The 55600-nt window shown below is 46.2% G+C and carries 64 protein-coding genes (2 of these 64 only partly in view); 43 read left to right on the plus strand and 21 right to left on the minus strand.

Annotation, left to right across the window (positions count from 1 at the left end; genetic code table 11):
* From WB308_RS02795 to WB308_RS02805, 3 genes are all read left to right on the plus strand, one after another.
* A protein-coding gene (locus WB308_RS02795; RefSeq protein WP_424188768.1) for a hypothetical protein crosses the window boundary here: on the plus strand, window positions 1-486 show its 3' portion. Its footprint begins 525 nt before the window's first position; 486 of the gene's 1011 nt are visible here — the last part of the coding sequence; the start codon falls outside the window, past its left edge; it ends in the stop codon at window positions 484-486.
* Window positions 487-591: 105 nt separating this feature from the next.
* A complete protein-coding gene (locus WB308_RS02800; RefSeq protein WP_424188770.1) occupies window positions 592-780 on the plus strand; it encodes a type II toxin-antitoxin system HicA family toxin in 189 nt (62 codons plus the stop codon).
* Entirely contained in the window at window positions 781-1173 is a 393-nt protein-coding gene (locus tag WB308_RS02805) for a type II toxin-antitoxin system HicB family antitoxin (protein WP_424188772.1), read from the plus strand.
* Window positions 1174-1182: 9 nt separating this feature from the next.
* Here the strand turns inward: WB308_RS02805 and sppA are convergent, their stop codons facing one another.
* Together sppA and mqnF are read right to left on the minus strand one after the other, a co-directional pair.
* Window positions 1183-2055: a signal peptide peptidase SppA gene (gene sppA, locus WB308_RS02810; RefSeq protein ID WP_424188774.1), complete on the minus strand. Its 873-nt coding sequence runs from the start codon at window positions 2053-2055 to the stop codon at window positions 1183-1185.
* Entirely contained in the window at window positions 2052-3263 is a 1212-nt protein-coding gene (gene mqnF / locus WB308_RS02815; RefSeq protein WP_424188776.1) for an aminofutalosine deaminase family hydrolase, read from the minus strand. Before mqnF ends, sppA begins: the two co-directional genes overlap by 4 nt.
* A gap of 161 nt (window positions 3264-3424) precedes the next feature.
* Here mqnF and aroQ point away from each other — a divergent pair, with 161 nt between their 5' ends.
* The 11 genes from aroQ to WB308_RS02870 all read left to right on the plus strand — a co-directional run bounded on the left by aroQ (window position 3425) and on the right by WB308_RS02870 (window position 12848).
* On the plus strand, window positions 3425-3910 hold the full coding sequence (gene aroQ, locus WB308_RS02820; protein WP_424188778.1) for a type II 3-dehydroquinate dehydratase: 486 nt from the start codon (window positions 3425-3427) through the stop codon (window positions 3908-3910).
* 3 nt (window positions 3911-3913) lie between these two features.
* A complete protein-coding gene (gene folK / locus WB308_RS02825) occupies window positions 3914-4438 on the plus strand; it encodes a 2-amino-4-hydroxy-6-hydroxymethyldihydropteridine diphosphokinase (protein WP_424188780.1) in 525 nt (174 codons plus the stop codon).
* Window positions 4419-5681 (plus strand): flagellar biosynthesis protein FlhF, encoded by a 1263-nt coding sequence (gene flhF, locus WB308_RS02830; protein WP_424188782.1) that lies wholly within the window; start codon window positions 4419-4421, stop codon window positions 5679-5681. Before folK ends, flhF begins: the two co-directional genes overlap by 20 nt.
* Window positions 5678-6550 carry a P-loop NTPase gene (locus WB308_RS02835; protein WP_424188784.1) on the plus strand — a complete coding sequence of 291 codons (873 nt, stop codon included), beginning with the start codon at window positions 5678-5680 and terminating at the stop codon, window positions 6548-6550. The genes flhF and WB308_RS02835 overlap by 4 nt, the downstream gene beginning before the upstream one ends.
* A 106-nt stretch (window positions 6551-6656) precedes the next feature.
* Window positions 6657-6980, plus strand: coding sequence for a hypothetical protein (locus WB308_RS02840; RefSeq protein ID WP_424188786.1), 324 nt, complete (start codon window positions 6657-6659; stop codon window positions 6978-6980).
* A complete protein-coding gene (locus WB308_RS02845; protein WP_424188788.1) occupies window positions 6977-7669 on the plus strand; it encodes an RNA polymerase sigma factor FliA in 693 nt (230 codons plus the stop codon). Before WB308_RS02840 ends, WB308_RS02845 begins: the two co-directional genes overlap by 4 nt.
* Window positions 7669-8766: a flagellar motor switch protein FliM gene (gene fliM / locus WB308_RS02850; protein ID WP_424188790.1), complete on the plus strand. Its 1098-nt coding sequence runs from the start codon at window positions 7669-7671 to the stop codon at window positions 8764-8766. Before WB308_RS02845 ends, fliM begins: the two co-directional genes overlap by 1 nt.
* Window positions 8759-9619, plus strand: a complete 861-nt coding sequence (gene fliY, locus WB308_RS02855) for a flagellar motor switch protein FliY (RefSeq protein ID WP_424188792.1) — start codon at window positions 8759-8761, stop codon at window positions 9617-9619. The genes fliM and fliY overlap by 8 nt, the downstream gene beginning before the upstream one ends.
* A gap of 2 nt (window positions 9620-9621) precedes the next feature.
* Window positions 9622-10410, plus strand: coding sequence for a TIGR00730 family Rossman fold protein (locus WB308_RS02860; protein ID WP_424188794.1), 789 nt, complete (start codon window positions 9622-9624; stop codon window positions 10408-10410).
* Window positions 10407-11423 carry a tRNA 2-thiouridine(34) synthase MnmA gene (mnmA, locus tag WB308_RS02865; protein ID WP_424188796.1) on the plus strand — a complete coding sequence of 339 codons (1017 nt, stop codon included), beginning with the start codon at window positions 10407-10409 and terminating at the stop codon, window positions 11421-11423. Before WB308_RS02860 ends, mnmA begins: the two co-directional genes overlap by 4 nt.
* Before the next feature lie 195 nt (window positions 11424-11618).
* The gene (locus tag WB308_RS02870) at window positions 11619-12848 is read left to right on the plus strand and encodes an MFS transporter (protein WP_424188798.1); all 1230 of its coding nucleotides are present in this window, start codon (window positions 11619-11621) and stop codon (window positions 12846-12848) included.
* Window positions 12849-12871: 23 nt separating this feature from the next.
* On the opposite strand, the gene mtgA is transcribed toward WB308_RS02870, so the two are convergent.
* From mtgA to WB308_RS02890, 4 genes are read right to left on the minus strand one after another with little or no spacing between them, the layout of a single operon-like run.
* Window positions 12872-13750, minus strand: a complete 879-nt coding sequence (gene mtgA / locus WB308_RS02875) for a monofunctional biosynthetic peptidoglycan transglycosylase (RefSeq protein ID WP_424188800.1) — start codon at window positions 13748-13750, stop codon at window positions 12872-12874.
* A gap of 2 nt (window positions 13751-13752) precedes the next feature.
* A complete protein-coding gene (locus WB308_RS02880; protein ID WP_424188802.1) occupies window positions 13753-14376 on the minus strand; it encodes a trimeric intracellular cation channel family protein in 624 nt (207 codons plus the stop codon).
* Window positions 14363-14905: a gamma carbonic anhydrase family protein gene (locus tag WB308_RS02885; protein ID WP_424188804.1), complete on the minus strand. Its 543-nt coding sequence runs from the start codon at window positions 14903-14905 to the stop codon at window positions 14363-14365. Before WB308_RS02885 ends, WB308_RS02880 begins: the two co-directional genes overlap by 14 nt.
* A gap of 14 nt (window positions 14906-14919) precedes the next feature.
* A complete protein-coding gene (locus WB308_RS02890; RefSeq protein WP_424188806.1) occupies window positions 14920-17019 on the minus strand; it encodes an RNA degradosome polyphosphate kinase in 2100 nt (699 codons plus the stop codon).
* Between the two features lie 69 nt (window positions 17020-17088).
* Between WB308_RS02890 and WB308_RS02895 the strand changes: the two genes are divergently transcribed.
* The 12 genes from WB308_RS02895 (at window position 17089) to rplS (ending at window position 25580) form a co-directional block, all read left to right on the plus strand.
* A complete protein-coding gene (locus WB308_RS02895; RefSeq protein WP_424188808.1) occupies window positions 17089-17676 on the plus strand; it encodes a tetratricopeptide repeat protein in 588 nt (195 codons plus the stop codon).
* Complete coding sequence (locus WB308_RS02900) at window positions 17673-18413, plus strand: NYN domain-containing protein (protein ID WP_424188810.1); 741 nt, start codon at window positions 17673-17675, stop codon at window positions 18411-18413. Before WB308_RS02895 ends, WB308_RS02900 begins: the two co-directional genes overlap by 4 nt.
* Complete coding sequence (locus tag WB308_RS02905) at window positions 18410-19132, plus strand: Nif3-like dinuclear metal center hexameric protein (RefSeq protein WP_424188812.1); 723 nt, start codon at window positions 18410-18412, stop codon at window positions 19130-19132. The genes WB308_RS02900 and WB308_RS02905 overlap by 4 nt, the downstream gene beginning before the upstream one ends.
* 38 nt (window positions 19133-19170) lie before the next feature.
* Entirely contained in the window at window positions 19171-19896 is a 726-nt protein-coding gene (locus tag WB308_RS02910; protein WP_424188814.1) for a zinc ribbon domain-containing protein, read from the plus strand.
* Window positions 19889-21052: a lipid IV(A) 3-deoxy-D-manno-octulosonic acid transferase gene (gene waaA / locus WB308_RS02915; RefSeq protein ID WP_424188816.1), complete on the plus strand. Its 1164-nt coding sequence runs from the start codon at window positions 19889-19891 to the stop codon at window positions 21050-21052. The genes WB308_RS02910 and waaA overlap by 8 nt, the downstream gene beginning before the upstream one ends.
* Before the next feature lies 1 nt (window position 21053).
* Window positions 21054-21791 carry an RluA family pseudouridine synthase gene (locus tag WB308_RS02920; RefSeq protein ID WP_424188818.1) on the plus strand — a complete coding sequence of 246 codons (738 nt, stop codon included), beginning with the start codon at window positions 21054-21056 and terminating at the stop codon, window positions 21789-21791.
* Window positions 21792-22037: 246 nt separating this feature from the next.
* Window positions 22038-23384 carry a signal recognition particle protein gene (gene ffh / locus WB308_RS02925; RefSeq protein WP_424188820.1) on the plus strand — a complete coding sequence of 449 codons (1347 nt, stop codon included), beginning with the start codon at window positions 22038-22040 and terminating at the stop codon, window positions 23382-23384.
* 144 nt (window positions 23385-23528) lie between these two features.
* On the plus strand, window positions 23529-23759 hold the full coding sequence (gene rpsP / locus WB308_RS02930; RefSeq protein ID WP_013459360.1) for a 30S ribosomal protein S16: 231 nt from the start codon (window positions 23529-23531) through the stop codon (window positions 23757-23759).
* A gap of 2 nt (window positions 23760-23761) precedes the next feature.
* Window positions 23762-24001, plus strand: a complete 240-nt coding sequence (locus WB308_RS02935; RefSeq protein ID WP_294894857.1) for a KH domain-containing protein — start codon at window positions 23762-23764, stop codon at window positions 23999-24001.
* Window positions 23982-24536: a ribosome maturation factor RimM gene (gene rimM, locus WB308_RS02940; RefSeq protein ID WP_424188823.1), complete on the plus strand. Its 555-nt coding sequence runs from the start codon at window positions 23982-23984 to the stop codon at window positions 24534-24536. Before WB308_RS02935 ends, rimM begins: the two co-directional genes overlap by 20 nt.
* Window positions 24536-25231: a tRNA (guanosine(37)-N1)-methyltransferase TrmD gene (trmD, locus tag WB308_RS02945; protein ID WP_424188825.1), complete on the plus strand. Its 696-nt coding sequence runs from the start codon at window positions 24536-24538 to the stop codon at window positions 25229-25231. The genes rimM and trmD overlap by 1 nt, the downstream gene beginning before the upstream one ends.
* Window positions 25221-25580 carry a 50S ribosomal protein L19 gene (gene rplS / locus WB308_RS02950; protein ID WP_424188827.1) on the plus strand — a complete coding sequence of 120 codons (360 nt, stop codon included), beginning with the start codon at window positions 25221-25223 and terminating at the stop codon, window positions 25578-25580. The genes trmD and rplS overlap by 11 nt, the downstream gene beginning before the upstream one ends.
* A 54-nt stretch (window positions 25581-25634) precedes the next feature.
* On the opposite strand, the gene WB308_RS02955 is transcribed toward rplS, so the two are convergent.
* From WB308_RS02955 to WB308_RS02980, 6 genes are read right to left on the minus strand one after another with little or no spacing between them, the layout of a single operon-like run.
* Entirely contained in the window at window positions 25635-26450 is an 816-nt protein-coding gene (locus WB308_RS02955) for a CorA family divalent cation transporter (protein ID WP_424188829.1), read from the minus strand.
* Between the two features lie 2 nt (window positions 26451-26452).
* Window positions 26453-26905 carry an SsrA-binding protein SmpB gene (gene smpB / locus WB308_RS02960; RefSeq protein ID WP_424188831.1) on the minus strand — a complete coding sequence of 151 codons (453 nt, stop codon included), beginning with the start codon at window positions 26903-26905 and terminating at the stop codon, window positions 26453-26455.
* Window positions 26898-27674, minus strand: a complete 777-nt coding sequence (locus tag WB308_RS02965; RefSeq protein WP_424188833.1) for a 4-(cytidine 5'-diphospho)-2-C-methyl-D-erythritol kinase — start codon at window positions 27672-27674, stop codon at window positions 26898-26900. Before WB308_RS02965 ends, smpB begins: the two co-directional genes overlap by 8 nt.
* Window positions 27671-27901, minus strand: a complete 231-nt coding sequence (gene csrA, locus WB308_RS02970) for a carbon storage regulator CsrA (protein WP_424188835.1) — start codon at window positions 27899-27901, stop codon at window positions 27671-27673. Before csrA ends, WB308_RS02965 begins: the two co-directional genes overlap by 4 nt.
* Window positions 27895-28716 (minus strand): tRNA pseudouridine(55) synthase TruB, encoded by an 822-nt coding sequence (truB, locus tag WB308_RS02975; RefSeq protein WP_424188837.1) that lies wholly within the window; start codon window positions 28714-28716, stop codon window positions 27895-27897. Before truB ends, csrA begins: the two co-directional genes overlap by 7 nt.
* A gap of 5 nt (window positions 28717-28721) precedes the next feature.
* Window positions 28722-30770 carry an ATP-dependent helicase gene (locus WB308_RS02980; protein WP_424188839.1) on the minus strand — a complete coding sequence of 683 codons (2049 nt, stop codon included), beginning with the start codon at window positions 30768-30770 and terminating at the stop codon, window positions 28722-28724.
* Between the two features lie 164 nt (window positions 30771-30934).
* Here WB308_RS02980 and WB308_RS02985 point away from each other — a divergent pair, with 164 nt between their 5' ends.
* Window positions 30935-31834, plus strand: coding sequence for a LysR substrate-binding domain-containing protein (locus tag WB308_RS02985; RefSeq protein ID WP_424188841.1), 900 nt, complete (start codon window positions 30935-30937; stop codon window positions 31832-31834).
* Window positions 31835-31942: 108 nt separating this feature from the next.
* On the opposite strand, the gene WB308_RS02990 is transcribed toward WB308_RS02985, so the two are convergent.
* The 3 genes from WB308_RS02990 to cysK form a co-directional block, all read right to left on the minus strand.
* Window positions 31943-32362 (minus strand): hypothetical protein, encoded by a 420-nt coding sequence (locus WB308_RS02990; RefSeq protein WP_424188843.1) that lies wholly within the window; start codon window positions 32360-32362, stop codon window positions 31943-31945.
* Between the two features lie 65 nt (window positions 32363-32427).
* Window positions 32428-32997 carry an aminotransferase class IV gene (locus WB308_RS02995; RefSeq protein WP_424188845.1) on the minus strand — a complete coding sequence of 190 codons (570 nt, stop codon included), beginning with the start codon at window positions 32995-32997 and terminating at the stop codon, window positions 32428-32430.
* A complete protein-coding gene (cysK, locus tag WB308_RS03000; RefSeq protein ID WP_424188847.1) occupies window positions 32998-33921 on the minus strand; it encodes a cysteine synthase A in 924 nt (307 codons plus the stop codon).
* A gap of 240 nt (window positions 33922-34161) precedes the next feature.
* Between cysK and WB308_RS03005 the strand changes: the two genes are divergently transcribed.
* Window positions 34162-35619 (plus strand): acetyl-CoA carboxylase biotin carboxylase subunit, encoded by a 1458-nt coding sequence (locus WB308_RS03005; protein ID WP_424188849.1) that lies wholly within the window; start codon window positions 34162-34164, stop codon window positions 35617-35619.
* Window positions 35620-35660: 41 nt separating this feature from the next.
* Here the strand turns inward: WB308_RS03005 and WB308_RS03010 are convergent, their stop codons facing one another.
* Window positions 35661-36878: an apolipoprotein N-acyltransferase gene (locus WB308_RS03010; protein ID WP_424188851.1), complete on the minus strand. Its 1218-nt coding sequence runs from the start codon at window positions 36876-36878 to the stop codon at window positions 35661-35663.
* A gap of 69 nt (window positions 36879-36947) precedes the next feature.
* Here WB308_RS03010 and yajC point away from each other — a divergent pair, with 69 nt between their 5' ends.
* The 11 genes from yajC to rlmC all read left to right on the plus strand — a co-directional run bounded on the left by yajC (window position 36948) and on the right by rlmC (window position 50572).
* Window positions 36948-37214, plus strand: coding sequence for a preprotein translocase subunit YajC (gene yajC / locus WB308_RS03015; RefSeq protein ID WP_424188853.1), 267 nt, complete (start codon window positions 36948-36950; stop codon window positions 37212-37214).
* Window positions 37204-38775: a protein translocase subunit SecD gene (secD, locus tag WB308_RS03020; RefSeq protein WP_424188855.1), complete on the plus strand. Its 1572-nt coding sequence runs from the start codon at window positions 37204-37206 to the stop codon at window positions 38773-38775. The genes yajC and secD overlap by 11 nt, the downstream gene beginning before the upstream one ends.
* Window positions 38775-39746, plus strand: coding sequence for a protein translocase subunit SecF (gene secF / locus WB308_RS03025; RefSeq protein WP_424188857.1), 972 nt, complete (start codon window positions 38775-38777; stop codon window positions 39744-39746). Before secD ends, secF begins: the two co-directional genes overlap by 1 nt.
* Before the next feature lie 11 nt (window positions 39747-39757).
* Entirely contained in the window at window positions 39758-40099 is a 342-nt protein-coding gene (locus tag WB308_RS03030) for a DUF6394 family protein (protein ID WP_424188859.1), read from the plus strand.
* Window positions 40100-40165: 66 nt separating this feature from the next.
* Complete coding sequence (leuS, locus tag WB308_RS03035) at window positions 40166-42613, plus strand: leucine--tRNA ligase (RefSeq protein WP_424188861.1); 2448 nt, start codon at window positions 40166-40168, stop codon at window positions 42611-42613.
* A 4-nt stretch (window positions 42614-42617) separates the two neighbouring features.
* A complete protein-coding gene (lptE, locus tag WB308_RS03040; protein ID WP_424188863.1) occupies window positions 42618-43121 on the plus strand; it encodes an LPS assembly lipoprotein LptE in 504 nt (167 codons plus the stop codon).
* A gap of 9 nt (window positions 43122-43130) precedes the next feature.
* Window positions 43131-44666 carry a GGDEF domain-containing protein gene (locus WB308_RS03045; protein ID WP_424188865.1) on the plus strand — a complete coding sequence of 512 codons (1536 nt, stop codon included), beginning with the start codon at window positions 43131-43133 and terminating at the stop codon, window positions 44664-44666.
* Window positions 44663-45898, plus strand: a complete 1236-nt coding sequence (locus tag WB308_RS03050; protein WP_424188867.1) for a bifunctional folylpolyglutamate synthase/dihydrofolate synthase — start codon at window positions 44663-44665, stop codon at window positions 45896-45898. The genes WB308_RS03045 and WB308_RS03050 overlap by 4 nt, the downstream gene beginning before the upstream one ends.
* A gap of 5 nt (window positions 45899-45903) precedes the next feature.
* Complete coding sequence (gene mfd / locus WB308_RS03055) at window positions 45904-48888, plus strand: transcription-repair coupling factor (protein WP_424188869.1); 2985 nt, start codon at window positions 45904-45906, stop codon at window positions 48886-48888.
* A gap of 88 nt (window positions 48889-48976) precedes the next feature.
* On the plus strand, window positions 48977-49444 hold the full coding sequence (locus tag WB308_RS03060) for a CZB domain-containing protein (RefSeq protein ID WP_424188871.1): 468 nt from the start codon (window positions 48977-48979) through the stop codon (window positions 49442-49444).
* A 9-nt stretch (window positions 49445-49453) separates the two neighbouring features.
* On the plus strand, window positions 49454-50572 hold the full coding sequence (rlmC, locus tag WB308_RS03065; protein WP_424188873.1) for a 23S rRNA (uracil(747)-C(5))-methyltransferase RlmC: 1119 nt from the start codon (window positions 49454-49456) through the stop codon (window positions 50570-50572).
* On the opposite strand, the gene WB308_RS03070 is transcribed toward rlmC, so the two are convergent.
* Entirely contained in the window at window positions 50539-51069 is a 531-nt protein-coding gene (locus WB308_RS03070; RefSeq protein WP_424188875.1) for a YgjP-like metallopeptidase domain-containing protein, read from the minus strand. The two genes, rlmC and WB308_RS03070, sit on opposite strands and share 34 nt — an antisense overlap.
* A 120-nt stretch (window positions 51070-51189) precedes the next feature.
* On the opposite strand from WB308_RS03070, the gene WB308_RS03075 reads away from it, so the two are divergent.
* Genes WB308_RS03075 through WB308_RS03085 form a run of 3 tightly spaced genes read left to right on the plus strand, consistent with a single transcriptional unit; the run spans window position 51190 to window position 53222 of the window.
* Window positions 51190-51771, plus strand: a complete 582-nt coding sequence (locus WB308_RS03075) for a hypothetical protein (protein ID WP_424188877.1) — start codon at window positions 51190-51192, stop codon at window positions 51769-51771.
* Window positions 51768-52577, plus strand: coding sequence for a TIGR00282 family metallophosphoesterase (locus tag WB308_RS03080; RefSeq protein ID WP_424188879.1), 810 nt, complete (start codon window positions 51768-51770; stop codon window positions 52575-52577). Before WB308_RS03075 ends, WB308_RS03080 begins: the two co-directional genes overlap by 4 nt.
* A gap of 3 nt (window positions 52578-52580) precedes the next feature.
* Complete coding sequence (locus WB308_RS03085) at window positions 52581-53222, plus strand: 3-methyladenine DNA glycosylase (RefSeq protein ID WP_424188881.1); 642 nt, start codon at window positions 52581-52583, stop codon at window positions 53220-53222.
* Between the two features lie 9 nt (window positions 53223-53231).
* Here the strand turns inward: WB308_RS03085 and WB308_RS03090 are convergent, their stop codons facing one another.
* Together WB308_RS03090 and WB308_RS03095 are read right to left on the minus strand one after the other, a co-directional pair.
* A complete protein-coding gene (locus WB308_RS03090; RefSeq protein WP_424188883.1) occupies window positions 53232-54068 on the minus strand; it encodes a hypothetical protein in 837 nt (278 codons plus the stop codon).
* A gap of 38 nt (window positions 54069-54106) precedes the next feature.
* Window positions 54107-54298 (minus strand): YwbE family protein, encoded by a 192-nt coding sequence (locus WB308_RS03095; protein WP_424188885.1) that lies wholly within the window; start codon window positions 54296-54298, stop codon window positions 54107-54109.
* 85 nt (window positions 54299-54383) lie between these two features.
* On the opposite strand from WB308_RS03095, the gene WB308_RS03100 reads away from it, so the two are divergent.
* A complete protein-coding gene (locus tag WB308_RS03100) occupies window positions 54384-54983 on the plus strand; it encodes a hypothetical protein (protein WP_424188887.1) in 600 nt (199 codons plus the stop codon).
* Window positions 54984-55043: 60 nt separating this feature from the next.
* Here the strand turns inward: WB308_RS03100 and WB308_RS03105 are convergent, their stop codons facing one another.
* Window positions 55044-55406: a cupin domain-containing protein gene (locus WB308_RS03105; RefSeq protein ID WP_424188889.1), complete on the minus strand. Its 363-nt coding sequence runs from the start codon at window positions 55404-55406 to the stop codon at window positions 55044-55046.
* A 65-nt stretch (window positions 55407-55471) separates the two neighbouring features.
* A protein-coding gene (locus WB308_RS03110; RefSeq protein ID WP_424188891.1) for a hypothetical protein crosses the window boundary here: on the minus strand, window positions 55472-55600 show its 3' portion. Its footprint extends 57 nt past the window's final position; the window shows 129 of its 186 coding nt (coding positions 58-186); the start codon falls outside the window, past its right edge; the stop codon is at window positions 55472-55474.

Consider the following 55600-nt stretch of genomic DNA (forward strand, 5'->3'; position numbering starts at 1 on the left):
ACACAAGAAATCAATAAAGCTATCATTGATATTGACTTATTTTATGTACATTATGATGATAATATTAAAAACATTAAAAGACATGAAGAAGTTTTATATGTTTATACATATGATATGCATAGTGAAGAATACGGTAGAAATTATGTTGAAAAAATAGATAAATATGCTGGATATATTTTGATTGTTACAAAAGATTTCCTAGAATATAGGCATCTTAAAATCTTTGATAATTATCAAAACGCAAAACAATTAGCATTAAAAATTAAAAATGAAGGTGTAGTCAACCTTGAATTTTGGACATGTTTAGGAAATTATTGTTTTGAAAGTAATTACCATGAAGAATTTGAAGAAAAGTGTGTTTATGATGATCATGAATACGATATGGCAGATGTATATAAGGACTTTGCAACCGAAAATGGCGAACCTACATATTTAAGTGATGGTGTATGGTTATACCCTAATGGGAGTATGAGAGATGATAAATAAGGGAAATAGTTCTATGGTTTCCTCTCTTTTGATCTGTCTACTCACTAAGAAGTGAAAAACTTAGCATCATTTGACAATGATGTGTATAGTAAGTATAATTGTCCCATGAAAAGTTCGGAAATCATCAAAAAGATGTTGGCTGATGGTTGGGTATTGGTTGCCGTGCGCGGAAGTCACCATCAGTTCAAACATCCGACCAAAACAGGTCGAGTCACCGTCCCTCATCCTAAAAAAGATTTGGGGAGCGGGCTGATACGGGCGATTATGAAACAAGCCGGACTCAAGGAGGAATAAATGATGCGCTATCCTATCGCAATCGAAATCGGTAATGAAACAACAGCATTCGGTGTTATCGTCCCTGATCTTGAGGGGTGTTTTTCGGCAGGGGATACACTCGATGAAGCGATTGATAATGCCAAAGAGGCGATTACTCTGCATATCGACGGACTGCTCGATGGTAACGAAACGATACCCGCTCCGTCACCTGTCAGCAGATACAGCTCATTAGCAGAGTATGCAGGTTGTATTTGGGCGATTGTCGAGATTGATCCTGCGATATTGGACGATAAAGCCGAGCGGGTTAATATCACTCTCCCTCGCCGTGTATTGGCGAGACTTGATGCAAAAGCTAAAGAGGCGGGAGAGACGCGGAGCGGATATATCGCGCGTCTGAGTATCGGGGCGTAAGAAAACTAATTATTTCAACGTAACGGGGGGAAAATAGGTGTGAGCCAAACTCACCCCTTCCGCCGCAAACTGTTTCATAAATTTCTCCATAGGGTCCTCTTTGTTCCATACGGGATCGGTTACTTTACTGAGAACTTCGACCCGTTTTTTCGCATCGTACTCGACACCGATACTATCAACAAGACCCACTTTTTTCGCTTGAGCGGCGGTAAAGATATGGGCGTCTGCGTATTCGCTGCTGCGATTTAGATCGAGTTTGCGTGCACGTGCGACGTCACCGACGAACAGGTCATACGTGCCGTTGATCACTTTTTCGAGTTCGGCACGTTCAAGATTGCTCCATTGGCGATCAAATGTCCCTACTTGTTTGTAGGTTCCGGCATGGGCAATTTGGGTTTTAACCCCCACTTTTTCCATGAGTTCAGAGATGTCTGCCCCTTCGATGATGACACCGATCGAGCCGATCATACTCCCCGGATTGGCAATGATTTCATTACCCCAGATGGCCGAGTAGTATCCACCGCTCGCCATAATGCCCGCTGCATACACAACGGTCGGTTTTTTCTCACTGAGCCGTTTGATGGCATAGGCGATTTCGACCGATGGGGCAACGGCACCGCCGGGAGAATCGATACTAAAGAGAACTCCTTTAATATCGTCGTTTTCACATGCTTCATCGAGTTGTTCTACTATCGCTGTTGCATCTAAAATCGGCCCTGTTAAGGCGATTTTTTCGAGATTGTGGGGCGTTATCCCTTCTTCGCTAGAGGGGAGGATGAGCCAAAGAACAAAAATGACAAGTAAAGTTGCTTTAAAATGCGATTGGATAAATCGTAGTCCGGTCGCCAGACACGAGCCGATTTTTTTTATTATTTCCATCATTTAATTTTTTCCCCTTGAATATAAATCGATTCGATCACATGCGGCTGGACGATCAAATGGACCGGCAGCTGTTCATTTATCGGGTAATCGATGTGAAGAATGAGTATATCAGCATCGTAGTTGGGTGCAATTTTACCAGAATTGAGCCGTAATGCTTCTGCCGCGTTCGAGGTGACACTTTGCCATAGCATGTGGGCCAAAGAGAGCAGGTTGTGATGGTGGTGCATAAAGAGGGCAGATTTCATCTCTTCAAACAGATCGAGGGTATAATTGGAACTAAGCCCATCGGTTCCGCATACCCACGAAATGGAATGTTCTTCGAGCCGATTTAAATCGAGTGCCCCGTTTCCGAGGAGACGATTGGAGATCGGGCAATGGATAATCGAGTGGTTTCCCTTTTTAATGGACGATAGCTCCTCGCCGTTGGCATGAACGGCATGGGTGAAGAGGGTGGGGACCTCGCTGAAATAGCCTAAAAATTCCTCTGCCGTATTGGCGGCTTGCGTTTGTTTTAAAAAGGTTTCGAAAAAGGGTTGGAACGCTCCGCGGTTATGATCCAGCCATTCACGTTCCGCAGAACTTTCCATAAAATGGGCCGTTACCGGCAAGGTATGATTTTTAGCATACTGAAGTGCTTTTTGAATTAAAATCCGATGGACGGAGTAGGGGGAATGGATCGCGATAGCCGGGTAAAAACCTTCCCGCTCCACCTGCTGCGAAGCAAAAAGGCGCTCTTGAAAATTGCCGTACAAAGCATCGGCCATGGCCGGATCGGAGCCGATCAGTTCGTTGAAAAAAACCACTTTTTGCGGTGCGTCAGCGCACGGATCCAAATCAAATCCGTACGAACTTACCGCCCCAAATGCCGTAATCCCGTTGGCAAGCATCGTGTCAATGGCTTGTTTGATACAGGCATCGTGGCATTCGTTGATCAGATCGTCACGATGGGCGATGACGCTGGAAAGCCACGGCATAAACTCACCCAGTTCAAGGGTAGAACGGTTGGCGCTGAATTCCAGATGGACATGGCTGTTAATGAGTCCCGGGAGAAGCACTGAACCCTCACCCAGTTCAACACATTGTGCCCCGTAGCGTGAGCGTAGATCATCGTTCGATGCGATTTCGAGAATCGTTTTGTCGAACACAATACCGTGTTCACGGTAAATTGTTCCGTCGGTAAAAATAGCGTCGCTTAGGAGTATTTGCACCCAAACCCTTTGATTCTGATTTTAAAAGATCAAAGTATAGCGAACGAGTCACAAATGTCCCTTTAGAGGGGCTATATTTTTTTAAGATTAAAGCGATTTAGTTCCTTATAATCTAGAACCTCTTATAATCTATCCTTAAAACAGAAATCAAGGTTTAATCAATGAAAATAGTCGTTATCCAAGGGCCGAACCTCAATATGTTGGGGGTTCGAGATCAACAAGTATACGGACCGATGCGTCTGGAGCAGATTCACGCGCAGATGAAAGATGTCGCAGCCCAAAATGGTGTTGAGATTGAGTTTTATCAAAGCAATTTAGAAGGTGAAATTGTTGATCGTGTCCAAGAGTGTTACGGAGATGCCGACGGAATCATCATTAACCCAGCCGCATATACCCATACATCGATCGCGATCCGCGATGCGATTAGTGCGGTCAATATTCCGACGATCGAAGTGCATATCAGCAATATCTATCGCCGTGAAGAGTTTCGTCAAAAAAGTATGACCGCTCCGGTATGTACCTCTTCGATCATCGGATTTGGCCCTTTCGGATACCATTTGGCTATGATGGGAATGATGCAGATTTTGAGCGAAATCAATGCGATGCGTCAAGCGCAAGCCGCACAACAAGGCGCGGTACAAGAGTAAGTTATGCCGCTCTGCCGTATACTGGACGAGAGCCATCGCGTGTATGTGGATCGTAATTTTCCAAAATCACTCCGAAAAGTTCCGGGATATCGCTATAGTGTTCTCCTCGGTGTAGGGGGGAATATGGGAGATACCCGGCGGCGGATGAACCATCTGTGGCATTATCTGGGAAGGTTGCCGCAGATATGCAGAATCCGCAGCGGTGTCATTCTCCAAAATCCCCCGTTTGGATATCTGGAGCAAAAAGATTTTGATAACACGGTGATTGAAATCGGGACATCGCTGGAACCGAGAGCATTGTTACGGCTTGTATGGCGGATAGAGAAACGTTTTGGGCGTCGTCGCAGTTTTGCGAATGCGCCGAGAACGCTGGACTTGGATATACTGTTCTTTGAAAATCGTGTGATGAACACGAAAGAGTTGTCCATACCGCATCCTCATTGGCGCGAGCGGGTCAGTGTGACGATCCCCCTTGGAAGTTTGGCTCATAAGAGCGTACGGAGACACTATGAAAATCTTGACATTTAGCGGCGCCACCCCCGCCGAAGCGCTTAAAAAGGCACAGCTGGAGGTCGGTGAAGAGGCGATGTTGATCGAAACACGCGAGGTGCAGAAGAAATCACTCGGGAAAAGTGCTCTATATGAGATTGTTGTGGGGGTGGAAGAGAACACTCTCCCCAAAGCCAGAGCAAAGATCGAAGAGCCGTTGATGAAACAGCGTCCTTTGACTGAAAAAAGCAGCGATGTTTTGTACAATATTTCCGAAGCAGCCAAACAAATCTCCAAAATTGCTGAAGTGACCGAAGAAGAGCGTCCTCCCCGTCAAACTCCCGCGCCGGAGAGTGAAGATATCAAGCGGATTAAAGAAGAGATCGAAAAACTCGGCGATAAGGTCAAGCTAATTCAAAATATGTTTTGGTCCGAAAAAGCCCCCAAAACCATTGCGGCCATCCCTCCGGAATTTGCCGAGATTTACCGTCTTGCTCAACAAAGCGGGATGGATCAAAACCACCTCGATGAGATCATGCAGCTCACGCTGGAGCATATGCCTTCTAAAATGAGGGAAAGCTCCGCAACCGTCAAACGCTATTTTCAGGTATTAATGCGTAAGATGATTCCCGTCCGGATGGAAACCCCCCCTAAAAACGGCAGTAAAAAAGTGATTATGCTCGTAGGGCCGACGGGAGTCGGAAAAACGACCTCGATTGCCAAGCTTGCCGCCCGTTTTTCCTATCTCCTCGAGAAGAAATACAAAGTAGGTCTTGTCGTGCTCGATACCTATCGTATCGGCGCGGTTGAGCAGCTGATGCAGTATGCACGGATGATGAAACTGGGGATCGAGACGGTCGTGGACCCGCCGGAATTTTCGAGTGCACTCAATGCATTGCGCTACAGTGACTATATTTTGATCGATACGATGGGCTCATCCCCGTATGACAAAGGGAAAATCGAGAAAATTTATGAGTGTCTGCGCGGCAATGATACGGAGTACAGTGTCGATGTCGTATTGGTCATGCCCAGCTCGATCAAATATGAGGATCTTAAAGCGACCTATGATAATTTCGCACCGCTCGGGATTGATACGATGATGTTTACAAAGCTCGATGAAACGAGAGGATTTGGAAATATTTTTTCCCTTGTTTATGAGACCAAAGTGCCGATCAGCTATTTTTCGGTCGGGCAGGAAGTCCCCGAAGACTTGGTCGTAGCGACAAGCGATTTTTTAGTCGAATGTCTGATGAACGGATTTGGCAGAGGTGAGTGCAGATGAACCATCAAGCCTCCAAACTCGAAGCACTGGTGAATGAGAACCGGAATTCGGTGGCTAAAAAAACCCGTTTTATTGCGATTACCAGCGGTAAAGGGGGAGTCGGTAAAAGTACGATCAGTTCCAATATGGCGTATGTGATGGCAAAATACGGGCTCAAAGTCGGTATATTTGATGCAGATATCGGGCTTGCCAATCTCGATGTTATGTTCAATGTTAAAATCAAAAAAAATATTTTGCATGTCCTGAAAGGGGAAGCCCGAGTCGAGGAGATTTTGGTTCCCATCGAAAAAAATCTTGTCCTCATCCCCGGCGAGAGCGGCGAAGAGATTTTTAAATACGCATCGGGGGGATTGTTTGAACGGTTTATGGACCAAGCCGGCGTATTGGATGATCTGGATGTGATGATTATCGATACTGGGGCGGGGATAGGGGAACATATTCAGCTCTTTTTGCAAGCGTGCGATGATGTGGTTGTTGTCACGGTTCCTGACCCGGCGGCGATTACCGATGCGTATGCGACGATCAAAGTAACCGCACGTCTGCGAGATGAGATCAATGTCATCATGAACCAGGTACGTTCATCCAAAGAGGCGGAAGGACTATTTGAAAAAATCCACAAAGTTGCTCAGGCCAATATCGGCGGCGGATTGCGATTAAATTATCTGGGGCAAGTTTCAAATGATCCTAAAATTTCGAACAGCGTTAAAAAAAGGGCTCTTTTTAGCCGTGATTTTCCAACGGCCACACCGACGGTGGAATTGGAACAGATTGTGAAGCGTATCGCGAAAAAACTGGAACGGAATGTGCTGGTAGATCCCAAAGAGAGCGGATTAGGCGGACTGTTTAAGCGCTTGATGGAACACTTTTGATTTGAACGCCAACGGATGTAGGCTACGCTGAATGCTAAGGGATAAATGCTTTCCCCGGAGCAAGGCAGATAACTTCTAAGTTAAAAATATTGTGGGATGGTAGTGAATGCGGGGCTCAAATTTTGTCTCTTTTTTAACGGTACAAGGTTTTTTTATCGGTATTGTTTTTGGGATACTTAAATCAAGCTCGCCTGAGAGTTTTTTGGGATTTGTCATTTTAATAACCGCATTTTTTTATCTTTTTGCCCATTTGTGTGTCGGATTTTTTTTCCAAACGCTTGGCGTGAAATCCCATCCGTTCCCCAAAGCATCCCATGAGCATAATCTCGATTTTTTCGTCCGGGAAATCAATAAACGCGAACAGTTTCTGGATGCGTTTTATGCCCATAAAGCAGATTTGTTAGATGATAACGGGCGGTTGCAGGGATGAGTAGCGCCAATGGTTATACCCACGAATTAAAACACCGTGAAGATCAGCTGGCACTTCAATATCTTCCTGCTGTAAAAGCGATGTCCTTTCGGCTCAAAGAACGTCTTCCGAGCTCGATTGACTATATGGATTTGAGTGCAATCGGAACGGAAGAATTGGTTAAATTGGCACGTCGTTACGATGAGGCTCAGAATGATTCTTTTTGGGGATATGCGAAGACGAGAGTGTACGGAGCCATGCTGGATTATTTGCGTTCACTGGATACGGTGAGCCGTTCCAGCCGACGGCTGATTAAAGAGATTGATCAAGCAATTGAAATCTATATGGCGGATCATGACGATGAACCCAGCGACAGTGAACTTTCAAAAATTTTGGGAATCGAAGAAGAAAAAGTTCGTGAAGCGCGGATCGCATCCGATATTTATACGGTTCTACCATTGGATGATCAGTTGGGGACACCTGAAGAGAGTGGAATGCTGGAACGGATCGAACATGAAGATTTGGTTGAAGCAATACAAGAGGTTCTTATGAGCTTTGAAGAGCGTGAACAAATTATTATTCAGCTTTATTATTTCGAAGAGTTGACGCTTAAAGAGATCAGCGAGATTGTTAATATTACGGAGTCTCGGATCTCACAAATTCATAAATCGGTCATTCGAAGAATTAAAGATGCAGTAGGAGGGCGATAATGGCTGATATTCTATCACAAGAAGAGATTGATGCCCTCTTGGACGTTGTGGATGATGAAGGTGATAGTGCGTTAGAAGCGGGAGAGGATGTCCTTTTCTCCCAGCGCCAGATTACCCTGTACGATTTTAAACGTCCTAACCGTGTATCCAAAGAACAGCTTCGGGCATTCCGCGGTATCCACGACAAGATGGCACGTTCGATCGCTTCGCAGATTTCCGCCATCATGCGCTCCATTGTCGAGATACAGCTCCATTCGGTCGATCAGATGACCTACGGGGAGTTTTTGATGTCACTCCCGAACCCGACCAGTTTTAACGTCTTTTCGATGAAACCGCTGGAAGGGAACGGGGTTTTAGAGATTAACCCCTCGATAGCATTTCCGATGCTGGATCGAATCCTCGGGGGAAAAGGGGAACCTTTCGAAGCGAACCGGGAATTTTCCGATATCGAGCTCTCCCTTTTTGAGACGATTTTACGGGTTATGATGGCAACACTGCGTGAAGCATGGGGGCCTGTCACCGATTTGTATCCTCAGGTCGAATCGAAAGAGTCCAGCCCCAATGTTGTCCAAATTGTCGCCCAAAATGAGATCGTCGTCATGGTGGTTATGGAGATTATTATCGGGCACAGTTCGGGAATGATGAACATCTGTTATCCCGTTATCGCCTTGGAACCGGTATTGCCTAAACTGGCGAGCCGCGATCTGATGTTGAATGAAACCAGTTCCAAAAAAAGCCGTAACCAAGAGCTGCAGGTCCTCCTCGGGGGGGCACACGTTAATGTTGAAGTGAACCTTGGCGAAGCGGAACTCAGCCTTCATGAGTTGCTCGACTTAGGGGAGGGCGATATAATACGGCTTAATATTCCGGCTGATGATGTCGTGAAGGTGAGTGTAGACGGAAAAGAGCGTTTTATCGGACAAATGGGGCTGCGGCGATTTCGAAAATCGATTCAGATCACCTCTCTTATCGATACCGAAAAAGATGCGGTTAAACGGGCACTTAAAGAGTTTGAAGTCAGACGTAAAGCACGGATCAGCGGGGTCAAAGAGATGATCCGTGGGCCATTAGAAGATGAGGAGGATGAAGATGAGTGATTTCGCCGGAGTATTTGCAAACGAGGCCATTGCTACCATAGAGGGGCTAACGGGCCAGGTACCTGCAATTGTTCTCAAAGAGTCTGAAGATATCTCGATCGTTTCCAATGTTATCCCTCCTATCGCTTTGGTTCATGTCAGTTTTAGCGGTGAAGTATCGGGCAAAGGGGTGATTATGATGCCTCCTCAGTTGGCAACGGCACTGGGGGACATGATGCTCGGTGGTGACGGCGAAGCAAAAGACACTATGTCCGACGAGGACATGGATGCGGCTAAAGAGATTGTCTCAAATATTGTCGGGGCAATGAGTACTACCCTCGGATCTCAAAAAGAGTTGCCGAAACTCACGATTAAACCCGAACGTGCTGAGTTTATCACGGAAAACGATGAAGTCAATCTCGATGCGTATGCCAAAATGTTTGTTTTTACCTTTGTGTTGGGATCGATTAAATCACTCATGATGTTTGCCATCGATTCAGGGGTAAATACCGCCTTGAACGGTGGAAAGGTTGCCGCTTCGAACACACCATCCGGGACAATTTTCGATGGACCGGCAGCAGAACCTGCGGCTAAACTCGAAGACGGGGAAATGAAAAACATATCATTGATTTTGGATGTCAAACTCCCTGTTCGGGTTCGTATCGGTAAGAAAAAAATGCTCCTTAAAGATGTTCTGAGTATGGATATCGGTTCGGTTATCGAATTGAATCAGCTGGCGAACGATCCGCTTGATATTTTGGTGGATGATTATGTCATTGCACAAGGTGAAGTGGTGATCGTGGATGGAAATTTTGGGGTCCAGATCACCTCCATCGGCAGCAAACGAGACCGACTGACAAAGCTGAAGGGATAAGAATGTCTTACCGTCGAGGGAAAAAAAAAGAGTACCCGAGCAGCCGTTACGTCAAAGATATAAAATCAGCGGATGTGTGGAGTGTTTTTAAAATTATTGCCGATTTCGTTCAAGGATTTGACGAACTGGGCGATTTGGGACCGTCGGTAACCATTTTCGGAAGTGCCCGGATAGACGAAAATCACCCTTATTACATGCAAGCGATGGAACTCTCGAATATGTTGGGTGAACGGGGATACAACGTGATTACCGGCGGTGGTCCGGGGGTGATGGAAGCGGCAAACCGAGGTGCTTTTGCACATGAAAATGTGGAGTCTATCGGTTTAAATATCGAACTTCCATCCGAACAGCAGCCGAACCCTTATATCACGAAAGGGAGGAGTTTTGACTACTTTTTTTCCCGAAAAGTGATGTTGGTTAAATATTCGATGGCCTACGTCATCTTTCCTGGCGGCTTCGGAACGCTGGATGAGATGTTCGAAGCGTTGACCCTGATTCAAACGCGAAAAGTATGGGGTGTACGTCTGTTTGTTATCGGGACAGAATTTTATGCCCCTTTGATAGAATTTATTCGAACGAAGATTTTGGCAGAGGGGATGATCGATGAGGGTGATATGGATTTGATTACTCTGAGTGATGATTTGAATTTTGTGATTACGGAGATTGAAAAATCATTGAAGGCGCAAATGAAGGATCTCGAAAAAGAGGGACTGGATAATACAAAGTATTATCAGGCCCTCTCATCATACGTAACGGACCATTGCGGTATAGACGGGGGCAGTAGTATATGAAAAAAGTTTTGATAGGGATGAGCGGTGGAGTGGATTCGACCGTTTCCACCCTTTTGCTTAAAGAGGAAGGGTATGAGGTTGAGGGGGTTTACATGAAACTTCACTCCAAACCCGGTTACCACGAGATTCATCAAGCACGTGCACAGAAGGCTGCCGATTTTGCAGGGGTCAAACTGCATATTCTCGATCTTCAAGAGCAATTTAACGCAAAAGTTTTTACTCCGTTTATCGAAACCTATCGTGAGGGGAAAACCCCCAACCCATGCGCATTGTGCAATCGAAATATTAAATTCGGTGCTATGGTAGCTTACGCCGATTCGATAGGTGCCGATTATGTCGCGACGGGGCACTACATCCGTCATGACGGACAGTATCTGCTTCAGGCCCATGATGATACGAAAGATCAGAGTTATTTTCTCTTTTACATCGATCCCGTATTGGTTCCCCGTTTGCTGTTCCCGCTGGGTGAGCGTCATAAAAGCGACATTAAAGCGTATGCCGCAAGTATTCCTGGATTGGAGTCCTTTGCATCGCAGGGCGAATCAAGTGAGATATGTTTTGTTGAAACGACCTACATGGATGTCCTCAAACCGTATGTTCCGGTCGATCAGGAAGGGGATGTTCTTGATTTAGAGGGGAAAGTGGTCGGCAAACACAAAGGGTATATGCATTACACGATCGGCAAACGAAAAGGATTCACGGTGCACGGTGCACACGATCCCCATTTCGTGGTAGCCATCAAACCCGAAACGAATCAAATTGTGGTGGGGCCTCGTGAAGCGCTCGAGTGTCATCGTGTCGAGTTGGAACGGGTCAATATGTTCGATAACCGAAAAGAATTCGAATGCGAGGTCAAACTCCGCTACCGTACCACGGCGGTACGCTGTTCGGTTAAAATCGAAGGGGATCATGCGGTTGTTGAGCTGCACGAACCGGTATTGGGCGTCGCATCAGGGCAGGCAGGGGTTTTTTATGACGGAGAAAAACTTCTTGGCGGTGGTTGGATACTATAGAGTTTAAAATTATGCCCTCACACCACACCTAGAGCAAGGTCGCGTGCCGTAGGGCAAACGCGTACCGCTAGCGTTCTGGTGTGAGGGCGATTTTCTTTTCGGAGAAACATTTTACTTCGCAAAAGCGCTACGCTTGTTTTGTTTCTTTTCTTCGCGGAGAAGAAAAGAAAGAGAAGCTTATAAAGAAAGGTGAATATGACTTCGAAAAAGAAAATCATCGCTGCGGGTATCATCGGGAACATTATCGAATATTACGATTTCGCCCTCATCGGCTTTTTGGCGGTGATAATGGGGAACCTTTTTTTCCCTTCTGATGATCCGGTTTTGTCCCTTTTAGGCTCATTCGGGGCTTTTGCGGCAGGGATGATTATGCGCCCTGCCGGTGCATTGGTTTTCGGGCACATCGGGGATCGTATCGGTCGTCGTTTTGCCCTTATGAGTTCATTGGTTCTGATGGCACTTCCTACATTTTTGATCGGTTTTCTCCCCACCTATGCCCAAATCGGGATAATGGCTCCGATTCTCCTTGTAATGCTTCGGATGATACAAGGACTCTCGGTCGGGGGGGAGTATGCCAGCTCCATTGTCTATTTGGTGGAACAATCTTCTCCAAACCGTCAAAATTTGTACGGCTCTTTTGTATCGGTTGGTGCGAAAATCGGAATGGCACTGGGATCGGGATTGTGCGGAGCATTGCTGTGGTATTTGGGCGAAGAGGCGATGGGCGAGTGGGGATGGAGAATCCCCTTTTGGGCGAGTATTGTGATTGCGGCGGCAGGGTTGTATCTGCGTCGTAACTTGAGTGATGAGTATCAGCCGAGCGAAGATAAAACGGTTCCTATCGTAGCGATTTTACGTCATCACCGTCGTGAGTTTTGGCAGTTTTTGAGCGTGGCATCGGCGATATGGATCTTTTATTATACGATATTCGTCTATCTCCCGATTTGGCTGGAGGGGAGTGCCGGATTGAGCAAGCCAGAAGCAGGACAGATCAATACGATTTCGATTGTAGTCGGTGCCATTTTTATCCCGCTGATGGCAATGGTTGCCGATAAAATCGGCTCATTGCGGGTAATGCGAATAGCCGCTTTGTCACTTGCGATAGGGATTTATCCTCTGATGGTCGGGATGAGCATCGGGGGATATTGGAGTGCATTGGGCGGGACCTTAGTCTTGGTGATCCTTTTGTGCGCTTTTCAAGCCCCTATTTTTGCTTCCACGGTTATGGCGTTGCACTATCATGGCTATCGGGCATCTTTTACCGCGGTGATTTTGGGAAGTGCCGCAGGGATCGTCGGGGGAATAACCCCCGCTTTGATGACATCGCTTGAAAAACTGAGCGGTGATCCGTATGCCCCGGCATCTCTGATCGCGGCAACATCACTGATCGGATGGATTGTCCTTAGACGTATACCGGCTAAGTGATTTCTACGTAAGGGTTTTTTCACTTAAAACGTCAGTGAACTGTTTCCTTCCAAACTCTCTTCGCCCACTGCGGGAGCATCGGTTGTTGGTTCAGTCGAAGGGGTTTCTTCGGGGACGCTCTCACCAAACAGCTCGGTGACACTTTCGTTATTTTCGCCACTTTCTTCAGGTGTTGTGTCAACTTTCGGAGGGACCATTACCTCTTGAAAGTTCGGGATTACGATTCCACGACGCTTCATAATTTTGTAGATGATACGGGCACGGTTTTTGACGTATCGCTGATCTCCGCGCGGATTGTATTTAATCGGGTTGGGAAGAACTGCGGCAAGGCGTGCCGCTTCCCGTCCGGTTAGATTTTTTGCACTTTTGTGATAGTAATGGCGTGCCGCCGCTTCGATTCCGAAAATTCCATCTCCCCATTCCGCGACATTCAGATAGATTTCCAAAATGCGTCGCTTGGAAAGGGTACTTTCGATACGCCATGTTAAGATCGCCTCTTTGACCTTACGGACCGGATTTTTGCTCGGAGAGAGATAGAGATTTTTAGAGAGCTGCTGAGAAATGGTGCTTCCTCCGGCTACGTTCCCTTTTTTGAGGCTACGCTCCAATGCCTGTTCCATTCCGTCCACATCGAATCCATCGTGATTCCAGAATTTATCGTCTTCTCCGATAAGGACCGCTTTGATGACATTGGGGGAAATTTGGGACATCGGTACCCATTTGTGGGTAATCGTCTGATCACGATTTTCTTCAGCCCATTGTGCTTCGCGGTATTCCATGAATGCAGTAGGAATAGGGCGAATATCGCGTAAATCGGAGACATTGGGATAGATAAAATAGCGTCCGATATCGACGATTCCGCCAACCAAAAGAATAATGAAAATAAGTTTAAGTTTTTGCATGATTAATCCGTATTGAGTTTAGGCAGATGCCATTGTTTGAGATAAGCGAGCAGTCGCAGTATGATGGCAAAACCCGCTACCGACGCTACACCGAATGTCCCCATCCATCCCAGTGAAACCAGTAAGAGGAGCAAAATCGATACGATAAGGGCAATGGAGCCGTAAAAGTCACTCACGAGAACGGCAGGGACTTGGTTGATGAGAATATCGCGTAAAACCCCTCCGCCGATTGCCGTAAGAAAGCTTAGTATAATAACCCCAAAAAAATTAAAGTCCGCCGCAATCGCCAATAATGCCCCGGTGATACTAAAGGCCACTAACCCGATGGTGTCAGAGATGACGAAGAGCCATTGCCGCTCAATTTGTTCCCGATGGTACAGACGAAAGGCAAATGCGACGGCTATGGTGGTTATAACCGTGAGAGCAGGGTAGTATTCGTTGAATGCGAACGGAGTCCGATCCAGGATAACATCACGTACGACACCTCCTCCCAATGCGGTAAGGGAGGCGGAAATAATGAGCCCTAGAAGATCGAGATTATTACGTACCCCGACCAAAAATCCGCTCAGGGTAAAAGCGACGATGCCGAGAATATCGGCAACGACGATGAGGTCAATGTGCGTCATTCGGTGCGCGGTAGTTTTCTTTGAAACTGACGTAGCGGCGTGCGGAAGCGTACAGTTCGGCTACCTCTTCATCGGTAAGCTCTCGTACTACTTTAGCGGGACTTCCCATGATAAGTGAGCGGGGGGGAAAAACTTTATTTTTCGTGACCAGTGCCCCTGCACCGACGATCGATTCTTTACCGATGAGCGCCCCGTCTAAAATCGTTGCGCTCATACCGATCAGGCAGGCATCTTCGATTGTACACCCATGCAGCATTACACGATGCCCTACGGTCACATCATTGCCGATGATGGTAGGGTGGCCATCGCTCATATCGTCACGCTTGTGGTGCGTGACGTGCACCATGCTGAGATCTTGGATGTTGCTGCGATCGCCGATTCGGATAAAATGGACATCACCGCGGACAACACATCCAAACCAGATACTCACGTCTTCACCCATCGATACCCGCCCGATCACATCGGCAGAGTCGGCGATCCAAACACGCTCTTTCATCTCAGGGGTGTAGTTTAGATAGTTGGTAACCATCAATCATATCCTTATCAACTCTCTTTAAACAATCGTGTCGTCAATTGCTGCACGTAATTGGGAGTCTGTTTTTTGACCGAATTATACAGTTTGTTCGTATGAGTTTCAACGATTTTGTGACTGTCAATCAGATTGCCGGCGTCGTGTTTGATTTTGAGATAGCTGCCGTCATTTTGCAATTCATACGCCAACATATTGTCGGAGCTTTGGAGTTGTAAAATTTGAATCAGTTTATTACTGACCTCTTCACCGCTGATAGGGGTGAGAAGTTCGATGCGGCGCAGCAGATTTCGAGGCATCCAGTCGGCACTGGCGATATAGGTTTGCGGCGCAGCGTGTTTGAAATAATAGATCCGCGCGTGTTCTAAATATTTACCGATGATTGAGATAACACGGATATTGTCGCTGACTCCCGGAATTCCTGGACGGAGACAGCAGATACCACGGATAATAAGTTCGATTTTGACCCCTGCCTGCGAAGCTTTGTAGAGAGCTTTGATGATGTCTTCATCGACAAGGGCGTTCATTTTGGCAATGATAACCCCTTCACTTCCCATGCGCGTCTCATTTTGGATGAGAGAAAGGATCTTCGGTTTGATCTGGGTGGGAGCCATATAAAGTTCGTGCAGTTTCCCTTTTTTGCTGAAGCCGGTGAGAAAGTGGAAAAATCGGGTCAAGTCATGAGTGATCGCATCATTGCTGGTCATATAGCTGATATCAGTGTAAATGGTTGCCGTGGAAGGGTTGTAGTTCCCCGTTCCGATATGGGCGTATTGTTTAAGTTTGCCGTCCACACGTCGGGTGATGAGTGCCGCTTTGGCATGGACTTTAAATCCGGTAATACCGTAGATAACGTGTGCCCCCGCATTTTCGAGCGCTTTTGCCCAGTGCAGGTTGTTCTCCTCATCAAAACGGGCTCGGAGCTCAACCATAACGGTGACCTGTTTTCCCGATTCGGCAGCATTAATGAGGGCATTGACAATCGGTGAATTCGAACCGGAACGGTATAGGGTCATCCGGATTGAGACGACGTCGGGATCTTTTGCTGCAATTTGAATGAGCCGAACAACCGGTTCGAAACTCTCAAACGGGTGAAACAGCAATAAATCTTGTTTGTCTAATGTTGCGTAAAGATTTTCATCACTTCCCAGCGGCGGGAGATTACGCGGTTTGAAACTGGGACTGGTGAGGTGGGCGAAATCTTTGTTTCCGACCACCTGCCAGAGGCTTCCGAGATTGAGATAGGTTTGGAAACGGTAGATATCGTCTTTGTAAACATTGGCATGGCGGTTGAAAAAATTGAGTAAATCATCATCGGCGTGAACACTCAATTCCAGACGTACCAATTCCCCTTTCTTGCGCAGCTTTAAGCCCTCTTCGAGAATTTCCATAAAATCATCGGCCTCTTCCTCTTCGATCGCGATATCGGCATTGCGGGTAACACGGAATGCGGCGAATTTGATCAGCTCATAACCGGGGAAAAGGTCTTGAATATGTTCGGCAACGATACTTCCGATGGGGACATAGATACGGTTATTGATGTCAACAAAACGGGGAAGAACACGTGGGATGCGGATAAGTCCATAGCGTTCGATGGCGGCATCGTCTTTATCCCGAAGCTTAACGATTTGTCCGAATCCGAGATTATTGAGGTGAGGAAAAGGATGGGTTGCATCGATCGCAATGGGGATTACAACGGGGTAAATGTTCTCCATGAAATAGCGATCGAGAGTCTGGCGCTGTTGCGGGGTTACTTCTTTGTACGATTTGAAAAAAATCCCCTCTTTCTCAAGCTCTTTCATAATCCCTTGTAAACAGTGCTCTACGACTTCTTGCTCTTTATGGAGATATTCACGGATTTCCCGAAGTTGATGAAGCGGCGTAAAACGGTCGGCGCCCGAAACGTTAACCCCCGCACTGAAAAGTTTTTTGAGCCCTGCAACGCGGATCATGTAGAATTCATCGAGATTGGTTCCGTAAATCGCCAAAAATTTGAGCCGTTCAAAAAGGGGAAGCGATTCGTCTTGTGCTTGTCGTAAGACGCGGGTGTTAAATTGGAGCCATGAAAGCTCCCGATTGATGTAAAGTGCTGGATCTTTGTAGTGATTAGGCATAGTTTCTACCGATTTTGGTTTTAAGTTAACGGGATTATATTATACTTATTGTTACAAAAAAGGAATACGATGACTACATTTCAAATTTTAATGTTTGCCGCGACACTTTTTTTCGCGTATCAAATCTATCGCCATGTCCAAACACTGGAGGATTCGGATCCGAAAAACGTCCACTCCGATATCCCTGAACCCGCTGCGGTATCCGCCTCTGCGTTGGTGGATGAAGCCGACAGGGCTTATGAACGCGGAGAGATGGAGAGGGCTAAAGCATCTCTCGAAGAGGCATCGCGGATTGATCCTAAAGATCCGGAGATTTTGAACAAACTTGCATTTGTTACCGCCAAAGCCGGGGAGCGGCTAAATGCGATCGAGCTGTATGAACGTTCTTTGGCGCTGGATGAAAACGATGACCTGACCCATAACGCGATTGCCTCCCTTTATCGGCTAGAGATGGTGTATGAGCGGGCGCAAGATCATTATCTCAAAGCGCTGGAGATTGATGATACCTATGCGCAAACATATTACAACTATGGCAATTTGTTGGTGGATATGGGCGAGATCGACGAGGCCCGCACCATGTATAAGCGAGCCTTGGAACTGCAAAGCGATTTTTCACAGGCACGCGAAGCATTGCTTTTGTTGGGGAGTGCACAATGATTGATGATCAAGCACGTCTTGCCGTTTTGATTGACGCGGATAACTCTCAGCCCTCTATCATCGCGGGACTTATGGATGAAATTGCCTCCCACGGCATTGCCAGTGTCAAACGGATCTACGGGGATTGGACCGATACGAAGCTCAAGGGATGGAAAAATGTCCTTTTGGAACATGGCCTCCATCCGATGCAGCAGTTTGCCTATACGACAGGAAAAAATGCGACCGACAGCGCGATGATTATCGATGCGATGGATCTGCTCTATACGAAAAATTTTGACGGTTTTTGCATTGTCTCCAGTGACAGTGACTTTACACGGCTGGCAAGCCGTATCCGCGAATCGGGGATCAAAGTGTATGGATTCGGCGAACAAAAAACTCCCAAATCCTTTATCGGCGTTTGTGATAAATTTATTTATACCGAAAACCTCCGCCGCGATGCGAACCATAAAGAGGCTACCGGCGCAAAAATAAAATCGGATGATAAAGCCCTTTTGGCTCTGGTACGAAATGCGGTGGAAGATACGACGAATGAGGCGGGATGGTCCTATTTGGGTTCTATCGGACAAAACCTGATCAACAAATCTCCTGAATTTGACCCCCGCAGTTATGGTTATAAAAAACTTCTCGATCTGATTGAGGGGCTGGGGGAATTTGAATTTAAATACTCTGATCCCCTTTCCGGTTCGCAAGCGGTGCACGTCCGTTTAAAACGGAGAAAACGGAGTTATGAAAAATGACAGTTCAAGAAATTTATACCTACCTTGATGAACTCTCCCCTTTTGCGATGCAAGAGGGGTGGGATAATTCGGGGCTTTTGGTCGGCGATTTCGCCCAAGAGATCAAGGAGATCGTTTTAAGCATTGACATTGATGAAGAGCTCCTCGAATCTATCCCTGAAAATACCCTTTTAATTACCCACCATCCGATTATCTTCGGCGGGCTCAAACAGCTCCAGTTCAATCACTACCCGGCTAAGATACTTGCCCCCATGATCCGCAAAAATATTTCCAATATAGCGATGCACACCAATTTTGACCAGACCCATCTCAACGAGTATGTTGCAACCGAGGTTTTGGGATATCCGATTATTTCTAAAGAGGGATTCGTCGCCTATTTGGGGGTGGATGAACCGTATGACATATTTGCCGCAAAGATTAAAACAGCCTTTGCTCTACCCCATACGCGAGGGGTAAAATGCCATGAACATATCCGAACGTGTGCTTTAGTGACGGGATCGGGCGCATCATTGATGCGTAGTATTGAAGCGGAGTGTTTTCTAACCGGAGACATCAAATATCATGATGCGATGGAAGCCAAATCATTGGGATTGTCGATGATTGATATCGGACACTATGAAAGCGAGCGCTATTTTGGCGAGGTTTTAGGGGGGTATTTGGAAAAATTAGGATTGAGTGTTATAATTTCGCCATCAAAAAACCCCTTCAGCTATCTTTAGCGCAAATTAGGTAATTGTGTAACTCCAAAAGGAACCGTATGAACAAACACCTTGAACAATTGATCGAACTCTCAATGGTTGACAAAGAGATCGACGCATTTGAACCGCAAATTGAAGAAGCCAATCTTCAGTATGATGCCCTTTTGGCAACTAAAAACGGTATTATCAATGAAATCAACGCTCTTAACCAAGAGATCAAAGACGAACAGCTCAAAAAGCACAAAAATGAGCTCCACCTTGCCGAACTCTCTGCAAAACTTGAAGAGAATAGCCGCAAAAGCGGTGAAGTGAAAACAGAACGTGAAATGAAATCGCTTCAACTCGAAGAAGAGATCGCAAAAGAGCAAGTCAGTTTTGCCAACGAAGAGATTGAACGTTTGGAAAAACTGATCGATCACAAACAGGGCAAAATCGATGAACTCGAAACGAAAGCTCACGAAATTGAAGGGACCCTTTCTACCGTTAAAGCCGATGTGGATGTCAAATTGGCACGCATCGATGAAGAACGTAAAGAAGTGTTCGGACGTAAAGAAGCTTTGGTTGGGACGATGAACCAAAAAGGGCTGTCGTTTTACCAAAAAATTCGTCGCTGGGCCAAAAATACCACCGCTGTACCGGTCCGCAACCAAGCGTGCATGGGATGCTACATGGCAATCAGTGACAAAGTGTATTCGGATGTTATCAAAGGCGAAGAGATCACAATGTGCCCACACTGCGGTCGTATCTTATTTTTAGAACCGACTTCTGACGCTATCGGTGCGTAACGTAGCGTTCGACCTTTTTTATACTTTGGTTGCGACGGTTTTTTACGTCGTAGCCTTTCCCCTTTTAATCCTCTTTTCGTTCAAGAAAAAATATCACGCTTCGATACCGGCACGATTTTTTGGAATTAAAAATCCTCCCTTTCAACCGCATGACATATGGTTTCATGTCTGCTCATTGGGGGAAGCGAAAGCGATTGCTCCCATTGTGGAGAGATTGAAAGGCAAAAGGGTTGCGATCAGTGTCATTACCCACACGGGGTATGAAGCGGCGTCCAAGTATGCGGCACAGGTGCGCTATCTCCCCTATGAAATATGGCTGTGGTTTTGGATCGAGCGTCCTAAAACGGTCGTTATTTTGGAAGCGGAGTTTTGGTATCTGCTGTTTCGTCTTGCACGTACTCGCGGGGGGCGGGTTGTTGCCCTTAATGCCCGTATCAGCGATCGGAGTTTTCCGAAGTATTACCGCATGCGGTGGTTTTATCGCATCCTTTTGGCTCAGTGCGACCGTATTTTTTGCCAAAGCACTGATGACTTGGTCCGCTTTATCGCCTTAGGTGCCCGTAATGTCGAAGTAGTCGGGAATATCAAGCTTGCCCAAAAGATCGAAGCGACTGCGCAGTACTCGAAGCCACAGGGAACGATCATTGTAGCCGCCAGTACCCATGAGGGGGAAGAGGAGGGAATTTTGCGAGGGTTTATCGCCTATCGTGAATATAATCCCTCTGCCAAACTTCTTGTCGTTCCCCGGCACCCCGAACGGTTTGCCAAAGTAGGTGAATTGATTTTGAAAACGGCACCGGCGATGAGCATGGATCGATGGAGTGAATCCCAAACGCTGGAGGCAGATATTATCCTGATTGATGCGATGGGGGAGCTGAACAACTTTTATGCGATCAGCGACGTGGCAATACTGGGCGGAGCATATGAGCCCATCGGCGGCCATAATCCGCTCGAACCAGCGAGATTCGGATGCAAGATTATTAGTGGAGAGCAAATATTTTTACAGCGGGAGTTGTTTAAATACATCTCCCATGTACAGTTTACGTCATTGGAGGGCATTGCGGAAGCATTGAAACATGCGGAAACATTGCCCCCTTCGCAGATCAATGGAAGTGTTGATCTGCAAAAAGTATTAGATTATTTAACGGAGAAATAAAATGGAAAAACCAAAAGCGTATAAGCTCCTAGCGGAGCAAGAGGGAATATCCAACTCTGAGGCCAAATCGCTGATTGATCGCGGTTTGGTTTATGTCGGAAACAACAAGGTGATGATCGCACGGGGTGAAATCAGTCCTAAAACGATTTTTATCGTCCAAAAAGTGGAAAAAGTACGTCCGATTTTTGAAAATGACGATTTGATTGTTGTCGATAAACCGGCATTCGTCAACTCTGATGAGATTGAACGACAGTTTAAAGGGGCGCAACTTTTGCACCGTCTGGATCGCGAAACGAGCGGTGTGTTGATGCTGGTGAAGAATGAAGAGTTCCGTCTCAAAGCGATCAGTGAATTTAAAAAAGACAATGTTTACAAAGAGTACGTGGCATGGGTAGAGGGATTGGTAACCGAACCGTTTGTAATCGATCAGCCTCTCATTACCGAGAAAAAAGGGAATAAAGCCTATACGAAGGTTGCCAAAAAGGGTAAACCCGCGATTACCGAAGTGACACCGCTGGAAGTATCGGGGAAAAAGACCAAAATCCAGCTCATCATCCATCACGGAAGAACGCACCAAATCCGTGCGCATATGAAATATGCCCAGCATCCGATTATCGGCGATGAAAGCTACGGCGGACGACAGTCGAAGCGGGTCATGCTTCATGCGAAAAAAGTGACGTTGTTGGGGCAAACGTTTGAAGCCCCGGAGCCGAAAGTATTCGGGCATTTCGGGAGTTAATGTTCTTCTGTCCTTTTCTTATTTAGAAAAGAAAAGAACGAAAAGAAAAGCGTCCCAAAAATAGAACGCTGGCGGTACGCTTTTGCCCTACGGCAAGCGACCTTGCTCTAGGTGTATTTTTGGGACAGGATTTAGAAACAGACTTTTTTTCTTGGTGACAAGAAAAGAATAAAGAGTTATTGAAGAAAAAATTAAGTATAATTCGAAACTTTTTATACCCTGTACCCAAAGCATTTAGGAGCTAAAGTGTTCGATACACTAACCGAATCGTTTACATCAGCAATACGCAAAATCCGTTTTCATGATGATGAAAAGGCGTTAACCAAGGCACTTGGTGAGCTTAAAAAAGCCCTTCTAAAAGCCGATGTGAACCACAAAGTCGTTAAAGACCTAATCGATTCGGTTGAGCTCCAAACGAAACAAAGCGGTATCGGGAAAGATCAATTCCTCGATGCACTCCGTAAATCTTTGTATGCTCTTTTAGATGTCAAAGGCAAATCAGGATTTGTTTACGCTCCGGTATCTCCGACCGTTATCTTGATGACCGGTTTGCAAGGTTCGGGTAAAACGACGACGACCGGTAAGCTTGCAAATTGGCTTAAAACACGACAGAAAAAACGTGTTTTAGTCGTAGCGGCAGACTTACAGCGTCTTGCGGCAGTCGAGCAGCTTCGCCAAGTGTGCGGTGCTATTGATGTTGAACTTTATGCGGATGATGCAAGTAAAAATCCGGTTGAAGTTGTTAAATCGGCACTCGAACACGCGAAAAAAGTGCTCGTTGATGTAGTACTCATCGATACGGCTGGACGTTTGGCAATTGATGATGAACTCATGGGGGAATTGGCGGAAGTCAAAGCCGTTGCCAATCCGCATGAAATTTTCTATGTTGCCGACTCACTATCGGGTCAGGATGCTGTTCGAACGGCAGGGACTTTTAACGAGAAAATTGGCATTGACGGAGTGATTCTCACCAAATACGATGGGGATTCCAAAGGGGGCGTTGCTCTAGGTATCGCCTCTCAAATCCAAGTACCGCTTCGCTTTATCGGTGCGGGTGAGAAGATGGAAGATCTTGAAATCTTCCTCCCGGATCGTATCGTAAACCGTCTTATGGGGCTTGGGGATATCGAAGGTCTTGCTGAACGTACCGCATCGGTTATTGATGAGAAACGGGCGAAAGTCCTTACCAAAAAGATCAAAAAAGGGGAGTTCAACTTTAACGACTTCTTGGAGCAGATGGAAAGTCTCAAAAAAATGGGGAGTATGAAATCCATTATGGGGATGATTCCGGGTATGGGTGGCATGGCTTCAGCGCTTAAAGATTTCGATTTGGAAAACTCGACGCAGCTCAAACAGATCAAAGCATTGGTTTCCTCGATGACGGTGAAAGAGCGCGAAGATCCTGAGTTGTTGAACAACAGCCGAAAGGCCCGTTTGGCCAAAGGATGCGGCTTGGACGTTATCGAAGTTAACCGTATCTTGAAGCAGTTTAAAAATGCCTCTAAAATGGCAAAGCGGTTCTCCGGTAAACAGGGGATGAAAGACCTTCAGAGCATGATGGGTCAAATGCAAGGTGCGCGTTTACCGCGTTAACTTTGCACATGTAAAATGCTAAAGAGTGTACTCTATGAGTTCAATCTTTAGCATTTGAAGCAGCTTAGACGTTTTTCTTTTACTTTTGTGGGTAAAACACTCTTTTAAGCTTCTTGGTGCAAAAAAACATTTAAAGGACACACAATGGCAACAGTCATCCGTTTAACCCGTATGGGTCGCAAAAAACAACCTTTCTACCGTATCGCGGTAACCGATAGTCGCAAACGTCGCGACGGCGGTTGGATCGAATTGATCGGGTATTACAACCCTATGACAGACCCTATCACTACCAAAGTAGATGAAGAGCGTCTAAACTACTGGTTGAGCGTCGGTGCTCAAATGTCAGACCGCGTTAAAAAAATTACCGGTAAATAATGATGGTTGCGGACTTCGTCGCAGGTTTTGCTAAGTTAATAGCGTCTTATCCCGAAGAGATTCGGGTAGAGTCTAATGAAGGCGACGAAGTGACCGAAATCGTTTTGTACGCTAATCAAGCGGATGTGGGCAAGCTAATCGGAAAAGAGGGCAAAATGATCGGTGCGATCAAAACCGTCATTTCCGGTTGCAAAGCCAAAGACGGAAAAAGTTATCGAATCAATGTCGAACCGCTTTCGTAATTCACCCTCGCCGGATTTGCTTCATGTTGCCACTTTAGGCCGAGTTGTCGGCTTAAAAGGGGATATGAAGCTCAATCTCTCTACCGACTTTCCTGAGCAGTTTCGTCCCAATGCCTCTTTTATTCTTGAAAATGGGAAAGAAATCACCCTCTCTTCTTACAACCCCGATCGTGAACTGGTTCATCTAAAGGGGATCGATACTCCTGAAGCCGCCAAAGCTCTGACCAATGCAAAACTTTTTACCACCTTTGAAGCAACGCGTGAGCGATGCAAACTAAGTGCGGGTGAGTTTTTTTGGTTTGATCTTCTCGGTTCCAGTGTTATTGAAGGTGAGACAGTTCTAGGAAAAGTGCAGGAGATTGAGAGAATTGGGCCGTTGGATTATCTTTTGGTGACAACGGATCCGTCATTTGTTTCAAAAGGGCTTAGTGCGACCTTTTTGATCCCTTATATCGATCGTTTTGTTTTAAATACTGATGCAACCTCTAAAGTAATAACCGTAGAGGGCGGATTGGATCTGCTGGAAGCGTCGTAATGCGTTTTACGTATGTGACGATCTTCTCCAATCTGATCGAGGGGTATTTCCAAGACTCTATCCTAAAACGGGGTATTGAATCGGGAAAATTTTCCGTCTCTTATCTCAACCCAAGAGATTTTAGTATTTCGAAACATCATAAAGTGGATGACACCGCCGCAGGCGGAGGGGCTGGGATGGTGATGACACCGCAGCCACTGTTTGATACCCTTCAAACGCTGGGTGATGAAGCGCATATCATTTTTGTTGCACCCGTCGGGAAACAATTTACCCAAAACGATGCCAAACGGCTCGCAACGAAGTCCCATGTGGTTTTTGTCAGCGGGCGGTATGAAGGGATCGATGAGAGGGTGGTTGAACGCTTTGGTGACGAAGTCTTCAGTATCGGTGATTATGTCTTGACGGGAGGAGAACTCCCCTCATTGGTAATGACCGATGCAATCGTCCGAAACATCGAAGGTGTTTTGGGAAACAGCGAATCGCTGGAGTATGAGAGTTTCGAAACGCCACTCTTGGAAGCTCCTTCATTCGGAAAACCCCCTGTCTATGAGAATATGAGTGTTCCATCAGAATACTTAAAGGGAAATCACAGTAAAATTCGTGCACTAAAATCGTCTCTGTCTGAATGCAAAACAAAATATTTCAGGCCGGAGCAGCTTCAAAAGCATAAAATAAGGACATCTTATGAAAAATAAGTACATTGCAAGCTTCGAACAAGCGCAAATCGCTAGTAAAAACATCCCTGAGTTCCGTGCGGGTGATACTCTTCGTTTGGCCGTAACTATTACGGAAGGCGACAAGTCACGTGTTCAAAATTATGAGGGTATCTGTATCTCTATCCGCGGTGAAGGTACAGGCCGTACTATCACTGTTCGTAAAATCGGTGCAAACGGTATCGGTATCGAGCGCGTATTCCCTATCTACAGTGACAGCCTCGAGAAAATCGAAGTTCTTCGCCGTGGCCGTGTACGTCGTGCGAAATTGTTCTATCTTCGTGATCTTGCTGGTAAAGCAGCGCGTATTAAAGAAATCCGCCGCAAATAATCTCCCTGCCGCACTCTTCTTGCGGCACCCTTTTTTCACTCTTCTTTTTTGAAATCACTCTTTTTTTATTTTCCATAACACAGCCCCTGTCAGTAATGCCGCAAATACTATCATCGCGACAAAAGCATCCAGAGTTCCGTAGGTGTGCTGAAAGGGTAATCCCCCTGTATTCATCCCGAAAAAGCCTACGACAAGGTTGAGTGGTAGAAAAATGACAGATATAATTGTGAGGAGATAAATACTGCGATTGAGGCGGTCATTGGTTTGGATATTGTGATAGCGATAAATATCATCGAGCTGCGTGTTGGCAGCGATCGTTGATCGGAGTGTCCGTTCCAGATGTTCGTGTAAATCATTGAATTCATTGATAAGATTACTTTCCGAAAAACTGTGTTTGGTTACAAAACGATCGAAGACATCTACGGCTTTGATGATAACTCGCTCGGTACGCGAGAGCTCTTTTTTGAGGATATGCCATCGGTCCATGGGATTAAAGGATTGTTTTTTATAGAGGCTCTCTTCGATAAAAGCGATTTTATCATGGGCAATTTCAATATCTTCCATATAAGCATCTATTTTTTCGTCCAGAAATAGATAAAGCTCTTTGAACCCATTATCAAAATGGATAAACTTTCCTTGTTTTCTATCGTAATAAGAGACATCTTCTCCCACAATAACAAAGGGATAGGAGTAAAATCTCCCTTTGGTTTTCCAAAATTCTTTTGAACGTAATGCGAGAATATTGGCTTTTCCTTCCCATAATTCAGGCAATCTGAGAATCAAAATCTGATATTCTCCATACACTTCGTACATTGAAGGGTGGATAGGGTTTTGAAGATCTTTGAGATGAAGCTCATGCAGCTGTACCATCGTTATTCTCCTTTGAGCGCCCGCTCCATATCTCTTTTGAGACTTTTCTCTTTTAAATCTTCCCGCTTGTCATAGAGTTTTTTCCCTTTGGCGATTGCGACTTGCATTTTGACGAGATTACGATCATTGAAATAGATACTCAGAGGGACGAGAGTAAACCCTTCCTTTTCTACGGCTTTGAACATTTTGTCAATCTGCTTTTTATGGAGGAGCAGTTTACGGCTTCCCCGTTCTTCGTGGGTATAAAAATGGTGGGTTGTATCCAGAACGCCGATATGGACGTTAAAAAGGAACGCTTCCCCGCGAACGATTTTGATAAATCCGTCTTTGAGATTGACACGTCCTGCACGAAGAGCTTTGACTTCCGATCCTTTAAGGACGAGGCCCGCTTCGAACTTCTCTTCGATGTGGTAGTCAAAAAAGGCTTTTTTATTGGTGGCTATATTTTCACCCATGGATATTTTCCTTAATTCTAAAAAAACTGCTTCCGCTGCCGGAGAAAAACCACCCCTTTTTTTCGGAAAGTTCGCTGTAGCATCCCAGTGCGGAGGGATAGAGATCGTTTGCCACTTTGGGTGTCATGGTTCTCAAAATTTCCATTGAAGGGGTATTCTCGAGCTTCTCTGCATCTTTGGCACTGATCGGTGCATAGAGATGTTCACGGTAGTAGCGGTAGATCGCTGGGGTGCTGATTTGGATATCGGGGGTAACGACCTCAAAATCGATCAATGGTTCAATGTAGCGCTCAACGATCTCACCGATGCCACTGACATTGGCACTCTCATACCCATAGACGAAGAAGGGGACGTCGGCTCCTACTCTCGCGCCGATGTCGGCGAGTTCTTCAACACTTCGCCCCAACTCCAACTCTTCATTACACATACGTAAAAAGGTTGCCGCATCGGAACTTCCGCCGCCGAGACCGGCAAAAGAGGGGATTTGCTTATCGACACACACCGCATGCGTTTCCATAAATAATGCGAGTTTATCCGAATGTGTAGAGGCTTGGAGGTGTTTGTACGCTTTGTAAATGGTATTGGAATGAACCTCACAGTCAAAATTTCCCCGAATCTCAAATTCAGGTGTCGATTTGGGCTCAAACCAGAGGGTATCAAAGAGATTTTGTACCCGCATAAAACGGGAACTCAGGGTGTGGTATTCTCCCCGCATCCCGGTGATTTTAAGAAAAATATTGACTTTGGCGTAGGCGCGGTAACGGATCATAATTTGAGTTTTTGAACCAGTTGTTGGAGCAGGGATGCATCATGCTCAGTGGATGCTTCTTTGTTTGAATCCTCAACCGCGCGGACCAATTCACTACGCAATACCCGAATATTATGGGGTGCATCGATCCCCAATTTTACCACCCCTTTGTCGATTGAGACGACTTTGACGGTGATTGTATCGGCGATAATGATCGATTCTTCGGGTCTGCGGGAGAGAATCAGCATGCTTCAACCTTATTGAGAATATAACGGACACCCTCGGGGGTTATCTCTAGAATAGAGATCGTATCGCCGTTGTCGATCCAGTAGGTTCCATCTTCTTGAAGATCAAAATCTTCTCGCATTAGCGGTTGTCCTAGGAGAATCGTTTGTGATGTGCCATTATAGCGGTTTTTAGGTATTGAGAGAGAGGCTTTAATGTCAAGTTCTTTTTCATTCTCATAGACAAATTGCCCTTCGTTGAGCCTTTCAAGCGCGCTTAGCGCACCATCAACCCCGAGACGGTTGGCAATCATCTCTCCCAAAGAGCGGATGTAGGTCCCCTCCGATACCGTCGCTTCAAAGGTAATAAAGGGATGGGAATAGTGGATCAGGGTGAGATCATAAATGGTAGAGGTGATCTCCCGTAAATCGACCTCTTTCCCCTCACGGGCAAATTCGTAGGCTCTGCGTCCTTCGATCCGTTTCGCACTGTATTTAGGGGGGAGGTAGGTCAAAGTTCCGGTGAGCGAGCGGAGGATAGATTCAATTTTCTCGATTTCCACAGGCCGCGTATCGGAAACGGTTTCGATTTTTTCGATATCAAGTGTTGCAGAATACGCTCCCAGCCATAACGTAGCGCGGTACCGTTTTGGGGTTTTGTTTAAAAAGCGAAAGAGGCGTCCGTGATTTCCGAATGCGATAATCAAGACCCCTTTTGCAAACGGGTCCAACGTTCCGGAATAGCCTGCTTTTTTGACTTTATAACGCCGCTTGAGCTGTCCTAAAAGCTGGTTAGAGCTAAGACCGGAAGGTTTATAGGCAACGAAAAGACGATTCATAACGATTAGAGCTTTTCGACAAATGAGGCAAGAATATCCCGCTTGTTGCCGCCGAAGTTAATGCTAAGTTTAAATTCACGCCCCGATTTGCTCACCCCTTCGACGCGCCCGGCACCGAAGATTTTATGGCGAACCAAATCCCCTTTTTTGTAGGAGGTGTTTTTCTCTAGGATTAATGACCCCTCGCACAATCCCGCTTCGTTGATGAAACGGGATTTTTGCAGATCGGTACGACGCCCTTTGTAAAAGCGGCTGTTGACATTGGAAAGGGTGAGGTTGCTTTTGGCACGGGTAATGGCGACGTATCCTAGACGTCTCTCCTCCTCCAGATCGCTGCCGTCTCCGATGAGGGGCAAAAATCCCTCTTCCATCCCGATGACGAAGAGGTGTTCAAACTCCAGCCCTTTGGATGCATGGATGCTCATGATGTAGATGCTCTCCCCTTCCACTTGATCTTGTTCACTTTGCAAGGTAATATCGTTAAGAAACTCTGGCAGTGAAGCCTCGGGATTTTGTTTGACGTAATCGCGGAAGAGGCCATAAAACTCATCGATATTGGCAATTTTCTCCGCTTCATCGGGGAGCCCTTTGAGGGTCTCTTTGATCTTGAATCGTTCTTCGAGCAGATCGATGAAACGGTAAATGGCCTCTTCGGAAACACGACGAAGTTCGAGAATTTCCGCAACAAAATCACGCAATTCTCCGGCACTTTTTTTCCGTACCAGCGATTCTAGTTCACTATCGCTTCGGGTTGAGATATATTCAAACATCGATTTTTCCGCTTCGATGGAGGAGAGCTCAATTTTATCGATGGTCGCTTTTCCGAGACCCCGTTTGGGTTTGTTGATAATTCTTTTTAGGGAGAAATTATCATGAATGTTGGTGATGACACGGAGGTAGCTGATCAAATCTTTGATCTCGGCACGGTCGTAAAAGCGCAATCCTCCGACGAGTTTGTAAGCGACTCCGGCGCGGTTAAGTCCCTCTTCGAGAGATCGGCTCAGCGCATTGATCCGATAGAGTACGGCAATTTCGTTAGGGCGGACCCCTTGGGTGATCAGTGTCTTGATTGCTTTGGCAATCTTTTGGGACTCTTCGCTCTCATCATTGGAAGTGATCGTTTGGACTTCATCCCCTCCTGCTTTGGTTGCGATAAGGGTTTTACCCAGACGGGAACGGTTATGTTCTATCAGGGCATTGGCGACGGTGAGAATCGGTTGGGTGGAACGGTAATTGTGCTCGAGTTTGACGACCATGGCATCGGCAAAATCCTGATCGAACTCGAGAATATTGCGGACATGGGCACCCCGCCACCCGTAGATGCTCTGATCGTCATCTCCGACAACGCAGAGGTTGTTATGGGTGGTACAAAGCTTTTGAAGAAGTCTGAGTTGAAGCTCATTGGTGTCTTGGTACTCATCGATCATGATGTAGCGGTATTTTTCTGAGGTTTGGGCACATAAATCGGGATGTTCATCGAGTAATTTATAGGTCAGGCACAGCAGGTCGTCAAAATCGACGAGATTATTTTTAAGAAGGTAGGCTTCGTATTCTTCGTAGGTTTTGGCGATATGTTTGTAGTTGGTAAGTTCCGCTTGGGCGTAGGCTTCCGCCGGATCGATCAGAGAATTTTTATACCGGGAAATCTCACTGGCAATCAGGGCAGTGGGGAGATCGGCATTGATTTTTTTGATAATCTTTTTTTTATCGTCGGTATCGATCACGACAAAATTATTGGCACGTCCGAGCAAATGGATGTGGAACTTTAAAAAGAGGAGGCCGAATTTGTGAAAGGTGCAGAGCAACGGGGGATAAGAATTTTGTGTAATCAGCCCCATTGCCCGCTCGCGCATCTCTTTGGCGGCTTTGTTGGTAAAGGTGAGGGTTAGGGTATTGCCGGCGGGTATCCCCACCTGATCGAGAAGATAGGCAAGGCGGGTTGTAATGGTTTTGGTTTTTCCGCTTCCCGCACCCGCTAAAATGAGCAAAGGGCCGTCAATTCGTTCGACCGCACTGCGCTGTGCCTCATTGAGATTTGAGAGAATTTCATCCATACCGTTTTTGCCCTGCTCGTAATATATAGTTAATTTATTATAGCCCAAGTTTTCTGTTTTTTAAATTCTATTGACAAAATGAGATAAATTTTGAGGGTAAACTCTTGCATTGGTTATAATAACGAGTTATAATACTGCTATTCATTCAGCTTATAGGAATTATTATGTTAAAAGATTTTGCCAAACTCATGACGTTTCTGACAGTAGTTCGAGAGAAAAGTTTTTCTAAAGCATCGGCAAAACTCGGTATTTCTCAGCCTGCGGTGACGCAACAGATCAAATTTATCGAGGATTATCTTGATACGCGCGTTGTTGAACGTAAAAAAAACGGGATCAAGCTGACTAAGGAGGGGGAAGACCTTTTCCGAATCGCGACTAAGCTTGAAAAAGCCATTCAATCGAGTGAAAAAGAGCTTCTCAAAATCATCAACAAAGAGTTCACGTTTATCGTGGGTGCTTCGTATGCGATCGGAAACTATGTTCTCCCTTCGTATTTGGGGCAACTCAAAGAGAAAATCAATAACGAAGTCCATATCCGTGTGGCATTTTCAGACGACATTATTGACCAGTTGATCGATAAAAAGATTGATATCGCCCTTATCGAATCTCCTGTTTTTAGAGACGGTTTGATTTATCGTGAGTGGGAAGAGGATGAATTGGTTGTTTTCTCAAACCAGCCGATTCCGAAACAGCTTCGCAAAGAAGATCTTTATAAGTTTGACTGGATTTGCCGTGATGAAAACTCCCATACCCGAAAACTGACCTCGGAAGTCTTTGAAGAGATCGGTGTCGAGTGCTCAAGCTTTAGTGTAATCGGTGTAGTTGCCAGTTCGACGGCGATTAAAGAGACGTTGATGCGTTCACCCAAAGATGCGGCACGCCCCGTTGTCTCGGTTATCTCTCGCCATGTTATCAGTGATGAGGTAGAAGAAGGGAAATTGTTTGAGGCGCGGATTAAAAATTACAAAATCAAACGCAAATTTTACATCGCCTACAGCAAAGAGCGCAAGCACGATGCGTTTATCGATAATGTGGTTACGTATCTACTTGGATTAAAACTGTAACGCTATAGGAGCAAAAGCCCCTATAGCTAGACAACTTTGTATTTCCCTCGGCGGGAAGCCCACGCGCAGTAAACCGCGCTTTAATCTTTTAACTTCACTTCAAAATTATTATTTTTTCTTCAAGAACTTCTGATTTTCGGGATTCGCCAGTAATGCGCTCATCGAATTCTGAACCCCTTCATTTTTTTGAATATTGACAACAGGATGCTGCTCTTGTGGGAGTGCAAGATTGACAAATGCCGGGGTGTCATCGATGATGATTTGTACGACAGAGAGTAACGGAACAGAGACAAAACTGCCAATGTTCTCTTGCCCGAATCCCGCTTCAAAGATTAAAATATCATGATCGATCCGGGCACTCTCAAAGGTGTATCCCGCTAAAAAAAAGAGAGTCATCGCACGAAACTCTTCACTCAAATGCTGCGGAAGAGGGGGATCAAAGGTAACGTGATCTATTTTACATAAGATACCGAAATTCTGGTCGTTTTCAAAAAGATAAATGAGCATATCGCGAACATGATTTTCCATTAACCTGGCAAATGAAGAGCTTTTAATAATATCGAATAGCATAACGGCAGACCTGTGTTTTAAAATTATTTTATTATACCATTTTGGACTTCAATAAAGCCTAGCATTGCATTCATGATGGCAATCTTGGTCGCTTTGGCTATATCGTCGATGTGCAGTGATGCAGGGGTAAGAAATCCCTCTTTGAGTAAACGTGTACGGGTGGTACCCATCAGCAGGGGAGCATTAGGAGTGAGCCATTTACCCTCAATCTGTAATGCAATATTGGCGATCGTCGTATCGGTTAGGAGACCATTTTTAACGATGAGTACATCGTCACACATTCCACGCTGATCAAACAAATGGTTTAAATTCTCTCGATCTGAATATTTGAGAGCATAATCGAGTGAATCGGCGGTGACCAGTTTGAGGGAGGTAATCGTTTTCGGAGTGTAAGGGTGGAATTCGATCGCATAACTATCCGCATTGTAAAGAAAACGGCATCGATAGATACCCGCAGCGGGTGGAATAACAAGCGCGCGCAAATCATAGCTTTTCTCAATCTGTAACAACCGAAGCGATTTTTCCAGACGCTCTTGGTGATAAGAGAGGTGTACAAGGGAACCGTTTTCGCAGCGAAGAGTCTCTAAGAGCATTTACGCTTCAAAAAGAGGGGTACTGAGGTAACGCTCAGCCGTATCGCATAGAATCGTAACAATGGTTTTACCTTGATTTTCGGGACGGGATGCGACGAGCATGGCGGCATGGAGATTCGCCCCCGCGGAGATCCCCACAAGGAGCCCTTCCGTTTTTGCGAGAGCTTTGGATGCTGCAATTGCCTCTTCGTTAGTGACAGTGATAACCTCGTTATACAAGGTCGTATTGAGCACATCGGGGACAAATCCGGCACCGATCCCCTGAATTTTATGGGGCCCCGGTTTTCCCCCGGAGAGGACGGCGGAGTCTTTGGGCTCCACGGCAATAATCTGAACATTAGGCAACGCGGCTCTGAGTGCTTCTCCCGTTCCGGTGATCGTTCCTCCCGTGCCGACGGCAGCAACAAAAATATCGATGTTTCCATCCGTATCCCGCAAAATCTCCTGAGCCGTGGTTATACGGTGGATGGCGGGGTTGGCGGGGTTGTCAAATTGCTGTAAAACGATGGCATTGGGGGTTGATGCGACCAGCGCATTGGCGTGATCGATTGCCCCTTTCATTCCGGATGCCGCAGGGGTAAGGACGAGATTCGCTCCGAGCGCTTTGAGGAGGTTCCGTCGCTCGATTGACATTGATTCAGGCATCGTGAGGGTGAGGTTTAATCCCAATGCGGCGCAGATAGAAGCCAATGCAATACCCGTATTACCGCTGGTGGGCTCGATGATGAGGGTATCGGCATTGATGCGCCCCTCTTCCATTGCCGTTTTAATCATATTGAACCCGATACGGTCTTTAACCGAACTGGTAGGGTTCATGAATTCACACTTTCCTAAAATGGTAGCTCCAACCGCTATCGAAGGGGCATTAAGGCGTACCAAAGGGGTATTGCCGATCAGTTCCGTGATATTCGCCGCTATCTTCATTAAAGTATCCCTGTTTTTTTGACCATTATAATAGCAAATTTTCAAAAATTCAATAATCATTAGTAAATAAGTATGGATACATATAATTGCACTTTTATATTTTAAATGATTTGGGTGAGGATAAAAGTTTTGCATAAACAGCGGTTTTATCCTATAATTTCATTTTTAAATCAAGATATCGGGTATCTTTCGAGAGGCTAGCGGAGCTAAACCACTCAAAGATGTTCAAATGAGGGAACTGTGCAAACGAAAAAGATCAGCAAAGTATTGATTGCGAACCGTGGCGAAATCGCACTTCGTATTATTCGAGCCTGTAAAGAGTTAGGGATTAAAAGTGTCGTTGTATTTTCAGAAGCCGACGTTAATGGTGTTTGGGTTCGTAAAGCTGACGAATGTTATCCGATCATGGGTGATCCAATCGCCGCGTATCTTGATTATGACCGCATTATCTCGTTGGCGAAAAAAGCCGACTGTGATGCGATCCATCCGGGTTACGGATTTCTATCCGAGAGCGCTGAGTTCGCTCAAGCATGTGTCGATAACAACATTATATTCATCGGACCGAAACCTGAACATATCGCCCTTTTCGGGGATAAAATGGCGTCGAAAGTAGCGATGCGTGCCGTCGGTGTACCGATGCTTCCGGGTACCGATGAGCCGATCGATAACATTGATGATGCGGAAAAAATCGCAAGCGATATCGGATTCCCGATTATCATCAAAGCGGCATTCGGTGGCGGCGGACGCGGTATGCGTATCGTTGAGAAAGCCGAAGATTTTAAAGAGATGTACGATTCAGCTACGAAAGAGGCATTGCGCTTCTTTAGCCGCGGTGAAGTATTTATTGAAAAATATCTCAAAAACCCTCGCCACATCGAGATTCAAATTGTTGCGGACAAATACGGCAACGTTGTTCACCTCGGAGACCGTGACTGCTCGATCCAACGTCGTCACCAAAAAGTGATCGAAATCGCTCCCTCACCGTTATTGAACGAAGCGACACGCCGTGAACTTTACCGCATCTCGACCAAAGCGATGTTCAAACTCGGATATGAGAGTGTCGGAACCATCGAATATCTGGTTGACCAAGATGACAATATCTATTTCATCGAGATGAATACCCGTGTTCAAGTGGAACATCCGGTTACCGAAGCGATCTCCGGAATCGATTTGATTCAACGTATGATCCAAATCGCTGAGGGTGATCAACTCAAATTCTTGCAAGAAGAGATTAAACTTCGCGGATACGCGATTGAGTTCCGTATCAATGCTGAAAACCCTAAAATGGGCTTTGTCCCATCACCGGGTCTTATCACCAACTATCTTGCGCCGGGTGGTCCGGGAGTACGTTTGGACTCTATGGCGTACACCAACTATCAAATCCCGTCAAACTACGATTCAATGGTTGGAAAACTAATCGTATGGGCATTGACATGGGAAGATGTTGTTCGTAAGGCACGTCGTGCATTAGATGAGTTCTTGATCGAGGGTGTTCCGACGAATATCCCACTTCACCGTCAAATCGTTCGTGATGAGCACTTTATCAAAGGTGAACTCGATACGGGGTATCTTGATACTAAATTGCAACACTTTAACCTCGATGCGATCCACAACATGGATGACGAAGAGGCCAAAATGAAACATATTACAGCCGTCATCGAAGCCATCAACAAAAACAAACTTAACGTCCGCCACTAAATATCAAGGGCCGAAAGGCTTTTGATACTTCTCTCTTTATATTAATAAACGATACCGTTTCCTCCGCCATTTGTCGCATGAAAAACAACTGTACTATTTTGCCGAGCATAAAACCGTATCAATAGTTTTTGGAATGTCGGCTCAATAGAGGGTTTAAACCATCCGTTGTTGCTGATGGCGATCATATAGCGAACATCAGGGGTATAAAGCTCTTTGCGTGTCGCTTCGTAACAGATAGCATTTCGAAATGCTACCCCTTTAACCGTAAAGTCGGTCGGTTTTTCGGCCGTAACAAAATCGGATCCTCCGCCGAAAATTGTCCGATTGACCCATCCACGCAAAAATTCAGGGAGAGGGATATATTCACCGAAGGGGACGAGAATCGTTTTTTTAGCGATGGTGACATTGCCGTGATCATAGAGATAAGCGACATTGTAGTTCAAACCGTTCTCTTCATGAAGTGTTCCGGTAAGAATGGAAATATATTGGGAACGTTCGCGAAGCGCATCAGAAATTTCACCGTAGTGGTTCATGTAGAGAGGAAATGCCGCTTCGGGGAGGATAACGAGATCATAATTGTGTGCAATCGCCTCATCAATGGCATCAAAATTTTCTTGAATCGTTTGATTGAGCCGTTCGCTCTGCCATTTAAAATCTTGCGAAATATCGGTGGAGACGAGTTTGATTTTTAGGTTGGGAAGGGGGGGGATGACATAGGAGGTCTGGATCGCTCCGACCAACAGCACCAGCGGAAGCAGCTTTTTAGCTCCGGAAAATATTGCGGTGGAGGCGAGGGCGAACAAGACGAGAGCAAATTGCCATTTGTGGATGCCGATGTAACTTTCGACAAAAATAAGTTCCGGCTGCATCCAGTTAAAATCCATGGGCCAAACATAGGTAAGACCAAAGAGGAGTGCGGCGCGAATCAGAGCATTGGCGGTGAGGGCCATTACTCCATAATAGAGGGCATAGACGATTCCGAAACCCAGAGCGACTAGCCATACAGCCCATCCGAGCCCATAATACTGAAAACTAAATCCGATCCAGTAGCACCACAGCAACCCGATCCAAAAGCCGCTTATGAGAACGGTACGCTTCGGGGCATGCAAAAGAGCATAGAGGGCAATCAATCCTGAAAACGTGTTAAGCGCTTTGGAAGTGAAACCAAAATGTTCCCAATAGATAAATGCAGAGAAAAAAAAGGCGATGAGCAACGGGGCGAGAAAGAGTTCCATAAAGGGTGTATATCGATATTTCATAGAGTAATTATACCGTTGTTAGCCACATTTCAGTATAATGCCCCAATTTCACATAACCCAAGGATACCCATGGAAATTGTTTCTCAAATTCTCCCTTTTGTCTTTTTGATCGCTATTATGTATTTCGTGATCATTCGTCCCCAAAACCAACAGGCTAAAAAACACAAAGAGATGGTTGAAACCCTCGCTAAAGGGGATAAAATTATCACAACCGGCGGATTGATCGTTGAGATTAAAAAAGTCGAAGATACCTATTTCACGATTAAAATGAACAACGAAACCGAAGGGCGCCTCGTCAAAGATGCAGTAGCCAGAAAGTACGAGGATGAAGCTTAATTACCGTGTTGTTTTACTGATTATCGCTACTGTATTCGGTCTCGTATTTTCAATTCCCTCATTTACTCAAAGCAGTGAAGGAAAAAAGATTACGCTGGGGCTTGACTTGCAGGGCGGATTACATATGCTTTTGGGGGTCAAAACTGAAGAAGCGGTTAATTCCCAAATCAAATCGATTGCTTCGGGAATCAAACATTTTACCGAGCGTAATGATATCCTCATCGAGGGGTTGAGTGCGGGAGAAGATAAAGTCGTATTTGAACTTCTCGATAGTGATGATGCAACTGTTATGGATGAACAGCTCAAAACGATTGAAGGGACGGTTGTTCATGCAACTGAAGGGAAATACAGTGTATCTCTGACCCCAGCAGCAGTTGAAAAATTGAAACTTCAGGCGGTCGATCAGGCAATCGAGACAATCCGTAACCGTCTTGATCAGTTTGGACTGGCGGAACCGACGGTAGCAAAACAAGGGATCGATAAAATCCTCGTAGAGCTTCCTGGGATTAAAACTCCCGAAGAGGAACAGCGTGCCCGTGAATTGATCTCCCGCGCAGCCAAACTCGAACTCATGGCGGTGGATGAAGACCGTTCAATGCGCGTTAACGAAATGAGTGAGGGTGAAGCGCTTAGTTATGGGGATAAAATTCTCGAAGATGCATTGCAACCGAATGTTAAACATCTGGTCAACGAGATCCCGATTTTAGATGGTACGATGCTGACCGATGCGCAGGTCGGATACGATCAAAACAACCGTCCGGTCATCAATTTCTCTTTGAATGCTCAAGGGGCGCAGATTTTTGGTGATTTTACCGGTAAAAGTGTCGGTAAACGTCTTGCGATCGTATTGGATGGCAAGGTTTATTCAGCTCCTGTGATCAACGAACGTATCGGTGGAGGAAGCGGTCAAATCAGCGGTAACTATACAACGGCTGAAGCGAACGATTTGGCCATAGCCCTTCGATCAGGTGCATTGCTCGCTCCGATCTATATGATGGAAAAACGCTCTGTTGGGCCAAGTTTGGGAGCTGATAGTATTAAAGCAAGTATGGTTGCATTGATATCGGGTTTTGGGCTCGTCGTATTGTTTATGATGGTTTATTATCGACGTGCGGGAGTGATTGCCAATATCGCCCTTTTAGTCAATATTTTACTGATTGTTGCGGTTATGGCACTGTTTGGTGCGACATTAACGCTGCCGGGTATGGCGGGGATCGTCCTTACGGTTGGTATGGCAGTCGATTCGAACGTTATTATCAATGAACGGATACGTGAAATCTTGGCGGAAGGCTCTTCGGTCAAACGTGCGATTGAGGTGGGGTATGAAAATGCGATGCGCGCGATTACCGATTCGAATGTGACGACATTAATTGCGGCTGTTGCATTGTACGTATATGGAACAGGTGCGATTAAAGGGTTCGCGATTACCATCAGTATCGGGATTTTAGCGTCTATGTTGACGGCTATTTTAGGTACACACGGAATTTATTTGATGTTACAAGATCGGATCGAAAAATCCAAAGATACTGCCAAATGGTTTGGCGTGAAACGGAGTAAGTGATGGAACTGTTTCGATATAGCAAACCTATAGGGCTCATGGGAAAATCAAAACTGGCAATGGGAATTTCATCATTGCTTGTGATTGCATCGTTATTTCTGATTTTTACCAAAGGGCTTAATTTCGGGATCGATTTTGCCGGTGGTACGATTATTCAAGTGAAATACGAAGGGGCTGCACCCATCGATGTGATGCGCCAAAAGCTTTCTAAAAGCGCTATTTTTGAGGGTTCGAGTATTAATGAATTCGGCTCACCCGATGAGGTCGTGATCCGTCTTAAAAACAGTTCAGAGAGCGTCACCAAAGATATCGGTGACATTACACGAGAACAGCTTGCCGGAACGGGAAAATTTGAGATACGTCGTGTTGATATCGTCGGAGCAAAAGTAGGTAGTGAACTTCGTGAAAAAGGGATTATGGCCCTTACATTTGCGATCATCGGTATTTTGATTTATGTCGCTTTCCGCTTTGAATGGCGCTTTGCGGTTGCTTCGGTTTTGGCGTTAGCGCACGATTTAACGATTGCCGTCGGGGCTATTTCACTTGCGGGATTGGATGTAAATCTTGATGTTATTGCCGCATTGCTGACTATCTTAGGATATTCGATCAATGATACGATCATTGTATTTGACCGTATTCGAGAAGAGATTAGTGACTCTTCCGCAAAAACGGTTAATGATATTATCGATGATTCGGTCACGCGTACTCTTTCGCGAACGGTTTTGACATCTTTGACTGTGTTCATTGTTCTTATTACACTTTTTGTATTTGGCGGTGAAATCATTCATACCTTTGCGTATACTTTGCTCGTTGGGGTGATAGTAGGAACCTACAGTTCTATTTTCGTTGCATCACCGTTGTTGGAAATATTAGGGTTTAATCTTAAAACGTATCGTGCTAAACTCTCAGAGAAAGCGGCACGTGCAGTCGAAAAAGAGAAAATGCGTGCACAATTTGAGCAGGGTATCGTTTAAAGGAGCAAAGAATGGATTGGGGCAAGGTAATTTATGTTTTTTTCACGCTGATGAGTTTAACCTCGACAGCGGCATTTTTATACGATCATACCTCGATAATGTTGTTTATTGCAGCCAGTTTGAATCTGATTTCAACGATTTTAAAATTGGGTGTTCGTAATCTTCTAGCGGCAGAGCTTCTGGCTGCATCGTTGGTTGCGGATTTGCATTTGATCCCTGCCTTTATTTACATGGAAGTGGTCGGAAATCAAGGATGGGCGATCTCATTGGCTATCGGTGCATTGATTGCGAATCTCTTTTCGATCGGAATGGTCTTTATCGAGAGTGCCAAAGCCAAAGAGAATTACGAGTAGGCTTCTCGATGAGAGAAGCCTTATGCTTTTGCAGAAAAAGCGTTTACTACTGATTAGGAGTTTTTTTTGAATTATACCCCCGCATCGATTGAAGCCAAGTGGCAAAAGACTTGGAGTGCAACCAAAGCGTACGAACCCTCAGCTGATTTTTCCAAACCCAAAAAATATGTTTTAAGTATGTTTCCTTACCCATCGGGGCGTATCCACATGGGGCACGTCCGTAACTATACGATCGGTGATGCGTTTGCCCGATACTATCGTCAACAGGGATTTAATGTCCTCCACCCGATCGGATGGGACAGCTTCGGGATGCCGGCAGAGAACGCGGCGATCAAACACGGTATCCATCCGAAAAAATGGACGTACGAGAACATCGCGACAATGCGCGGTGAACTTGCCGGCTTGGGGCTTTCCTTTTCGGAAGATCGTGAGTTTGCAACGTCCAATCCTGAATACACAGCGTTTGAGCAGGGTTTTATCATCGACATGTTCAATAAAGGGATGTTGTACCGAAAACAAGGGTTTTTGAACTGGTGTCCGCATGATTTGACGGTTTTAGCGAACGAGCAGGTCGTAGATGGCGGATGCTGGAGATGCGGAACCGAGATTGTCCAAAAAGAGATGTATCAGTATTATCTGAAAATTAGCGATTACGCCGAAGAGCTCCTCGAATCGCTTAAAACCCTTGAGGGGAAATGGCCGAAACAGGTTTTGACGATGCAGGAGAACTGGATCGGAAAGTCGTACGGTTTGGAGTTCGCGTTTAAACTGGATGAGGAGAGCGAAGCACGTCTCGGTGCAGTGTACCAAAGTTTTGACGTATTCACGACCCGTCCTGACACGATTTACGGGGTGAGCTATGCGGCGTTAGCCCCAGAGCATGAGATTGTCCGCCATATGCTCTCGTTCGGTTTACTCGATCAAGCGACAAGCGATGCGATTAAAGCAATGCAGCGGGTCAGCGCACGTGATCGCGCCACCAGCCCGAAAGAGGGGGTATCTCTGGGGATCAATGTCATCCATCCGCTCACGGGGGCAAAAGTTCCTGTATGGGTCGCCAATTTCGTCCTCACCGACTACGGCTCCGGTGCGGTCATGGCAGTTCCTGCCCATGATGATCGCGACTATGAGTTTGCAACCAAATACGATCTTCCGATCAAAGCGGTTATTTTCCCGAGTGAGGGGGAACTTCCACACGGATGCGCCTATACCGAAACGGGAACGCTGCATGAGAGTGGGCAGTTTAGCGGATTGGACAATGTCACGGCAAAAGCGGCGATTATGGATCATTTCGAGAACGAGAAACTCGGGAAAAAAGTGGTCAATTTTCGTCTTAAAGACTGGGGAATCAGCCGTCAGCGCTACTGGGGTGCTCCGATCCCATTGATTCACTGCGACAGCTGCGGGATTGTTCCGGAAGATAAAGCAAATCTTCCGGTAGCACTTCCTGAAGACGTCGTTATCAACGGGGAGGGGAATCCGCTCGAACACCATCCGACGTGGAAGCATTGTGCGTGTCCAAAATGCGGCAAACCAGCCATCCGCGAAACCGATACGATGGATACCTTTATCCAGTCATCTTGGTATTTTCTCCGTTATACGGTTCCGAATGATTACAAAGAGGTATTTGATAAACAAGCGCTTGATTACTGGATGGGAGTGGATCATTACATCGGTGGGATCGAACACGCGATCTTGCATCTGCTCTACGCACGGTTCTTTACGAAAATGCTCCGCGATTTGGGTTATGTCAACAGCGATGAGCCGTTTGAACATTTGCTGACTCAAGGGATGGTTCTCAAAGACGGTGCGAAAATGTCCAAGTCCAAAGGCAATACGGTCGATCCGGGCGCATTGGTGGAGAAATACGGCGCCGATACGGCACGTCTGTTTATCTTGTTTGCCGCTCCTCCGACCCAAGAACTGGAGTGGAACGACAGTGCGGTTGAAGGGGCATTCCGATTTTTGAAACGGTTTGCCGATCGATCACAGTATGTTCGAAAAACCGATACTATTCCGGTTATCGACGCTGCACTTCTCTCTAAAGAGGAAAAAGGGGCGCGTAAAAAAGTGTACGAAGCACTCAAACGTGCTCAAGAGGTTTACACTGAGCGCCATACTTTCAACACGATGATCGCCGGTGTTATGGAAGCAATGAATGCGTTGGGTGAGCAAAAGAATACGGAGGTATGGACGGAAGGGTATTGGATTTTGACGTCGATCTTAGAACCGATCGTTCCGCATCTGTGCTGGGAACTGTCATCTGAACTTTTTGGCGGGAAAAATTTCGGTCCTCAAGTCGTTCGAGAAGAGGTGTTTGAAGTGGAAGCGCTGAGTCTCGGTGTTTCGATCAACGGAAAAAACCGCGCTACGATCGAAGTGGGAGTTCATGAGTCTCAAGAAGCGATCATCGAGACGGCAAAAGCTTCCGTAGAGAAATGGATTGAGGACAAAGAGATCATAAAAGCGATCGTGATTCCCGGCAAGCTTGTCAATCTCGTGATAAAAGGGTGATTTCATGAAACACTGGATACTGAGCCTCACTGCATTGATTTTCTTTGCCGGATGCGGTTATCAGCCTGCAAGCCATTTTGCAAAGGGTGTTATGGGTGAGAGTATCAGTACCGAAGTGGTCGTTTCCATGGAAGATCCGCAAAATACGGTGATTATCAAAGATGCGGTTGATACTGCGGTGATTACGAAATTTAGAACCGCGCTGGTTCCCAAAAATTCAGCAAAAACCCATTTGAAAATTGCCATAGCCTCCGTTCAGTTTATCCCTCTGCGGTATGATACAAACGGTTATGTTATTACCTACCGTACGACGGTTGTACTGCACATTGATCGCATCACGAATGAGAAAACAGTCCCGTATTCATCGCACGGGATGTATGATTTTGTGATTGAACCGAATGCGATTATTACCGATCAGGCACGTTTTGAAGCGATCCGTCAAGGGGCGCAAAAAGGGATTGATGCATTTGTGGCACAGGTTGCTGCACAGGGTGCGAACTCGCACTAAAGGACAGATATGACCATTAACCAAATTGTTCGGAATACGGTAGCGCGGCTCAAAGCCGAGGGAAAAGTCTGGACGCCCGATGTGTATACCGAAACGTTTTGCAGTGAAGCGAAAAAGGCAGGATTCACGGTTGAAGATTGCAGCGGGATTGATCGTTACCTTACCCTCTTTGATAAGAAAACGGCTGAAGAGATCAAGCAATATCGTGTGAGAACAACGGCGGAACTGATCCGTTTTTTGATTTCGAAACTAGGTCGTCTGAACCCCAGTGAAGCATCGGTACTGGTTGAACTTCTGAACTCTCTGGCCAAAAAAATGGCACAAGCGATAGACGTTCTTCACAACCCCGAGGCATCGGCGTTAGCCAGAAAAACGATTACCATTTTGGAAACCCAAGGGGGAGCAACTCAGATTGATCTGCTCAAACAAGCGTGGAATAATTTTCTTTCCCTGTACGATAACTCTTTTTTGATGGAACTGGCTCCGTTCGGTTCCGTTGATACGACCAATTTACGGCGTACGATCGAGAGTCTAAACCTCCAAGAGGGGAGAAAAGAAGAGATTGATCACGCGAAAACCATTCGTCTGCTCGTCTCTTCTTTGGTCCCCTCCATCGCCCCTACGATTGACAATGCGACGATTCAGCTTTCCCAAAAACTCCAAGATAATCCTGAATACATCGCATCGGATGAATGTGAAAAAGAATTGAAAGTGGCTATTGCGATGCGGATAGCATTGGATAAAGAGAGTGTTGAAGTGATGGTGAGTTCCTTGGATAGCCTTCTCGAAAAACTCTCTACACAACTTATTGAACTGATTGAACGGAGTGAAAATTCGACCAGCGAGATTCGAAATGTGAAACGCGACCTTGAAGTCCTCGAAACCAATAAACCCGCTGATTTTAAAACGGTACATAAGCGGCTTTATACGATTGCCACTACTTTGGAAGAGAACGTCGGACTGCTGAGCAAAGATCTGCATGTTCACAACGAAAAAGTGATGCAAATGGGGAAAAAGATCGCTACACTCGAAGAAGAACTGGTTAAAGCGACACAAGCTTCTCGGGAAGATTTTTTGACCAAACTGTACAACAAACGGGCGATTGAAGAGTTTCTCAATGTCAAAGAGGCGGAATATGAGCGGCACGGTCGCAGTTTTTGTGTTGCGCTTCTCGATTTAGACTATTTTAAAGCGGTGAACGACACCTATGGGCATGATGCGGGAGATGCCGTATTGCTTGCTTTTGCCAAAATTTTGAAAGAAGAAGCGCGTGGGAGTGATATTGTCGGCCGATATGGGGGAGAAGAATTTTTAGTCATTCTGGGAGATACGGAATTAGCAGGAGCCAAAGTATTTTGCGAAAAAGTACGTGCGCATGTGGAGCAGGCCCATTTTATGTATCAAGAACAGCGTATCCGTGTCAATGTCAGTATCGGTGTCGCTCAGCGCAGCGAGTATCCTTCTCTTAAAGGAGTGATAAACGGTGCGGATGAGCGGCTTTACGATGCTAAACGCAAAGGGCGAAACCGCGTCGAGCCTGCATGAAATTAGATTGTTTTTTAGCCGAAAAGCCCCTTTTCTATGATGTGATTGATTATGAGCGTTTTCCGATGGCGTATCGTGAGATAGAACACCTTCTGCCGAAACCTAAAGTCATTCATCTTGTCGGGACAAACGGCAAAGGGTCAACCGGACGATTTTTAGCCACGGCGTTGCATCGCGCAGGAAAAAAAGTGGGACATTACACGTCGCCGCATATCCTCCGTTTTAATGAGCGGATATGGATTGATGGCTCTGAAGTCGGGGATGAGGCTTTGGAAACTGCCCATCAGAGGCTTCTTGCGATGGTGGATCGAAAAAGTGCCGAGGCGCTTAGCTATTTTGAGTACACGACTCTTTTGGCGATGGTTGCCTTTGCGGAGTGCGATTATGTCGTCCTTGAAGCGGGGCTGGGAGGAGAGTACGATGCGACAGCGGTGTTTCCTAAAGCGCTCACTATCTTTACCCCCATCGATTTCGACCATGCGGCATTTTTAGGCACCACCATCGAGTCTATTGCAACGACCAAATTGCGTAGTATGCAGAGTGTCGCCCTTTTAGGGAGACAAAAACATGCTAACGTGGAAACCATCGCAAAAGCGATTGCGGAAGAAAAAGGGTGTACCCTCTACACACTCTCCGAACGGTTGACGCCGAATAGTGAAGAGTTGGCATGGCATCTTGCCACGAAAAACAGCCTCAGCGATTATTTGCGGGATAATTTGACATTGGCGATGGAAGCCTATACGCTTCTGGGCTATAAAGCGAGTGTCACGCTGTTCGATCAGAATGCACTGTTCGGACGTTTAAGTAAAATCGCCTCCAACGTTACCTTAGATGTGGGGCATAACGCATTGGCCGCAGAATCGATTGCGCAAAATTTCGCAGGGAAAAAAGTAACGCTCGTTTACAATACCTACGGCGATAAAGATTATCGCGAGATTTTGACTCTTCTGAAACCGATTATCGAGTCGGTCGAGATTATCGAGGTGAATGAAGGACGGATTGTCGATCGGGATCAGCTAGAATCGGTATTGGATGAACTGAACATACCCTTTGGGGTATTTGAACAAATCCGTGAGGATAAAGAGTATTTAGTTTTCGGTTCATTCAGCGTAGCCGAAACGTTCATTAAATTTTATACGCGATTGGAACAAGTCCCAATACGCTGCGTTAACACTGGGTTCTCTTCGGCAGAGAGCCCGCGCACTGGTGCGCTAGTAGAAGAGGATAACTAACAAATATGTCACAAGCCAGATGGTATGAATACCTAAAAAATAACCCGAAAAATCTCCCCGAAATCCTCCTGTGCGAGGATGCGAAAGAAGCATCGGAACTCAGCGACGTTTCGGCCTTTTTGGAGATACCTCATATCGTTTTGCCCGATTTTCGTGCGACCTACATGGACGATTTACGCCCTTTTAGCGAAGAGCTGTTTGCCCTTTTTGCCGCACTGCGTACCTATTATAACGCCCCTAAAAAACCGCTGGTTATTTCGCCTCTGAAAACGCTTCTGTTTCCCCTTCCCAATGCATCCCTCCTGCAAAGCGATAGAATCGAGTTTGCTTCCCGTATTGATCTGAGCGCATTCAAAGAGAAACTCCTCCATTGGGGATATACCTTTGTCGATATGGTGGAGATGGAGGGGGAGGTGTCGCATCGCGGCGATATCCTCGACATCTATGTCCCCAACCAAAGCAATCCGTACCGTATCAGCCTTTTTGACGATGAGGTCGAAGAGATCAAAGTGTTTGACGTCGAAACGCAGCGTACCGATAAAGAGGAGCTCGCCTCCATCGAAGTTACCAGTGCCTTTTTCTCTTTAAGCGCTGAACAGCACAAAGCATTCGAAAAAGCGATTGCCTCGGCGCAAAGCGACAGCTTCGTCAAAGACATCGCTTCACTCGGATTTTGGGTTTTAGGTTCTGAGGGGATCGATCTGTGCGAAGGGAAAAGGGTACTCCGTATCCGCGAAATGAAAAGCGTTCTGGATGAAGCATACGGCCTCAATCAGCCTGTTTTACCGCGTGAGCGGCTGGAAACAGAGATACTCCCCGAGTCGGAGCGCTATACCCCGCTGGGGGGAGGAAATTTCGAAACCCTCCGAAGCGTTCATAAAAACAAAAAGTTCACACTGATAGCTGCCAGCGATACCCAGCTTAAAGCGGCGGGGATCTTTGAACTGGGGGGGATCAGCGTTAAAACCTCGGGGATCGTCCTTAACCTGATAGGACCCGATGAGATCATCTTCTCTCTCAACCGTCATGAGAAAAAACGCCGCCGTCGCCGTACCTCGATCCTCCTCGATGATTTGAAAGTGGGGGACTATGTTGTCCATGAAGAGTACGGGGTAGGGATATTTGTCGGAATCGAGCAGGCGGAGATCCTCGGCGGTATCAAAGATCTCGTCGTCATCAAATACATGGGGGATGACAAGCTCCTCCTCCCTGTCGAAAATCTCGATTCCATCGACCGTTATATCGCTTCAGGCAGCCTCCCCGTACTCGATCGTCTCGGCAAGGGGAGCTTCGGTAAGCTCAAAGAATCGGTTAAAGCACGGCTGTTCGAGATCGCTTCGGAAATCGTCGGAATTGCGGCAAGCCGTGCTCTTATAAAGGCATCTGTCATTAACGTAGATGCGGGGGAACTCCGCCGTTTTCAAGCAGAATCGGGATTCGACTACACTCCCGATCAGGCAAGCGCTATTGCTTCGATCGTCCGTGACCTCTCCTCGGGGCATATCATGGATCGGCTCCTCAGCGGGGATGTCGGTTTCGGAAAAACAGAAGTGGCGATGAACGCTATTTTTACTGCGGCTAAGGGGGGATACCAATCGCTCCTCGTCGTTCCGACGACCTTGCTGAGTTCTCAGCATTTTCAATCGTTGAAAGCCCGTTTGGCACCGTTTGGTCTTCGGGTCGCGAAGCTGGATCGATTTGTGAGTACCAAAGAGAAAAATGCGACATTGCGTGCACTCGAAGCGGGAGAACTCGATTGTGTCGTGGGAACCCATGCCCTGTTCGGGGTAAGCTGTGCGAAACTCGGGATCGTCATCATCGATGAAGAGCACAAATTCGGGGTGAAACAAAAAGAGAAGCTCAAATCACTCTATGAGAATGTCCATCTTCTCAGCATGAGTGCGACGCCGATTCCTCGAAGCCTCAACCAAGCCCTCAGCTCGATCAAAACGATGTCCGAGCTCCTCACCCCTCCGAGTGAGCGTTTAGGGGTACGGACGTTTGTCAAAAATTATGATGAGAAACTGATAAAAGAGGTTATCTTACGCGAACTGCGCCGCGGCGGTCAGGTGTTCTACGTCCACAACTCGATCGATTCGATGATCATCAAATCGGGGGAACTCAAAGCGATCCTCCCCGATCTGCGCATCCTGATACTCCACTCCCAAATCAGTGCGACCCAGACCGAGGAGGAGTTGGCCAAGTTCGCCGACCGCCAATACGACGTCCTTCTCGCCACCTCGATCATCGAATCGGGAATCCACATGCCGACGGTCAACACAATGATCATTGATGGGGCGGACCGTTTCGGGATGGCCGATCTGCATCAGCTCCGCGGCCGGGTCGGACGGGGGCATATCGAGGGGTATGCTTATTTCATCGTCGATGACAAAGAGAACCTCACCGAAGAGGCAAAAAAGCGTCTTGTAGCGTTAGAGTCGAACTCATTTCTGGGAAGCGGCTCGATGCTTGCTTACCACGACCTCGAAATTCGCGGCGGGGGGAATCTCGTCGGGGATGCCCAAAGCGGTCATATTAAAAATATCGGATACGCCCTCTATCTGCGGATGCTGGAGGATGCCATCAAACTCCTTACCAACCAAACAACCGCGGTACGAGCGAAAGTGGATATTAAACTTACCGTCAGTGCCTTTATCAGTGATGAGATTGTCAGCGAAGACCGTCTCCGTCTTGAGCTCTACCGCCGTCTCAGCCAGTGTGAATCTCCGAGCGAGATTTATGAGATTGAAGAAGAGGTCGGGGATCGTTTCGGTAAACCCGATACGCCGACAAAACAGTTCTTTGAGATCATGGTCATTAAACTCCTCTGCATCGAGAAAAAGATCAAAATGGTGAGCAACTACAACCAAAACATTACGATCGAGTACCAAAGCGGTGTGAAAGAGACCTTGCAGAGCAAGAGCAAAGATGATGACGATCTGATCGCTACTGTCTTGCACTATTTACGAACGAAGACAAAAACTTTATAATCTGTCAGTAGAGATTGAATGGATATACGGGGTACGTTTGTGCGGGTGAAACGGTATAATAGCACTAATAAAAAGAGGGTAGGAACAAATGGATAAATCTGTAACATTACAACTCTTGGGTGATGCAAAAAAAGCGCACGTAAAGTGGGTACAGCGTGCTAAGTTGTTGATTGAAGGATTGCCGATAGATGAGGGGGCAATCCCTTTGAGTTGTACGGATTGTAATTTCGGAAAATGGTTTTACAGCGAAGGGCAAAAACTCAATGCCCTCGGAAATATGTCGTGTTTGGGCGAGATTGAAAAAGCCCACTTTATCTTGCACGATCAGTATATGAAGATATTTAAAATCTATTTTACCGATAATGACCGTTCATTCTTTTCAAAATTATTCAGTTCTAAAAAGAAGATCAGCGAACAAGAAAAAGAGATGGCAAAAGAGTATTTTACAAAACTGCAAGCCGCTTCCGATGAAGTATTGGAGCATATCGGTAAATTGGAACGTCGTCTGTACGCTATTCCTCAGAGCTCATTTGACGCAACTGAAACCGGGATATAAACGAGCGTAATGAGTTTTTGCAGTTATTTTGATACGCACCTTTGCCGCTCGTGCAGTTGGATCGACTACCATTATGCCGAACAGCTGAAACTCAAAAACGACCATTTACATGCTCTTTTGAAGCCGTTTCACCCGCAAGAGTGGCTTAAACCTGCCACCTCGGTGCTCAAAGGGTTTCGGAATAAGGCCAAGATGGTTGCAACCCCGACGTTTGAAGGGGTGGTATTGGGACTTTCCGAAGAGGTGAGTCTGATCGAGTGCCCATTGTACGACGCAAGCATGCAGAAGGTATTGCACACGGTAGAACAATGGCTCCGGGAACTCGGGGTAAAAGCCTATGATGTCAAAAAGAAAAAAGGGGAGCTGAAATATGTCCTCCTGAGCCGAAGCAAATCGAACGGGACGATGATGCTCCGTTTTGTCCTCCGTTCTCATGGCCTGATCGGACGGCTTGAAAAAGGGTTGGAGAGTCTGGTGCAGCGTGCACCGGAGTTAAAAGTCATCACGGCGAATATCCAGAGCGTCCACATGGCGATTTTGGAAGGGGAGGAGGAGATCTTTTTTACCGAACAGCGTCGTCTCGAAGAGCGGCTTAACGGTATTCCCCTTTATATCCGTCCCAAAAGCTTTTTCCAAACCAATCCTGAAGTGGCCGAAAAACTTTATCGTACCGCCGCAGAATGGGCAGGGGAGAGCAAACCGAAAAGATTATGGGATCTGTTTTGCGGGGTAGGGGGATTTGCTCTGCATTGTGCCGCACCGGATCGGACGATCGTTGGGATCGAGATTGAGCCCGAAGCGATTCAGTGTGCCCGTGATTCGGCCGCACAGCTGGAGATGAATACGATTCGTTTCGAGTCTCTCGATGCGGCAAGTTTCGGGGCAAATTCGGGAGAGAAGCCCGATGTCATCATCGTCAATCCACCCCGTCGCGGGCTGGGAGAACAGCTGTGCAAATGGCTGAGCCGTGTCGATGCCGAGCGGATACTCTATTCGAGCTGCAATGCTGTGAGTTTAGCCAAAGATCTAGAAATCCTTGGCGGCTACACCGTCCGCCGAGTACAGCTCTTTGATATGTTTCCCCACACAGCCCATTATGAAGTTTTAGTGGAACTGGTACGCGGATAAAGCTCTCCAAAAAAGTCTATTTGGGTTAAATACAACCGTACGTCAAACTCCAACTGATGGTAGGCGGGCTCGATATGGGTACAGAGGTTATAAAATGCTTTGTTGTGTTCTTTTTCTTTGAGATGGGCGAGTTCGTGGGTAACGATCATCCGAAGAAACGGTTCGGGGACTTTTTTAAACAGATGAGAAATCCGGATTTCGTTTTTAGCCTTTAACTTTCCCCCCTGCACCCGTGAGACAAAGGTATGGGTACCGAGCGCGGAATGCAAATCACGGATTTTAGTATCGTAGAGCACTTTGGCGATCGGTGAGGAACTGCGTAAATGGGTATTTTTGAATTCCATCACGTAATCATAGAGACTTTTATCCGTAGTGTAGGGATGGGTATCGGGATATTTGTTGAGGAGATGGCTTCCCAGCGTATGGTCGGAAATGAGATTTTCTACCTGTTTACGAATCTCTTGGCTGTAATGGGCTAAATATTTAAGTCGTTGCATACGCAATTGTAGTATAGTTTCATTTAATTAGAACGGCCAGGAATAAAATCCCTTCGCCCATGCTGATTGCTAAGGCGTTGAAATGTGCTTCTCTCGGGGCATAATTATAAAGGGGTTACTTTGGCTGATACTAAGATCGATGAACTCGTTGCCAAGATTAAAGCACTCGAAGCAGAGCTGGAAGCCGAACTTCACGAAGAGTATGAACGGTTCAGTTGTGAAATTACAAAAAAACGTGAAGAGATCCTCGCCGCATATCGGCATGACCGTCAGGGACTCCTGCGGTATCTGGCGACGACGCCGATTTTTAACCTGCTGAGTACACCGGTGATCTGGTCGGTATTGCTCCCGGCTGTGATTTTGGATGCTTTTGTGACGGTCTATCAATGGGTCTGTTTTCCGATCTATAAAATTACCAAAGTGAAGCGGAGCGATTACATCATCGTTGATCGCCACCGGCTTGGGTATCTGAATCTGATTGAAAAATTCAATTGTCTTTATTGCAGCTATTTTAACGGACTGATGGGGTATATCTCCGAGATTGCCGCACGGACGGAACAGTACTGGTGCCCGATTCGCCACGCATCACGGGTCAAAACGATCCATTCACGGTATCAAAACTTTTTTGAGTACGGTGATAGCGGAGATTACCGTAAGGGGATTAAAAGATTGAGGAAGGAACTCATGGAGGAGAAAGAGTGAAAATAGCGTTTATCGGAGATATCGTCGGCCGCCCGGGACGGGTAATGATCAAAGAACATCTAAAGAGACTCCGCCGTGAGTACGGCATTGATCTCGTCATCGCCAATTATGAAAATGCCTCCCACGGTTTCGGGCTCACCCTCAAAAACGCCCAGGAACTTCTGGATTCGGGAGTCGATGTCATGACGGGGGGAAATCACACGTGGGATAAAAAAGACATCCTTCCCCTGCTGGATTCCCTTCCCCTTTTGCGTCCGCATAACTATCCCGAAGGGGTACCGGGGAGCGGATGCCGTATCATCGAGGTCGGAGGAGAGAAACTCGCCGTTTTGAACATCATGGGGCACTACGGAATGCCCTACGTCGACAACGCCTTCCGATGTGCCAGAGACACCGTGGCAAGCCTCAAAAATGACGGAGTTGAGTATATCTTTCTCGATTTTCATGCCGAAGCCTCCAGCGAAAAACGTGCGATGCTGATGCTGTTGCAAGGTCAGGTGAGCGGCATCATCGGAACTCATACCCATGTCGGAAGCGACGATCTCCAGATTTCTCAGGGGACGGCGTATCTCACCGATATCGGTCTCAGCGGCTGCCGTGACAACGTCATCGGGATGGATCCGAATGTTCCGCTGGAGCGGTTTCTCACCGGAATGGCGGGACGGTTTGAAGTCCCCGAAAAATGCCGAAAGATTCTCCAGATTGCTATTATGAATCTCGAAGAGGGCAAATGTACCGAAGCGTTCAAACTCAAAATTTTCGATGACGGCAGAGTATTCCGCACGGATGCGTGGGTAGAGGAATAATAGGTGGAGTTGCAGGATTCGTGGGAGCTTTTCAGCGCACTTGAAAAACTCAAACTTTTAGAGAATTGTCCGCCGTTATGGTGGCCCTCCTACGGGACGTTTGAAGTCGTCGTAGGGGCGGTGCTGACCCAAAACACCCAATGGAACCGCGTCGAAATCTCTCTTGAAAACCTCCGAAGCCGCGAACTGCTTGACCCCTCCATCCTCTCCCAATGCCACCATGAGAGCCTGATGGAACTGATCCGCCCCAGCGGATTATTCAAGGCCAAAGCATCCAATCTCATCCGATTGTCCCATAACTTGATCGAGGAGTTCGGCGATTTCGAGACCTTTGCCCTCTCGGTCGACCGCGAATGGCTGTTGTCCCAAAAGGGGATCGGTCCCGAGACGGCGGACAGCATCCTCTGCTACGCCTGCGCCCGTCCTTCTATGGTCGTCGATGCCTATACGGCACGGCTTCTGGGTGCGTTCGGATATGAGTTCGAGAATTACGACGAGCTGCAGGAATGGTGCGAAGCGGGGGTACGCGGCTATTTCGATACCGCATCGCTTCCCGCCGCGTTCGCGCGGTTTCACGGGATGATCGTGGAGTATGTGAAGAGGAATAGTAAAGGAAAAATAGTAAAAATTGAATTATTATACTGAGCAAGGTAATTAAAGTTTACGTAAATTCAACGGTTGTAAAAGTTTCTCAATCATTTTGTCTGTTTCATCACAAACTTGTAGTTGTTGATCTATTGCTTTGATGTAGTGTCTGACTTTTCGCATTGCTTTTTCATTAGATGGCTGTATATATTTCATGATTTTTTCCTTTAATGAGTATAGGCTTTTACGGATATTATCATTTGATTTTTTTTCTTTTTCAGGATCAAATTTGCTAATTATAAAAGAGTGTGATAATCGTTTAAATGGAAATAGAGCAGTTGTTTCTTCTTCAGTCTTAACCATGCGAGAAAACATTTTTTGCACACATTCATCTGTAGATGTCATAATATATTGAGATACAAGAGGATCAATTTCGACAAAAGGAGTTCCTCTCTCATCCGCTTCCATTTTAAAAGCGCATACACCAGATTCTTTTTCATAAGCTTTTTGATAGCCAGTCCCGACTATTTGATTATTCTGATGATATATAGACCCTTTTGTAATATATCCTCGGCACAGTATCCCTTCTCTTAAGAGTCCCATTACTGCTACCCAACAGTGATTGATTAAGCTAATGGCTCCAGCAGGAGATATTTCACTTGTTACAATAACACAATCAGAGATTTGAGTTATTTTAAAATTAAGGTTTTGTTGATTAAATGTACTTTGTGGACATATAGCTGAACCATATATTGTAAGTCTCATTTCATCTTCTATTGTTCCTAATTTTGAAAGACTTTCCATTAGTTCAGATAAAGTTCTACCAGTTCTATTTTCTGCGGATTCAACCATATCTTTAAAACCTAGAACATCAATAAAAGCAATAAATTTTTCTTCAAACTGCATGTATGCCTTTCTAATGATTATCAACCCATAGGTTAATTTTAAAACACCTCTTTGACCCGTCCCACTTCCCCGCTCATCAGGCGCACTTTGATGCCGTGCGGATGATTCGGCGATTTGGTGAGGATATCCCGTACGATCCCCTCGGTCAGTTTCCCTGTTCTCTGATCCTCTTTGAGGACGATGCTCACCCGTTTGCCCGACATAATGTTTTTGCGTTCTCTGCCGTCCATCATCTATCCTTTGTCTTAGTGGTGCAATGATAGCGGATAGAATCGCTTTTGCATACCCTGCATGAGAACATGCCAAAGGGGAAGTATGACGATTGACGTCAATTTATGCCGTGTTGACGAGGATTTTTTCGATAATCTGGATGATATTATGGAAGAGACGATGGTACAGATGTTTATCCTCCATCCAAAGACTCCCTCAGAGATCGCTGAGGCCCAAAAGATCGCGGGCGAATACGGGAGCATCTTTTACTCATCGCCGCTGCACATGAGCGACCACGCCGATGAAAACTGCGTTGCTTTCTCGATCGTGAACCATGAAGACAGTGCACTGCTTCCGGCATCCGGAAAACCTGTCGTGATTGACGAATCACATTTGAATGAGGAGGTTGAGGCATCGTTGGGCGGATGCCGTGGGATTATCCTCAATGCGACACGCGAATATGATAATTTGCCCAACTTTTACCTCGCGATGGGAAGAGGGAATGTCGGAGCGTTTGATAAAGAGGTGCTGGCACAGATGAGTATGGACAAAATCGTCCTCCAAAGCACCTATCCGGATCATGGATTCGAAGCGATATCGGATGCGGTAAAAGTGATATCGGATGCGATGTTTAGGCCGGAGCAAAGCATTATCGCACGGGCAACCAAAAGTTCGCTCGAACTGTTTGGATTCCGGAAAAGCTGAGAAAATGATTCGTGAGGCAGACGGCGTTGTTCGGGTAATCCGCGGTACCAATGCCTTAATTTAGCACGCCAACACTTCGATAACGTCTTCCGCTTTCGGCACAAGACACAAAAAGCTGTAGGTCTCATCTCCGAGGGTCTCATAACTGTGGGGCACCCCCGCAGGGATCAGTAAAATATCTCCCGCTCCCGCTTCAATCGTTTTATCTCCGATCACGACACGCGCACGGCCGCTGAGGACATACTGCTCGTGTTCTACCGTGTTGGTATGCAGAGGCATATGTCCGCCTGCATCGATCGTAAAGTTGCGCATTGCAAAATGGGGGGATTCATCCGGTGAGAGGAGCATTTTCATGGCTACCCCTTTTCCCGCTTTTTGGGGAGCTGCTTCGATAGTATCGATTTGTTTGTGAAGAAACATCATAACCTCGTATTTGTAAATACGTTAGGTTAACATAGAAAAAATATAGTGGAGTTAAAGTGTTGAACTCAATCGCGAAGATTGAGCCATGAGGGAGGATTATCGAAACTGAGTTCGCTTTCGTGCCAATCCGTTTTTTCGCTATTGCGGGCGTGAAGTTGACCGCCGATAAGAGTGTATTGCAACCCTGTGACATT

The sequence above is a fragment of the Sulfuricurvum sp. genome (genome assembly GCF_049587615.1).
Taxonomy (GTDB): domain Bacteria; phylum Campylobacterota; class Campylobacteria; order Campylobacterales; family Sulfurimonadaceae; genus Sulfuricurvum.

Excerpts from the sequence above, each read along its gene's own strand:
- WB308_RS02835 (WP_424188784.1), top strand. The coding sequence starts at position 5,678 with ATGAACCATCAAGCCTCCAAACTCGAAGCACTGGTGAATGAGAACCGG.
- WB308_RS02920 (WP_424188818.1), top strand. The coding sequence starts at position 21,054 with ATGGAAAAACCAAAAGCGTATAAGCTCCTAGCGGAGCAAGAGGGAATA.
- WB308_RS03100 (WP_424188887.1), top strand. The coding sequence starts at position 54,384 with ATGACGATTGACGTCAATTTATGCCGTGTTGACGAGGATTTTTTCGAT.
- WB308_RS03010 (WP_424188851.1), bottom strand. The coding sequence starts at position 36,878 with ATGAAATATCGATATACACCCTTTATGGAACTCTTTCTCGCCCCGTTG.
- fliM (WP_424188790.1), top strand. The coding sequence starts at position 7,669 with ATGGCTGATATTCTATCACAAGAAGAGATTGATGCCCTCTTGGACGTT.
- rplS (WP_424188827.1), top strand. The coding sequence starts at position 25,221 with ATGAAAAATAAGTACATTGCAAGCTTCGAACAAGCGCAAATCGCTAGT.
- WB308_RS02900 (WP_424188810.1), top strand. The coding sequence starts at position 17,673 with ATGATTGATGATCAAGCACGTCTTGCCGTTTTGATTGACGCGGATAAC.
- WB308_RS03105 (WP_424188889.1), bottom strand. The coding sequence starts at position 55,406 with ATGATGTTTCTTCACAAACAAATCGATACTATCGAAGCAGCTCCCCAA.
- cysK (WP_424188847.1), bottom strand. The coding sequence starts at position 33,921 with ATGAAGATAGCGGCGAATATCACGGAACTGATCGGCAATACCCCTTTG.
- WB308_RS03090 (WP_424188883.1), bottom strand. The coding sequence starts at position 54,068 with ATGCAGTTTGAAGAAAAATTTATTGCTTTTATTGATGTTCTAGGTTTT.
- fliY (WP_424188792.1), top strand. The coding sequence starts at position 8,759 with ATGAGTGATTTCGCCGGAGTATTTGCAAACGAGGCCATTGCTACCATA.
- aroQ (WP_424188778.1), top strand. The coding sequence starts at position 3,425 with ATGAAAATAGTCGTTATCCAAGGGCCGAACCTCAATATGTTGGGGGTT.
- secD (WP_424188855.1), top strand. The coding sequence starts at position 37,204 with ATGAAGCTTAATTACCGTGTTGTTTTACTGATTATCGCTACTGTATTC.
- flhF (WP_424188782.1), top strand. The coding sequence starts at position 4,419 with ATGAAAATCTTGACATTTAGCGGCGCCACCCCCGCCGAAGCGCTTAAA.
- WB308_RS02955 (WP_424188829.1), bottom strand. The coding sequence starts at position 26,450 with ATGGTACAGCTGCATGAGCTTCATCTCAAAGATCTTCAAAACCCTATC.
- smpB (WP_424188831.1), bottom strand. The coding sequence starts at position 26,905 with ATGGGTGAAAATATAGCCACCAATAAAAAAGCCTTTTTTGACTACCAC.
- WB308_RS02870 (WP_424188798.1), top strand. The coding sequence starts at position 11,619 with ATGACTTCGAAAAAGAAAATCATCGCTGCGGGTATCATCGGGAACATT.
- WB308_RS02980 (WP_424188839.1), bottom strand. The coding sequence starts at position 30,770 with ATGGATGAAATTCTCTCAAATCTCAATGAGGCACAGCGCAGTGCGGTC.
- WB308_RS02890 (WP_424188806.1), bottom strand. The coding sequence starts at position 17,019 with ATGCCTAATCACTACAAAGATCCAGCACTTTACATCAATCGGGAGCTT.
- WB308_RS03045 (WP_424188865.1), top strand. The coding sequence starts at position 43,131 with ATGACCATTAACCAAATTGTTCGGAATACGGTAGCGCGGCTCAAAGCC.
- mtgA (WP_424188800.1), bottom strand. The coding sequence starts at position 13,750 with ATGCAAAAACTTAAACTTATTTTCATTATTCTTTTGGTTGGCGGAATC.
- WB308_RS02895 (WP_424188808.1), top strand. The coding sequence starts at position 17,089 with ATGACTACATTTCAAATTTTAATGTTTGCCGCGACACTTTTTTTCGCG.
- lptE (WP_424188863.1), top strand. The coding sequence starts at position 42,618 with ATGAAACACTGGATACTGAGCCTCACTGCATTGATTTTCTTTGCCGGA.
- WB308_RS02885 (WP_424188804.1), bottom strand. The coding sequence starts at position 14,905 with ATGGTTACCAACTATCTAAACTACACCCCTGAGATGAAAGAGCGTGTT.
- WB308_RS02860 (WP_424188794.1), top strand. The coding sequence starts at position 9,622 with ATGTCTTACCGTCGAGGGAAAAAAAAAGAGTACCCGAGCAGCCGTTAC.
- WB308_RS03095 (WP_424188885.1), bottom strand. The coding sequence starts at position 54,298 with ATGGACGGCAGAGAACGCAAAAACATTATGTCGGGCAAACGGGTGAGC.
- WB308_RS02990 (WP_424188843.1), bottom strand. The coding sequence starts at position 32,362 with ATGGAAAATCATGTTCGCGATATGCTCATTTATCTTTTTGAAAACGAC.
- WB308_RS02995 (WP_424188845.1), bottom strand. The coding sequence starts at position 32,997 with ATGCTCTTAGAGACTCTTCGCTGCGAAAACGGTTCCCTTGTACACCTC.
- WB308_RS03030 (WP_424188859.1), top strand. The coding sequence starts at position 39,758 with ATGGATTGGGGCAAGGTAATTTATGTTTTTTTCACGCTGATGAGTTTA.
- WB308_RS03060 (WP_424188871.1), top strand. The coding sequence starts at position 48,977 with ATGGATAAATCTGTAACATTACAACTCTTGGGTGATGCAAAAAAAGCG.
- folK (WP_424188780.1), top strand. The coding sequence starts at position 3,914 with ATGCCGCTCTGCCGTATACTGGACGAGAGCCATCGCGTGTATGTGGAT.
- rlmC (WP_424188873.1), top strand. The coding sequence starts at position 49,454 with ATGAGTTTTTGCAGTTATTTTGATACGCACCTTTGCCGCTCGTGCAGT.
- mfd (WP_424188869.1), top strand. The coding sequence starts at position 45,904 with ATGTCACAAGCCAGATGGTATGAATACCTAAAAAATAACCCGAAAAAT.
- rimM (WP_424188823.1), top strand. The coding sequence starts at position 23,982 with ATGTCGAACCGCTTTCGTAATTCACCCTCGCCGGATTTGCTTCATGTT.
- truB (WP_424188837.1), bottom strand. The coding sequence starts at position 28,716 with ATGAATCGTCTTTTCGTTGCCTATAAACCTTCCGGTCTTAGCTCTAAC.
- yajC (WP_424188853.1), top strand. The coding sequence starts at position 36,948 with ATGGAAATTGTTTCTCAAATTCTCCCTTTTGTCTTTTTGATCGCTATT.
- secF (WP_424188857.1), top strand. The coding sequence starts at position 38,775 with ATGGAACTGTTTCGATATAGCAAACCTATAGGGCTCATGGGAAAATCA.
- WB308_RS03050 (WP_424188867.1), top strand. The coding sequence starts at position 44,663 with ATGAAATTAGATTGTTTTTTAGCCGAAAAGCCCCTTTTCTATGATGTG.
- trmD (WP_424188825.1), top strand. The coding sequence starts at position 24,536 with ATGCGTTTTACGTATGTGACGATCTTCTCCAATCTGATCGAGGGGTAT.
- WB308_RS02905 (WP_424188812.1), top strand. The coding sequence starts at position 18,410 with ATGACAGTTCAAGAAATTTATACCTACCTTGATGAACTCTCCCCTTTT.
- sppA (WP_424188774.1), bottom strand. The coding sequence starts at position 2,055 with ATGATGGAAATAATAAAAAAAATCGGCTCGTGTCTGGCGACCGGACTA.
- WB308_RS02805 (WP_424188772.1), top strand. The coding sequence starts at position 781 with ATGATGCGCTATCCTATCGCAATCGAAATCGGTAATGAAACAACAGCA.
- WB308_RS02935 (WP_294894857.1), top strand. The coding sequence starts at position 23,762 with ATGGTTGCGGACTTCGTCGCAGGTTTTGCTAAGTTAATAGCGTCTTAT.
- WB308_RS02965 (WP_424188833.1), bottom strand. The coding sequence starts at position 27,674 with ATGATCCGTTACCGCGCCTACGCCAAAGTCAATATTTTTCTTAAAATC.
- WB308_RS03070 (WP_424188875.1), bottom strand. The coding sequence starts at position 51,069 with ATGCAACGACTTAAATATTTAGCCCATTACAGCCAAGAGATTCGTAAA.
- WB308_RS02840 (WP_424188786.1), top strand. The coding sequence starts at position 6,657 with ATGCGGGGCTCAAATTTTGTCTCTTTTTTAACGGTACAAGGTTTTTTT.
- WB308_RS02985 (WP_424188841.1), top strand. The coding sequence starts at position 30,935 with ATGTTAAAAGATTTTGCCAAACTCATGACGTTTCTGACAGTAGTTCGA.
- WB308_RS02845 (WP_424188788.1), top strand. The coding sequence starts at position 6,977 with ATGAGTAGCGCCAATGGTTATACCCACGAATTAAAACACCGTGAAGAT.
- WB308_RS02880 (WP_424188802.1), bottom strand. The coding sequence starts at position 14,376 with ATGACGCACATTGACCTCATCGTCGTTGCCGATATTCTCGGCATCGTC.
- csrA (WP_424188835.1), bottom strand. The coding sequence starts at position 27,901 with ATGCTGATTCTCTCCCGCAGACCCGAAGAATCGATCATTATCGCCGAT.
- rpsP (WP_013459360.1), top strand. The coding sequence starts at position 23,529 with ATGGCAACAGTCATCCGTTTAACCCGTATGGGTCGCAAAAAACAACCT.
- mnmA (WP_424188796.1), top strand. The coding sequence starts at position 10,407 with ATGAAAAAAGTTTTGATAGGGATGAGCGGTGGAGTGGATTCGACCGTT.
- WB308_RS02800 (WP_424188770.1), top strand. The coding sequence starts at position 592 with ATGAAAAGTTCGGAAATCATCAAAAAGATGTTGGCTGATGGTTGGGTA.
- WB308_RS02910 (WP_424188814.1), top strand. The coding sequence starts at position 19,171 with ATGAACAAACACCTTGAACAATTGATCGAACTCTCAATGGTTGACAAA.